We start from the raw sequence: 57,671 nt of genomic DNA on the forward strand, positions 1-57,671 counted from the left end.
CGAACCCAGCATCTTGATACCAAATACGAAGAGCGTAGCCGCCGCAACGTACGCCAAATTAATAAGATCGTTCGCATCCATGACAGCTTACTTCCCCTTCTTCTTGAACATCTGCAGCATGCGATCGGTAACCGCATACCCCCCAACCACGTTCACCGTGGCGAAGACGAGAGCGGCCACTCCCAAGATCATGCCGATCGTTCCTTCCGCTTCCGAACGGATCGCGAGCAATGCGCCCACCACCGTGATTCCCGAGATCGCGTTCGATCCCGACATCAACGGCGTGTGCAACTGCGAAGGCACCTTGCTGATCAGCTCCAAGCCGAGAAAGGCCGCGAGCACGAATATGAAAAATAGTAGTACAAGATCCATAGTGTATCCAGTTTTTGCTTATTGCCGATTTGAGGTTATTTGGCGAATCGCTCGTGGACGATGGAACCGCCCTGCGTAATGACGCAGCCTTTCAGGATTTCGTCGGAGAGATCGCTCTTGATCGTCTTCGACTCAGCATCCCAGAAATGCTCGATGAAGTTGTATAGGTTTGCCGAATACATCTGGCTCGCATGGGCAGCGACCCCGCACTCGAGCTTGCCAATCCCAAGGATGCGAACGCCATTGGAAGTTACCACTTCCTCGTCCAGCTTGGAGCCTTCCACGTTTCCACCCGACTCCACGGCGAGGTCCACTACCACGCTACCGTGCTTCATGCCGCTGAGCATGCGCTCGTCGACAATCATGGGAGCCTTGCGACCGAAAAGCTTCGCCGTAGTGATTACGATATCGGACTGGGCGCAAACCTTGGCCATGCCCGCCTTTTGCATTTCCTTCTGCTCCTCGGTCAGCTCCTTGGCATAACCCTGATCGGTCTGGCCCACTTCGCCGAGATCGATCTTCACGAACTTGGCCCCGAGCGACTTGACCTGCTCTTCGACCACCGGACGCGTGTCGAAGGCGTCTACTCGCGCCCCAAGACGCTTGGCGGTAGCGATCGCCTGCAAACCAGCGACTCCCACACCAATGACAAACACCCGAGCCGGAGATATCGTGCCGGCCGGCGTCATCATCATCGGCAGAATCCGATTGAGCCGCTCCGCAGCCTTCAAGACGGCAAAGTAGCCGGCAAGGTTCGCCTGCGAGCTCAGGCCGTCCATCTTCTGGGCCAGAGTCGTGCGCGGGATCATCTCCATGCTGACCGCCGTCACGCCGCTCTCGGCAAGCTTGCCGATCAACTCGCCTTCATTGAAAGGATCTAGAAATCCGACCGACCAAGACCCGCTTTTCTGGGCCGTCGCTTCTTCCATACTCGGCTTGCTCAAACGCAAAACCATGTCGGCAGCCGCGATTTCACCCGCCCGATCGCTCGAGATCCGAGCGCCCGCAGCAGTGTAGTCATCGTCGAGATAGTAGCTGGCCGCGCCAGCTCCCGATTCCACCACGATCTCGAGACCAAGGCCTACGAGACGCTTTACAGATTCTGGAATGAGAGCGACGCGCTTTTCCGATTCGGAGGTTTCAGAGGGAACGAATACACGCATGGGAGCAACCTTGCCCATAAGATTCATGAAATCAATTCAATCTAGATATGAGCAAATGTGATAGTTGCAGATCTTAGCTGAGGCTATATCTCATATAACCTGTTCTAATTCTCCCAAACGCTAAATTTATAGCCGTTTCTTAGCGCCCTCCGACACAAGCGGGAGAAAATCGAAAAGGAACGGCCAAGCTCGCGCAAATTGCGTTCGCTTGGCCGCGTATCATCACCCCTGTAAAGATAGCGCCCCTGTACGCTGCTGCTCTAAATTGCGAAGCTACTTGAACAAACTACTACTGAAAAAACGCGGGCTGAGACGGGCGAGTACCAGCACGGAAATTCGCAAACAAGAGTGGAAGCGTTCCTGCGGAGCGAACGGGGAAGTTCGCGACCACGCGGGGCAGCCAGCCAAACCCCAGCCTGCCATGGGACCCTTCAAGAATCCTCGCAATTTTATCGTCTCTCAACCGCGCCCCTTCCTGAACGGCCGCGGTTCGAATGAAAGCCCCACTCAGCTTGGGTCTTTTTCCCGGTTCAAGGGATCAAGCCAGCTGCGCTTCAGCACGCAGCTGGTGAACAGGAAGATCCCCACGCAGATCCACATCGACTTGAATTCCCGTATCACCAGGAACAGCGGGGTGATCACCAACATGAAGTGCCAGACGATGCCCACCACGATGTTGAAGATGTGCCGCGGCCAATCCTTGTTGGCTTCGATCTCCGGCTTCCTATTGCGCACCTCCTCGATGACGGGGCCCCAAAGCCCCCAAGGGTGCACTTTACGGTAGAAGGAGCAAAGCGTATCCATATCCTCGTGACGAGAGCACAAGCTTCCGACCACCGCAGCAACGAGGGAGATCAGGAACACTGCCGGAAACAGCTGGATGAAGGAATACTGCGGAAAGAGCTCCGGCAAGCTCACCGAGCTCGCGATCCCGCCTAGCATGCCACAAAAATAGCCCACTCCGTTGAAACGCCACCAATGCCACTTCAAGATGTTGGGCGCCGCATAGCCGCCCCACAGGCCGCCTACGATCCAGCCCATGATATCGTTGATGCTGTCCATGAAGATGCTGATGCCCACTCCCAGAGCCACCACGAGGATGGAGGCGAGGTAGCAGAGCTTCACGTAGCTCTCGGGCGACTGGTTCGGACGCAAGTAGCGCTTATAGACGTCGTTTACGAGGTAGGCCGCTCCCGCGTTGATCGTGGAGTCGAAAGTGGACATGAAGGCCGCCAAGAAGCCGACGATGATCAAGCCCTTGAGGCCGATAGGCACAAACTCGCTCACCACGTGCGGCAATACCAGTTCGTAGTCGAAGGCCGGGTCCTGCAGCCTCAGGTCGCTCGAGTAGTAAACCAGACCGAGCACCACGATTCCCGTCACGAGAATCCAGCGGGGAAACAATGCCAGCGATACCAAGCTGCTCATCAAGGCCGCTTCCCTCGGGTTGCGGGTCGCCAGCAATCGCTGCATGTCGAAGTTCGGGGCCGGCCCCGCTACGCTCACCAGCACACCCTTGAACATCATCATCATGAAAAACGGGAAGAACAGCTCGTAACCTTGCAGCTGGATAATGTCGTTGAGCTGCGGCAGCAGGCCGCTCCAGTCCAAGTCCAACTCCCGCCCGAACCAAACGCTGCCCCACCCTTCCGGCGTGACCGCCGCGATCGATTCCGCCGAGGTGAATACCATCGCGTAGTAGCCGATCACCACCGAGATAGCGATGAGCAGGGCAAACTGGACGATATCGGTGAAGATCACGCTGCGAATCCCTCCCAAGGTCGCGTAAAGCAGGGAAATGCTTATCAACAAAAAGGCATAGGTCGTGGGCTCCAAGGTATCCGGCAAGAAAATCGAGGCGAAGCCCGCCAAGCCCTTGAAGGCGTAAGCCGAGAAGCTCACGACGCTGAGCAGGGCGAAAACCACCAGGACCATACGAGCCATCTCCAGGCCCACCGCGTTCTTGAAACGGGTCGTCATCCAGTCCGCCCCCGTCAAGGCGCCCGAGCGACGCACCCATTGCGAGAGATAGACCATCAGGAAAACCTGGTTGTAGGTCGGCCACAGCCACGGCAACCACGCCCCTTTCGCCCCGTAGATGAAGACCACCGAGACCAACCACATGGTGCCCGCGATATCGAACATGGAGGACGCGTTGGAAATCCCCAGCAGGTACCAGGGCACCTTGCGGCTCCCTAAGAAATAGGACTCCAGGCTCACCCTCGCCTTGCGGCGCATCACCACCCCGAACGCCAGGACCGCCGCCAGGTACAATGCGATCAGAGACAGGTCTAGGGCATGGAGATCCATCGATTAAAACAGGGAGGGCAGAGGGAGGTACGGGAGGGACAAGGACCTCAATAAAACGAGGCCAGCCTCGCAGAACACAAGGCTACAAAGGAGCAAACACCGTTAAATCTCTAAGTCCTACAAGTTTATGCCCACAAACCTGAAAAACCGAGGGCGCCTACTCGGACGCTTCTTCCTCAGATCCGTAGTGGAGCTGGACCTCTTTCACGTTGGCGGGCACGTCACGGATGAACACCCTCACGAACTGGCTGCGCCCCCCTCCGTAGGCCGCTTCGAAATCCTTGCGGCGAATCGTATGGCTCTTTTCCCAGACAACTTCCTCCTCCGCGTCCACCCCCTTGAACTCGATTTTCGAGATATGCGGAATCAGGTTGAGGGATTTTACGCGCATGCGGCAGGTGAACAACCACGCGTCTTCCTTAGGGTGCAGCTGCGGGGCTTCGAACATGGCTAGCTTGCTTTCCATCACGTTCAGCTCCCAGTCCGGCTGCTCCTCCGCCGTCAGCAAGGCCGCTCCACCGATGGCCAACAGCCCTGCCAATAGCCTAAAAGTTCTCCAAACTCCCAAATTTCTCATAGCTGCATTCCTTCCTTTCAATCGGATCCAAAGCTCACATCGACCATTAGGTCCGCCGCTATAAGCTCTAAATCGTTTCGCAAGTCCGCCACGTCACAGTCCTCGGGGATACAAACTCGAGCCTTGGCCTCGAAAAGGGCTTCGCCCGTCATCGGAGCGCTGCGGCACTCGGTGCTCAGCTCCTCCACATTCACGCCACGCTTGGCGAAAGCCGTGGAAATCTGGCTGACGATGCCCGGACGATCGTTGCCCACGATCTCCACGATCGCCACCTCATGGCAAGCGCCCCCCGCAGGAGCATCGGCATCCTTGATCACCAAGCTCAATCCCTTCGCCTCCAAGGCGGACACTGCCGCCAGCAGCTCGTCGCGACGCCCTTCCGCCGCCCGGACCCGCAAGATGCCGGCGAACTGGCCGCCCAGATTGCACATGCGGCTCTCGAGCCAGTTGCCTCCGGCCGCCTTCACGGTCGAAGCGATCAGTTCCACCAAGCCCGGGCGATCCGGACCGATTACAGACATGACGATGGGGCTTTCCATTTGCTCCATCACAGCCTTCCTGCGCTTTTATTCAAATCCTAAAAACGCTGCGACACCTATCCTCCATTCCAGTCCGGAAGAAAAGTTTGCAAGCCGCCGTCCAAGCCGAGCCCGCCCTCAACTCCCTCACGCAGAAGCCTTAAGCAGGCAAAAAGCGCATCATTGATATTGCGACGGGAGAAAACCCCGTCTTTCAATGTCCCTCTTCGTAGCACCACGAACCAGCCCATAGAATTGACCACTCCAAAGCACACCATCGAAGTCGAGCAACTGCACAAGCGCTTCGGCAAGATCGACGCCGTCGACGGCATCAGCTTCAAAGTTGAAAAAGGGCAAATCGTCGGATTTCTCGGCCCCAACGGAGCCGGCAAGTCCACCACCATGCGCATCCTCACCGGCTTTAACCGAGCCACCTCCGGAGTCGCCAAAATCTGCGGCGTATCCGTCGCCGCCGACCCCCATTTCATCAAGCGGCGCATCGGCTACATGCCGGAAAACAACCCGCTTCCACTCGACCTGCGGGTGCGCGAGTACCTCAAGTACCGAGCCAAGGTGAAGGAGATCCCCTTCGGCAAGCGCCGCCGGGCCATCGAGCAAGCACTCGAAAGCTGCGACCTCACTCGGGCCCAAGACCGCATCATCGGCAAGCTCTCCAAAGGCTTCCGCCAGCGCGTAGGCATCGCCGATGCCATCCTGGCCAACCCCGACGTCATCATCATGGACGAGCCCACGATCGGACTCGACCCCCACCAAGTCATCCTCATCCGCGACCTTATCGCCTCCTTGCGCGGACGCATGACCGTCATCATCTCCTCCCACATCCTGCCCGAGATCGAGATGACCTGCGACCAGATCATCATCATCAACCACGGCAAGATCGTAGGCCAAGGCTCCCCCGCCCAGCTCCGCGACACCTTCATCGACCACACCACCTACGAAGTGGAAATCGCCGGCACCACCAAGGAACTGGAAACCGCCCTCGCCACCATCGCATCCGAGCTGCAAGTCGAGCGCATCTCCGAGCGCGGCGAAGACGGCTACGCCACCGCGGAAATCCAAATCAAGGGCAAACGCGACTACGGCGAGCGCCTCTTCAAAACCCTCGCCGCGCACCCCCACCTGCGCACCCGCTCCCTCCGCAGCAAGATGGCCCCGCTGGAGGACGTCTTCCTCGCGGCCACCCGCCGCTCCTGGGAAGAAGTCGACTCCAATCTCCTTGAGGGACCGGTTCCACCCGCTCCGCAACAGCCCGATCAGCCCCAAGCCAATCAAACACCTGCCACTCCAATTCCCAACGAGCCCGCCCAGCCTCCATCCCCCGAAACCCCGAAACCGGAACCCAAATAATGCGCCACTTCCTGACACTTCTGCGCAACGAAGTCTGGCGGCTGCTCATCAGTCCCAGCACCTACATCGCCGGCTTCCTCTTTCTCCTCGTGATGGGATTCCTCTTCCAATGGATGCTGCGCATCTACACCTCCGACCCGCAGGACGAGACGCCCAGCGTGCTCTTCTTCCGCATCTTCTTCATTCCCGTCTTCTTCATGGTGCCCCTGCTCACCATGCGCTCCGTCGCCGAAGAGCGCCGCTCCGGCACCATCGAGACCCTGCTCACCACCCCCGTCACCATTGCGGAGATCGTGCTCTCCAAATTCGCCGCCAGCTACCTCTACTACTGTAGCCTGTGGCTCATAACCGCCTCCTTTCACATCATCTTCTTCGCATACGCACAACGCGATACCATCATCGACCCCTATCCGCTCATCGGCGGCTACGCCTACATCTTCCTCAGCGGGACCCTCTTCCTTTCGCTCGGCATCTTCGCCAGCTCCCTCACCAAAAGCCAACTGGTCGCCGGCATCCTCGGCTTCACCCTGGTCTTCGGTTTCATCGTGATCGGCAGCAATATTGAGGACCTCTCCGTCCTTACCGGGGAACAAAGCCTCTGGGTCCGCCAGTTCTCCGACCATACCGACGCCCTTCAGCACATGAGCGATTTCTCCTCTGGCATCATCGACACCCGCGCCATCGTGCTCTACCTCAGCGCCGCTCTCACTTTTCTCTTTCTCAGCGTACTCGCCATCGAATACCGCGACGGCACCACCTAATATCCATAGCCGCGCTCCCAGCACCCAATCCCGTGTCAGAATCTTTCCAGTCCAACCGCATCTCCGATCGCTTCCAGGCGCTCCTGCAGATCGTACTCGTTTTCCTGATACTCGTAGCGGTCAACTACATCGGCATGCGCACCTACCAGCGCTATGACCTCACGGAGGGAAACATCTATTCCCTCTCCCCCGAAACCAAAGCCTACCTCGCCCAACTCCAGCAGCCCATCGAGGCCATCGTCACGATCTCCGAAAGCAGCGACGAGCCCGGCCTCACCGACATACTCAAAGACGTAAAACTCCTTCTTCGCGAATACGAATACGCCACTCGCGACCAAGGCAAGAACCGCGTCACCGTCGAATACCTCAACGTCTATTCCCAAACCAGCCGCGCCCGCTCCCTCGGCATCGACTCCCCCAACGTCATCGTCTTCAAGTCCGGCACCCGCCAACGCCAAGTCCGCATCGACGAACTCTACAAAATCCAAAACTCCGAACTACGAGAATTCCTCGGAGAAAACGTATTCACGCGATCAATACTCGAAATTGTCGAAACCTCCGAGCCCGTCCTCTACTTCACGACCGGCCATGGCGAATTCTCTGCCAGCAACGTCACCGCTTCTACCGGCGCTTCCGCTCTTTTCAACGAACTCAAGTCCCGCAGCTTCACGACCCGCTCCATCGACCTCAGCACTGCCGAACGCATCCCCGAAGACGCATCGCTCATCGTCATCGCCGCTCCCAAGGCCCGCCTGCTGCCACAAGAGCGCCTGCTCCTTGAAACCTATCTCAACAAAAGAGCTGGACGCGTGCTTGTCCTCCTCGAGCCCGGCCGCGACCACGGACTGGACGACCTTTTCTTCGAATGGGGTATCCTCTCAGAGGATACACTCGTCATCGAGCGCGACCCCAATTACATCATCAACGGAGGCGACCTCATGATCCGCCGCTTCTCCGAGCACGCCCTCACCAGCTCCCTTTTCCAACAAGGCATCCCCGTCATCACCGACCGAGCCGCTTCCGTCCGCGAAGATCCCGGCCGCCCTATCGACGACTCGCTCAAAGTCAGCGAATTGCTCGCCACCTCCGACCAAAGCTGGGCAGAACGCCAGTACCGCCAGAGCACCCGACCTACCTACGATCCGACCATCGACGTCCCCGGTCCCGTCAAGATAGCCGCCATCTCCGAACGCCAAGTCGACTCCTCCCTCGGCATATCGCTCCCCGGCGGAAAGCTCACCGTGATCGGAACATCCAATTTTATATCCAACCAACGGATACAAGCCTCCGGAAACCTGTACCTCATCCTCAACGCGATCAACTATTCAGTCGATCGTTACACGCGGCTCAACATTCCGCCGCGCCCCATCAAGAAGGTAAAGCTCGACCTCAGCCTCGAGCAGCTCCACCTCGCCCGCTACCTGATCTGGTTCGCTCCACCCGCCGTTCTCGGCTTGCTCGGCCTCCTCGTCTACATCTCCCGCAGAAACTAATTTTGAAACCGAGAATGTACGCTGATAGCTACAAATCCAAATTCCTAATCCATTGGCGTCCATTCGCGGTTCCGAACAACTAGCACATAACAAATGCGCTTAAAACTTACGCTCACCCTGCTCGCCATCTTGCTCGGCTTGCTCACCTACATCTTCTACATCGACAACCGCACCGACAGCGGCGAGTACGAAGACCAACGCTCCAGCGTGCTAGGAGACCTCGCGGTCGGCATCGACTACCTCAGTATCCAAAATAACGCTACCGGACAAAACATCACTCTCCAGCAATCCAACAACCGTTGGATGCTTCGCGAACCCTACCTGTGGCCCGCCAACGAATTCGCCGTCCAACGTATCCTCACCGAACTCCGATTCCTCGAACGCATCTCCTCCTTCGAAACCAATATCGTCTCCAACTCTGGCGTCTCCCTGCCCGACTACGGACTCAAGCCCTCCCAGTTCGCCATCATGATTGGGCGCGGCGACAAGCGCTCCACCCTTCACATCGGCAAACCCACCGAGATCGGCAACAACCTCTACATCCTATCCACCGACCAGAGCCACGTCCACGTCGTCAACCGCTCGCTGCTCGACTCCATTTCCGTAAACCTAGACGACCTGCGCTCCTCCAGACTCTTCGACATCGCCGTCTTCGAGGCAACCTCCTGGAACATCCAAGTACGCGAAGACGGACGCAACCTGCGGGCCTGGTTCGCCCGCAATGGAGACAGCTGGGTATTCGAAACTCCCATACGGGCCCGAGCCGACTCCGAGGCGGTCAATGTGCTGCTGAACCGCTGCCTCAGCCTCGAGGCCGACTCCATCGTCGCTTCCAACCCCACTGACCTCTCTCCCTACGGCCTGCAAAATCCGCTCTACCGCATCGCCATCGAGTCCGACCAAGACCGAGAAGTACTTGAAATTGGCGAGAAAATTTCGCCCGACTCCGAGTTCCGCTACGCCAAGCGCGAAAGCCGCCCAACCGTCTTCCAGCTACGCATCGAATTCCTCGAACTGCTCGCCAACTCCCAAACCATGCTCCGCGAACGCCGTATCTTCGAAGTCGACGTCACCGCAGCCACCACCGTCACCATCGAGCGACGCGACGAGCTACCGCTCACCTTGCAAAAGCTCGAGGACGGCACCTGGGAACTCGTCGTGCGCGACGAAAACCAAGGCATCCAAACGATGGATGGCGACGCCAACGCCATCACCGAAATCCTTCAGTGGCTCGACGAACTAAAAGCCGTCCCTGACGACGGTTTCGTCAACGATGCCCCCTCCGCCCCTGACCTCGAATCCTACGGACTGGAGGTTCCAGAGTACACGATCACCGTCACTTCGAATCGATTGTACGGCAAAGCCGAGCCCCTGCCCGAGCTACGCACCGAAACCCTGCTCATTGGCGACCGCACTCCCGACGATCGCCACGAAAGCTTCATCAAGATCGCGAGCAAAGACTTCGTGTATTCCAGCTACAACGACATCTTCTCGCAGATCGACAACGACCCGCTGCGCTACAAGAACCGGAACATCATCTCTCTCCCGGACAGCACACGTATCCAAAAGATCACTATCGAACGACTATCAGACAGGACCATCATCGCCGAGCAAACCATCGATCCCGCCGCCGAAACACCCAGCCCTGAAGCGAAGCTCGCAGCCGTCGTCTCACAACTCACCGTACACAGCTTCCACCCAGAGGGATTCACTCGCACCGTTGAAATCGCCGGTCGCAGGCGCCCTTGGGCATACAAGCTCGTCGCCACCGTAGGGACTGAGGACACCGAAAACGCAATTACCCAACTGATCGAAATCTACGTCTCGGAAACCACCGGAGGACCGCTGCTCTGGGGAGGAATATCCCAGACGAACCAAGGATTCCGCTTCGGAACCGAATTCATCGACAGCTTCTCCGACATCGTCTTCGACCGCGTCGCTCGAGAAGCGCCCGAACAGCCCTTCAGCACCAAGCCCCTGCCTGACGGGCAATCCACCGGCCGCCCCTCTAGCGAAAACCAGTTCGAAGCCGCTACCCCCGTCCAGCCCAGCGAAACGACCGAGTAGGGCCGCATGAGCAAACCGCGCAAAAGCCCGATCCGCTTCGCTTGGAGAAGCGCCTGCAAATCCTGCAGCGCCCTGTTCCAATGGTGCTACTCGGTTATCGTGCTGCTGCTGGTGAGCGCTACCATCTTCGCAGCCTACGTCGCGACCCTCGACGACATCCCAGTACCCAACTTTATAATACGGGAGCTTCAGTCCCAACTCCGAAACAAAGGCATCGACCTACGCATGAGCGGCGTGCGGTTCCAGCCAAACGGACGCATCATATTCCAACAGCCGGAACTCTACTCCCCCGAACTCGGCTCCACCATCGTCGCCGCTAGGTCCGCCGTAGCGAAACTCAAGCTCAGCCACCTCGCCTTCGGCAGCGTCGCCGTCGACGAAGTCCGCCTCTCCTCCGGCCGCTTCGTCATCCCCGCCATGCTCACCCCTAGTGGCGAACCGGCCACCGCCATCCGCTCCATCAACTTCGAAGCCACCCACCGCGGACAACGCTGGAACATCGACTACGCCAACTGCGCCATCGGCAACCTGAAAGTCTCCTTCGCCGGACAAGTCGACGACTCCCTGCTCGCTTTGCCGCCCCCCAACCCAGACGCCCCCAAGCCCTCCATCAGTCAAGCCGTACTCAAGTTTGCCCCCAAAATCACGGAGCTGCAGCAGGAGCTGAAACGCTTGGAAGCACCCTTCTGCACAGTCGACCTCAGCGTGCTCAACAAGCAGCAGTCCGCCGACATCCATGTCGGAGCCAAGCGAGTCAGAATCAATCCGGAAACCCTCGTCCACGACCTAGTGGTCCGCGCCCAGTACACCCTTGGTGCCCGACTCCACGCCAAAGTTTACGCCCACAAAGCGGAACTGCCGCAGGGCACCATAGTCGAAAAAATTCACCTAGACGCCAATTGGCCAGAGAACACCCCACCCCAACAGATCCTCCCTGAAAGTATCCACTTCTCCGCGACAAACGCCACACTCCGAGGGATCACCCTCCCCTCCCTCTATGCAGTTGCCCACCCCGGCAGCGAGACTCACTCCGCTATCGTACAGTTCTCCTTTCCCCAGAGCCCGATCGTCGCCCGCATCGAACATCAGGTCGCCAGCAAGACCAGCTCCGTCGACCTCACGGCCCAGCTCGATTCCGCGACCCTAGAAGCCCTCAACCCCATCGCCCTCGAACTCGCCAAGCAAGACATCACCCAGCTGGCCAGCCTCGAGAAGGCAATTGACCTGCACGCCATCGCCCAGCTCGACGAAGCCTTCAAGCCCAGTCGCCTCGAAGCCTTCGCCCAAGCCGGACCGACCTCCATCCAAGGAGCAAACATCGACTACGCCTCGACCCACGCCACTTTGCGCGGCCCCCAAATCGACTTGCACGCCATCCGGCTCCAATCCGGCAAACAAAAAGGCGTCATAAAAATTGGATACAACCTCGACACCCTACTACGCCGCATCCTCGTGGAGGGTAGCTTCGACCCCACCATGATCAACGGCTGGTTCAAGCCCTGGTGGTCCGCCATGTGGGACGGCATGACCTTCCCCGAGGAAGGCATGCTCACCTACCTCGACTCCCAAGCCACCTTCAAACGTCCCGACACCGTCTTCGTCACCGGCACCGGCTACGTGCGCGACCTCGACCTGCGTGGCATGCCCGTGGACGAGCTGCGCACTCGCCTCTTCTCGCTCTTCCACTACGTCGACCTCTACGACATGGAACTCGCAACCGCGGACGGACAACAAGCCATCGGCGAAATCCAGTTCCACATGGATCGCGACGTGCGCGACGAGAAAGACAAGCTTACTGGAATTTGGATACAGGCCCAATCCACCCTCGACGTCAAAAACGCCCCCAACATCCTCTGGGAAATTGCCGACGAATCCGCGGCCATCCTCGAGCCCTACTGCTACGACCTCCCGCCCTACATCTCCGCCCGCTCCGCCTCCGTGAGGCACCTCGACGAATACCTCAACGATATCGACCTCGAGCTGCAGACCGAAACCGCTTTTACCTTCTACGGCTTCCCCTTCGAGTCGCTCGACGCCTTCGTGCACATCGACGACGACGTGATCGACATCCCGCGAGCCGAAGCCCGACTCGGCGACGGGCTCGTCAAGGCGACCGCTTTCATCATCGGCGACGGGCTGGAGGTCGACGCCCAACTCGACCAAGTCGGCTTCGGCCAAGCCCTCAACGCCAGCAACACCTACTTCGCCAACGACGGCAGCGAAACCGCCCAAGCCATGGACCCCGAGCGCCTCCTCGGATTCGGCGGCAAAATGGACGCCCAATTCCGCGGCAACGGCATCGTTGGCAATCCCGTCTCCTTCCGCGGCGACGGCAGCTTCTCCATCGCCGACGCCGACCTCGGCTCCTTCCGTCTCTTCGGCCTGCTCTCCAGCACCATAAACGCCCTCAACCTCCCCATTCTCAAACACCTCACCACCCTCGAGTTCTCTCGTGCCAAATCCCCCTTCCTCGTCGAGGAGGAGATCGTGCGCTTCACTGCTGGAGAGATCGACGGCCCCGGAGCCAGCATCAAAACAAACGGCACCTATAACATAGAGACGGACGCGCTCAACTTCTCCGCCCGCCTATTCCCCCTGCGCAACAACAAGGTGCCCGTTATCACCCCAATCCTGAATCTCCCCCTCGACCTCTTTTCCAACATCTTCGAAATCTCCGTCGGCGGCACCTTCGACCAGCCCAAGCTCAGCCTCTTCAACTCCAACACCCGCGAGAAGATCGAAGTCGAGTCCACCGCCCCCAACCGCGAACACCGCCCCACGAGACGGTAATAAGTGGAGGGACGGGTTCCACCCCGTCCGCGCCAACCCGATTAAAGTCAACCCGATCCCATCACCCAATCCCCCCCCCACCACCACGGACGAGGTGAAACTCGTCCCTCCAGTTCACTCTTTCCATAACAGAACGTTCTCCTCGCCCTGCCATCTCCACCAATCCGGGCTCTCCACCAATCCCGCCCGCACCGGATTCATTTCCACGTAGGCCCACTTTTCTGAATACGAATCCCCGCTACGCAGCTGCGTATCCCAAAAATCCCGCTGCCAGGCGAAGCCCTCAAGCTTCCCCTCCCGCAGCGAACGACTCACCACCGACTTCCAGTAGCGTATCCATTTTCCAACAGGCGGAGCATCCACCACCCCCGGAGCGCAAAACAAATGAACATGGTCCGGCATCACCAGCCATCGACCCACCTGCCAATGATCAGCCTCCCTCCACGCTGAGCGAAGCGCTTCCACAAACAAGTCGTTGGCCATCACCGGAGCACGCCCCTTCGAGCAAACCGTCAGAAAAACGATCCGCGGCCGCTTGCCCTGATCGAAAAGCGGCATATGCGCCCGACGATTCCTATCAGGCAACAGCATGGACCGAAAATCCACCAAGCCACCCACAAACGCAACCCTGGAGGGACGGGTTCCACCCGGTCCGCGCCAACCCAATCAAACACAACCCGATCAATCGCCCACCGATCCCCCTCCAACCCGATCCCAACATCACGGACGAGGTGGCACTCGTCCCTCCAGCCCGTCGCCCCTCGTCCCTCCAATCCATCTTTCCCCCAAAACCACCCCTCACAAATCCCTACATCCGTGGTCTTCGGCTTGTAAAAAACACCGGTAAAAACGGGGTAAACTCAACGTGACAAATCGGCGCCGGAGCTAAGTCACTGATTTAGAATTTCTTATTGATTTCCGGCCGACGACGCGGGGCAAAAGCCTCGTAAATCAAGTCCAAAAAAAAATTATTCACACGTTGACGACGCGGAAAAGCTCCCAATATCTTGTGGTCTTTCCAGAGTGGACCACACCATATTGTGGTTAATACGAAGTGGATAAGTCGGAATAACTCCCGCTCGTCAGGGCGCAGGAGCTATGTTCTCTTTCCCACCCTCCCCATTCGGAATCCTCCCACAACACACCTTAAACAAAGCCAAAACTGTCTCTACAGAGCTCGAATCAAACCATGCACAAAACCTACACCGTCGGCAGCCGCTCCTTCGTCCTCGACCAGACCAAGGCGGAAGAAGCCTTCAAGGCCAAGAAGATCATCAACGGCCGCGAAACCATGACCTTCAATCTGCTCCCGCTCAAATACAACTGGGCCTACGAGCTGTACAAGACCATGAAGGCAAACCACTGGGAGCCGGAAGATATCATCATGAACAAGGATATCGAGCAGTGGAAGGACGACGGACAGGTATCTGAGGTCGAGCGCTGGATCATCATGATGGGTGTGGGCTACTTCTCCGCCGCCGAAGGCATCGTGGGTGACAATATCCTGCACGTCATCCGCCACCTCGTCACCGCTCCTGAGCTCAAGCTCGTGCTCGGCCGCCACGCCCACGAGGAAAACGTGCACGCCGACTCCCTACTCTACATGATCTCCTCCCTCGGCATCAACCCGCACGAGTGCGAGGCCATGTTCGAAGACATCGAGACCATCGTGGCCAAGAACGAGTTCGTCACCCGCCACTCCCACGCCTTGCGCCGCGACATCGACCTCACCGTCACCGAAAACAAGCAGAAGTTCGCCAAGAACGTCTTCCTCTTCGGCCAGTGTATGGAAGGCACCCAGTTCTACGGCATGTTCGGCATGATCCTCTCCCTCTACCGCCAGAACAAGTTCCGCGGCATCGGCGAGATGTTCCGCTACACCCTGCGCGACGAGTCCAACCACATCGAGCTCCTGCGCAACCTCTTCATGGACCTCGTCGAGGAGAACTCCGACATCTGGACCGAAGAGTTCCGCGAGAACCTCCGCGAAACCATGGCAGAGGGCATCGCCCTCGAGAAGGCCTTCATCGAAGACTGCCTGCCCGTCGACTCCATCGGCTTGGTCAAAAAGGATTTCCTCCAGTACATCGACTACATCGCCGACCGCCGCCTCGAAGGCTGCGGCCTAAAGCCCCTCAATCCCGGCATCACCAACCCCCTCCCCTGGCTCGCCGAGATGATGGACATCAAGAAGGAGCAAAACTTCTTCGAAGGCCGCGTCACCGAGTACCAAAAGGCCTCGTCCCTCGAAAACGACGACGACGACGACCTGTAGTCGCCCCGTGGGAAGCGGCCTCGCGCCGCGATTCTCCCTCACACCAAGGCCCGCTTCAGGGCCTTTTTCCCGTTTCCCCACCCCATCATTTTCCAAAACCACTTCGTGACTCTTCGTGCCCTTCGTGGGCAAAAACCTTCCACCACTCGCCAACCAACCTTCTCCACAACATGATCAATCCAAATCTCCAAGAAGACCTCGCCCTCAAACGAATCGTAGCCGCCTCCCGCGAGAAGTCCCACGGCTTCGACTGGCGCTCCGGCTTGGGCGACACCGACACCCAACGCGCCGCCATCAACGTCGTCACCCACGAGGGCGAAGCCACCTTCAACCTTTCCGAAATCGTCGACACCATCGGCAACGCCCTTGCCAACGTCCTCCTCTCCAAGAACGAGACCAACGTCTTCAACGAAGAAAACCGCGAGTGGGTCTGCTCCGTCGCCCGCCAAGTCTGCGACAAGCTCGAATCCAAGTCCCCTGAAACACTCGAGTCCCGCGTCGGTCTCAGCGAACTCTACGACCTCATCGAAAACACGCTCGTAGACAACAACGCCTACGACGTCGCCAAGTCGATGCTCATCAACCGTCAGCGCAAGCTCGTCGCCGACAAAACCGCAGGACTCAAACACGTGCGCCTCATCCGCCGCGACCGCAAGGTCGTCCCCTGGAAGCAAGAGAAGATCGAAATCGCCGTCCGCCGCGCCTTCCTCTCCCTCGAGCTCAACTCCGACCCCGCCGTCCAAGTCGCCGAGGCCGTCACCGAGCGCGTGCAAGCCTCCGCCCACGCCTTCGTCGAGATCGAAGAAGTCCAGGACATCGTCCAGGAAGAGCTCATGCGCCAAGGCCACTTCAAGGTAGCCGCCCACTACGTGCTCTACCGCGAAGAGCGCCGCCAGATGCGCGAGCAAGAAGCCCTCCAGCTCGCCAACGCCACCGAGCAAGACTCCATGGTCGTGGTCAAGAAGGCCGACGGCACCACCTACTTCTGGGACGGCATCGACCTCAAGAAGCGCATCGAGTTCGCCTCCATCGGCCTCGACCTCTGCCTCGACGCCGAACAAATCGAGACCGAGCTCCGCCGCGCCATCTTCGACGAGATCTCCGAAGCCGACCTCGAGAAGACCATCACCCTCAACGCTCGCACCCTCATCGAGCAAGACGCCGACTTCGCCAAGTTCGCCGCCCGCATCAAGCTTTCCTACATGTACGAGGAGACCCTCGGCTGGGACATCGTCCGCGACGGCATCGCCGCCATCAAGAGCTTCCACCAAAAGAAGTTCAAGGAGTACGTCCGTCACGGCATCATGATCGGCCGCCTTAATCCCAAGCTCAAGGAGTACGACATCGCCAAGCTAGCCCGTACCCTCGACCCCTCCGCCGACCTCGAGTTCGACTACCTCGGCATCCAGACCCTCTACGACCGCTACCTCATCGTCGACAAGACCCAGAAGAAGCAGCGTCGCATCGAGACGCCCCAGTTCTTCTGGATGCGCGTCGCCATGGGCCTATTCCACGCCGAAGAAGACTCCAACGAAAAGGCCAAGACCCTCTACCGTCTCTACAAGTCCCGCCGCTTCTGCAGCTCCACTCCCACCCTCTTCAACTCCGGCACCTGCCACAGCCAGCTCTCCAGCTGCTACCTCTACTACGTTGAAGACTCCATCGAAGGCATCATGCAGCGCGGCATCGCCGACAACGCCTACCTCTCCAAGTGGGCAGGCGGCCTCGGCGGATCCTGGACCGCAGTCCGCGGTACCGGCTCCTACATCGGCGGCACCAACGGCGAGTCCCAAGGCATCGTCCCCTTCCTCAAGCTGCACAACGACCAGCTCATCGCCGTCAACCAAGGCGGCAAGCGCCGCGGCTCCGGCTGCGCCTACCTGGAAACCTGGCACAACGACCTCTACGACTTCCTCGAGCTGCGCAAGAACACCGGCGACGACCGTCGTCGCTGCCACGACATGAACACCGCCAACTGGATTCCAGACCTCTTCATGAAGCGCATGGAAGCCCGCCAGTCCTGGTCCTTCTTCCGCTCCTCCGAAGTCCCCGAGCTGCACGACCTCTACGGCGAAGCCTTCGAAAAGAAGTACATCGAGTACGAAGCCAAGGCCGCCAAGGGCGAGATCTGGTCCAAGGAAGTTCCCGCCATCGAAGTTTGGAAAAACATGCTCCGGATGATCTTCGAAACCGGCCACCCATGGATCACCTTCAAGGACCCCTGCAACGTGCGCTCCCCCCAGGACCACGTCGGCGTCGTGCACAGCTCCAACCTCTGCACCGAGATCACCCTCAACACTTCCCAGGAAGAAACCGCCGTCTGTAACCTCGGTTCCGTCGTGCTCGACCAGCACCTCGACAAGGACGGCAAGATCGACCACAAGAAGCTCCGCGAGACCGTCCAGACCGCCATCCGCGCCCTCGACAACGTCATCGACATCAACTTCTACCCAACCGAAGCGGCCCGCCTCTCCAACTCCCGCCACCGCCCCATCGGCCTCGGCATCATGGGACTGCAGAACTGCCTCTACCAGCGCAACACGCCCTTCGCCTCCCAAGAAGCCGTCGAGTTCAACGACGAGATCATGGAAGCCGTGGCCTACTACGCCATCGAAGCCTCCTCCGATCTCGCCGCCGAACGCGGCACCTACCAGAGCTACAAAGGCTCCAAGTGGGATCGCGGCCTCCTCCCGCAGGACACCATTGACCTGCTCGAGAAAGAACGCGGCACCGAAGTCGACGTCCCCCGCGGCGGCAAGATGGACTGGACTCCCGTCCGCGAGAAGATCGCCAAGCACGGCATGCGCAACTCCAACGTCATGGCCATCGCTCCCACCGCGACCATCTCGAACATCACCGGCACCTCCCCCTGTATCGAGCCCGGCTACAAGAACCTCTTCGTCAAGAGCAACCTCTCCGGCGAGTTCATCATCCTCAACCAGCACCTCGTCCGCGACCTCAAGGAACGCGGCCTCTGGGACGCTGAGATGCGCGACAACCTCAAGTACTTCGACGGCGAGCTCGACGAGATCGAAAACATCCCCGACGACCTCAAGGCCAAGTACAAGACCGCCTTCTCCATCGACTACAGCTGGCTCGTACTGGCAGCCGCCCGCCGCCAAAAGTGGATCGACCAATCGCAGAGCGTGAACCTCTTCATCGCCAGCCCGGACATGAAGACCCTGTCTCACATGTACCGTGCCGCTTGGCGCCACGGCCTCAAGACTACCTACTACCTCCGCAGCCTCGGCGCCTCCACCATCGAGAAAGCCACGGTAGGAGCGAAGAAGGAAGTCCGCGGCATCGTCGGCGGCAAAGCCACCGCGGCTGAGCCTGAAATCTGCGAATCGTGTCAATGATTCACAGAGTTCAGGGAACCTGTACCGAGGAGCTCCGCGACGACACCCGACTTCGAGTGAACACGAGAACAAAGGCAATTTGCGAGAGCTGCCAGTAGGCGGGCCTAAATCAACTCTTCCAAAGCCTCGCACCCTAATCCAGTGCGGGGCTTTTTTCCAAACTCCTGTATCGAGCAAACAACTCACAACCATGCCCGAAACCCAGTACGTTATAGTGCCCTTAGATCCCAGAAGGCACGACCGAGAATCATTCATTTGCGAAGAGCTCGAACTCAACGAATACCTCAAAAAGCGGGCCCGCAAAGAAGCAGAGGCAAAAACCTCAACTTGCTTTGTCATCACAACCGAATCCGCTCCATCTAGCATTCTTGGTTACTACACCCTCTCAAACGCCAGTATCGCCTCAACGGACCTTCCCCAGAAATTCCTAAAACGCCTGCCAAGATACGAACGAATTCCCGTCACCTTACTGGGGCGAATCGCTAGAGACGTGGGCACCAAAGGAACTGACGTCGGTAAAATGCTGATGATGAGTGCCCTTGAGCAGTCCCTAAAAGCCTCTAAGTCAGCAGGATCTGCCGCACTCGTTCTCGATCCCAAAAACGACAAAGTAGCGAGTATCTACAAAAGCTGGGGCTTCGAACGACTTGAAAACAAACAGATGTTCCTACCAATGAAAGACATCGAAAAATTCATCGAAGTCGCGACCTAAGCTTCTTTCACGTTTTCTTTGTAAGCCTTCCAAGCAGCAACAAACTCGGGCGTAGGCTCCCTCGGCGGAGCCAACAATGCCTCTGCAAACCTCAAAGAATCCTCGGCGTTAAGCTGGATAACACGCTCTTGCTCAATCACCTCCAACGCCGCCTCTCGGAGGCGCATCTTAACGAAAGCCGAAACCGAAATACCCGACAGCGCCGCAGCCTTCTCAATCAACTGCTTATCCTCCGGACGAATCCGAGTCGCCAACCTTTCAGTTTCAGCTTTCACGACTGATTTGTACGTCATTTAGACACACAAACTCAAGCCTAAATTCCGACCTCGAGAAATGAATCCGCCTCTCCCTCCCGAAAAACTCATCCACTATACCAACGCCAAAGTAGCTGCTTCGATTCTGCTGAACAAAGAGCTATGGCTTTCAAATGCCCGCGACATGAACGACATCTCAGAAATCGAGCATGGATGGAGAATCCTCGAGACTAACAGTGGTATCGCGAGAGCGATCGACAAATTCGGTCTACGCGAGAATCTCGAAAGCTGGGAGAATGATTTCATGCAAAACACCTTTTTCTCCTGTTTCTCCCAATTCAAAGGCGACCATGAGGAGCGTGACGGACGCCTCTCAATGTGGAGGGGCTACGGAGGTGAGCATCCAGTAGGAATCATTTTCAATACACAAGTACTGCAAGGCTTACTGGGGCATTCGGTTCACAGCTTCCGGCTAGACAAGGTCTCCTACGATCAAAACGAACAACGAGATAAGGTGCTAGCAGCCGTCGATGTACATGCCCCAACAACAGAGAAAGACCCGATCAAGATAATGGACGCGCTTCAGCCCATTTTCTACCAGCTCCCCTTCTTCACCAAACACCCCGGATTCGAAGAAGAACAAGAGTGGCGACTTCTATACAATACGTATCACGATACAGATAAGGTAGCCCCCTTCGAACCCACAATAACAAATGAGTGGATGCTCGATGATGAAGCTAATCCGATCCGGAGAGTCGCAAAGCTAAAACTAACCAAAATACGAGATCCGGAAGCGGCGAATCCTATCAACGATGGGGACTCCCGCGACCTAATACCTGAAATCATAATTGGCCCCATGCCCGAATATAATCAGTGTAAAATCGCAAAAACCCTTCAGAATATCGCCGACGACTCAGTTTTTAATAATATAATAATCAATCGCTCCCAGATACCTTATAGAAACAGATCCAATAGAGCACGATGAACCTAAACACGAGGAAAGCAAAATGAGGTCAGCTCTTAAATCTTGATATACGCCCCGACCTACTCTCCTAAGCACCAACGCGAGCTGTTACCTCGCCCCACCAAAAAAACTAACTCTTGCCCCTTATGTCCACACCCCGAATTCGAGGCTTTCTGCCGCCGCCTCCAAGGCCGCCCCAAAGGATCTAGCGAACAGTTCCAAGGAACGCTCTTTAGATTCGTTCATCCTCGCTACTCCTCGGGAATGGACGCAACGAGCGGAATGGGAGCACTCAAGGTCTCTGGTCGCTGGCATCCCCAAGGCAGGTTCCCCTGCCTCTACACCTCAACAACACCGGAAACCGCCCTGCAAGAGATGTTGGCAGCCAATCGCTACAACCGCCTTCAGGACCATCGCTCGCTTCCGTCGACCCTTGTCGACATACGAGCCGAACTCTTTCACCTCCTGGACCTCACCAACGGAAAGCTTCGCCAACGCCTGAGATTATCCAACATCGCGATCCAAAACTGCGACTGGCGCAATACGAACCGCTTTGACAGGGCGGAAGCCATCACCCAAGCCTTAGGCAGGGCCGCATTCGATCTCGGATACGAAGGCATCATTGCTCCATCAACTACGAGTAATCCAAACGGGCGAAACGTAGTGATCTTTCCAGGCAAGCTCCTGCGTTCCGAAAGTATCAAATTGCTCACTCCCATTCCCAACACCTAAAAGTGGAATTTTCCACTTTTCTTTCAAACAAGCTGATGCTAGGGTCGTTGATCAAAGAAGAAGGACCGAAACAAGATGATCAGCGAACTCGACACTAAGCCCCTCAACGCGGCGACACTTAAGGAGCTGAGAAAGACCGTCCAGCTCAACCAGCAAAAGTTCGCCAAGCTGAGCAACAACTCCCGTGAGACGCTCATCACCTTCGAAAAGACCGGTCGCGTATCGAAAGGTGCGAAGCGCGGGATAACAGAGGCGGTCAGACTCATCGAGGCCCTCAGCGAGATCATCGAACCCAAGAACATCGCAAGTTGGCTAACCACGACCAATCCCAATCTCCGAAACAAGTCCCCTTTAGACCTGATCGAAGAAGGCCGCGTCGACATCATCTGGTCCATAATCGAAGAAACCCGCCAAGGCACCTTCGCCTAAAACAAGCGAGGCCAACTCCCGGACGCTTCAGGAGTATTGGCATTCAGAAAAGACGACATGGGAGGCGTTGCTATCTTAAGGGCCCGTTCCTAGAGGGTGACCTCGGTCTTGAACTCCGAGGGCGGCTCCCCTTTTGTGACTCACAAAATGGACACAAAACGCATCAGCTCGCCGCAAAGCGGATCCTATCCGATGGAGATAAAGAAGGCCCTTGCCGCTCCGGGCGAATTCTTGCGAGCCGGGCAAGCCATCTACGAAATCCAGGATGCGCAAAAAAGACGCTTGCAGGTCAGGTGCCCGCTCGACGGAATCGTGAGCGGTCCCGTTTTAGCCCCTGGTTCAATCCTGCCTTCCGCTCAAATTATCCTCGAAATCGATCCCTCTGCAAAAGAAGAAACCGTGGAAGCATGGACGGAACCCGCCGCTGTGCCCGCTCCAGAATCCCCTCAGCCCCCAAGGCAGAGCAAACGGAAGCAAGCCAACGCCAAAGAAGCCGTCTGGCTACCCTTGCTCGGACTTTTCATCAGCCCTTTCCTGGTCTGGATCGCGCTGCACCTGACGCACTCCCTCGCTCCCGCTAGCTACCGCTACGGCGCTCCCGCTCTCGCGCTTTTCCTTCCATGGCTCCTCTACTTCGCGCTTCCGGGGAAGAGCCTGAAGAAGTCACCCGCTGTCGACTACGGAGCGGGGCTTCTGCTTGGCAGCCTTGTCAGCCTCATCTTCTTCTTCGCCACCTTGTTTTTGCCAGCTCGACTCCTCGCCGCTGGCGATAGCCAGACCATTCACCGTCTCTTCGAGCCGATTACCTCCGCTCCCTTACGCATCGAAAACGAACGTCTCTACTTTCTCGGCCAAGACATGGGGCAAGCGCAGTTCGACGATTCGATCCCCCTGTCCAATGGCGGCGCACTAGGCTGGGATTTTTCTCTCGAATCCGGGTCGGGACAAACGGGGCAAATATGGTTTCCCGACGGAACGCTCGGCCCCAAACTCGAGGACTTCATTATCCAAGTCTTCGCCAACACAAATGGAGAGACAAGCATCGCAACCTACGCCACTCCGGTTAGCCAGAGTTCGAGCAACCAGCCAGAGTGGAAATGGACACGTGCGATCTACAGCAACGAAGGACGCTTGCTGGAGCGCAAAGAGAACCTTCCCAATCGACCCGCAAGCGACGCTTCTTCCCCAATCGATCGCGGCTACTTTCGCTATCCGGTACCCGAAGGGGCCGTCCGCATCGTCGGGAGCTATAAAGCCGCCGAACCGATTACACTGGACGTATTTCCCTATGGTTGGTCTGAGGAAAACTAGCTCTACTCGGAACATTGAAAACAAGGGGGAGCCAGAAAGATGACATAGGAGCAGTTGTCATCTATCTGGATGTCCCCAACTGAAGTAAACACCCTGTGCAGCGACAACATTCCTCGCTCTACCTTTGATCAAATTGCGGAGAGCAACCTCCACGAGTCCAGCATAGCTAGAGGAGCGACTGGTGAAGCCCCGCAACCAAGCAGGATTAATCGTGCCGCAAGGGCACTTCCTACTATTGAATTTCGCCTTCTCGTCAAACGGGCGAAAACCGCTCTCTACCAAACACCTTAGACGGACAAGGTCGTAGGCCACAACCTTGTACCAAAGATGTGAATACTTATCCACGAACCCCTTGAGCAAGGGATGGTCTTGGTAGGCGTCTTGCCCTTCCACGCTCTCGCAAAAGAGGATTTCCAAAACGCTAATGATAATGTCGACGACCTCGAGCTTCTCCGCACTCGCCGGCAAGAGGAGATAGGGTCAGGGCTTAAATCTTGATGTTCGCCCCCCCTTTACTCGTATCCAACAATCCTACACAAAAGCACGACCGAGCCCGAACACAAATCAGTGCTCCTTTAAACCGAGAGACAAGCGAATCACGAGACTCGTCGAGATGAAAGCCCGATGAGCCTTGGACTACCTCGTACCTTCTTCCACCTTCCAAGAGTATTCGACATTTCCCAACCGTTGGCCTTCGTCGTCGAACTCGGTATAAGTGACCTTAACTTCCTCAAAACTACAAGCGACGACCACGACCTGCGGTCCCTCGTCATATCCAGAAGCGCTCATCGAGTAGCTGGTGATCCTGACATTCTTGAATTCGTGCTTGAGGTAGGTCTGGCGACTGCCGCCATAATTTGCGGTCTGCTCAATCTCAAGCTTGGGTATCACCTTGCCTTGCAGGCAAGCTTCCTGGAGCTTGGGCGAGGACTTTTCGTATTCGATCGTTAGCACAACGTCTTCCACGACGGCGGCGCCACGACGGCGACTTTGCCCCGTCGCTCCCCCTCCCGGCTTGTTCATTCCCCAATCAACGCTGAGAACGTCGATCCAATTTTCGTGCGACGCGTCCTTCGACTCTCCATCAATGCCATCATACTTAGCAAAAATGGCCGCTTGGGAGGTGTTTACAGATGCTAGAAAAAGTACGCTTGCGAGGGCCGCAAAAACCGTGTGAGTCAGGTGATAGTTGATGGCAGTTTTCATTGTTGTATTGATTGGCGTCGACGTTGGGCCAAGAGCTTTTTTCCAGAGCAGCAGTCCTTGAGTTTACTCCAAAGCGGTATCGATGTCAAATTCCCCCAATGATAGAAGCGCAGCATCCCACCCTTGCGTTTCCCCTTAATGGTATAGATCCAAAAAACACAGGACAGGCAATCTAGTGGTATCAAAACTGACCTTATATACACTTACCCTAGAGAAACAGAGACAAAGCTCTTGCGCGTCGAACAAGCGACCCGCCTTTCTTCCGATTCCACCCTTCGATGCACCGAAAAAAACTACAACGGCGTCAGCGAGCAACCTTAACTCCACACGCTAGAGCCGATCCAAAAAACCGAGGCCAACCGCAATGCCCAACGAGTGAAACCCCGATTTTCTCTGTATCCATCTTTTCTATACTCCTAATCAGCCCCCTCCGCCGAACACCGCTCGCTGCAGACCGCAGTGCAAACCCGCCCCGGCGCTACGCAGTCCGGACCAAGGTCCCAACCGCCAAAAAAAAAAACTCGCACTATTGGAGGCTTCTTAAACCGAGATTGCGTCATACACCACGACCTTGTCCCAAAGATGGGAATACTTCTCCACGAACTCTTTGTGCAAAGGATGGACTTGGTAGGCGTCCTGTCCTTCCACGCTATCGAAAAAGAGGATTTCCGAGGCGCTGAAGCTGTTGTCCACTACCTCGCGCTTCTCCGTGCTCGCCGGCACTCCAACATGAAGGCCCTTGACCGAAGGAACACGAGCCAGGCCGCGAATCCCCTCCAGCAGCAGCTGCAAGTCCTCCTGAGAGTCAGGACGCTTCAACCAGAAAAAGACGTGATGCACGAGCTTGTGGCTAGAGTCTAGCTCCTTGCCAGAGAGAGCAGGAAGCGCGGAAGCAGCACCCAACGCAGCTGCCCCCACAAGAAATTTTCTTCGGTTCGGTTGATTCATAGAACTGTGATGATTCAAGCACGAAAACAGAGCAACTCGAATCATCTTCCGAACAACTGAGGTCGACCGACGTATCCTCTCAAAAGAACAAGTCCAAGAAACGATCGGAATTCCAACTCAAGCTCGAAAGCGACCCCAACGGAATCGGGCTCAAATCTCCGTACCAAACATTCCGTTACACTGTCCAATCGAGACAAGCGAGAAGCTCATCGCTGCAGCGTCCCTTTAACTGGACAGCCAGTTTCGCTATTTTGATGCAAAGTTTTGATATCCCTGTTGAGAGGCGAGGTAGTGCAGCGACTAGAGGGGTATCCAGGCACTGCATTTGCGTATCCAATCGCCGATCACGGTCTTCGCGAAAGAGCCCGCTTCCAGCTCAACCGTACCCTGAATTTACAGCTTGCCCTTGACACTTGGAAACAAGAGCAGGTCCCCCCCAAAAAACTACCAAACCCTCAGTCGCCTCAACGTCGTTACTCCGAACAATCCACTCTCATACGAGCTTGAAAAGAAGTACCGCGAGAAAAGAGAGCAAATAGGCAAACCTCATTTTCTCTTGCGATGGCTCGCACTGAGCAACTCCCAACACTGCTAGTATCCACCCGAACCCTACAACATTCGCAATAGGATAGGTCGTAAAAATAAAGATCAATAGAGCTATATTCCCTATCTTCGTCACAACCCGGCAGGCCGGAATCAAGAAGCACGCTCCCACTAAAACGTCGATTACGAGACCCCACCAGGTCATGAAGGAAGCGAGAGCTCGAACCTCTTCGACACCATTCAACGGAAGTTCCCTTGACAGACTCGAAGACTCCCTGAAAGCCATCCACCTTTCAAAATTGCGGCTCAGATCAGATAGTTCGAGACCGGTCACAAATGTAGCTAGATCATGAAATCTCGGATCCAATAGCAAATGATAGCTAAACATATCTCCGCTCATGTATTGCGGAGAGAGCAATTTGTTCAAAGCCGCAAGCGACATTGCCAAGCCTATCAACGCACGAGCGTTCCACTCGAAATTGAATTCCCCAATCCAAGCAAGGCACGCTATCGAGAAGACCCAATACATTATCAGGTAATCGTGATTATCAATTATGTCCCAATTTAGATAGTTCGCATAGAATACGAAAATAGAGGTGAAAACCCAATACAACCAATCCCGCAAACACGCTTTCCACAGAAAGCCGACAATCACCAACAGCTTAATCGGAATATTAACCGGGCTCCCGTCCCCAGCGTGCAGAAACAGCACGAAAAGGGTCAGTGTGAGAACCAGCTGAACTTGATTTTCGGGCCTAGCCACCTGCTGGGGGACTCGAAACAGCTCCGAGATGGCCTCTGCAATTCTCGATCCCCTACTCACTGCCCCTGCCATTTTATGGTCTCTTCAATAACGGGCACCAACTTCAGAGTGCCTCTGGATCGGTCGAACCTAACTCTATTCAACTCAACTTCGATCATCTCGACTCCTAGCTCCTTCGCCATCTTCGCGCTAAGACCCGATGAAACATTTTTATAAATCGCAGAGAACGAACGCTGCACGAGCTCTTCGTCCCGGCTCAGATCGTGGTCGATCGGCAACCACTCCGCCGTAGAGAACTGTTCCATGACTCTCCGCAATCGCTGCCTCGACGGCATTGTTCTGAGCTTTGCATCCTGTCCTCTAGGAAGCGACACCGCAGCAGGAAACCGCTCTCCCGACTCCGTCACCAGCGTTACTCTCAACAGACGATTTCCAGGGTCATCGTAGCTAGAGAACATTCCGAAGCCCCCTCCCTTCCAAACCGAGAGCTCACCCGTCCTGGAGAAGTAGAACTGGGTAAGAGCGACACCCAACAACAAAAGTATTGGTGCCCACTTCAACCGTCTCTGATCCATGAGCTAGATCATTAGAAAGGTTTCTCCAAATTCCAACAACTTGATTTCGAATGCCACACTTTCTTAGCACAGCGTCCCCGGCCCCGAACAGGGCTTCGACACCGCAGAACCTAGTTCCGAGGGGTGCGAAGGCTCTTCATGGAGAAATTGGAAAAGAAGGCTAGAGCTTGCCCGCCCTCTAGCCACAACGTAGGGACAGGAGCGACGGTAACCGTTCCAGAGCCCAAGAAGCGAGAGGGCTTTCGAAAAACAGCTCGGTCCTTGGAAGATGCTTCCTGATGCTACTACTTCCCGCCTAACAATCGCCGCTAAGTAAGTCCAATCCGGATTCTAGTCTCTTGCAGAGCGACGAGCCCAACGGCCTGCTCCCGCGACAGCAGCGATACCCATAAGGACAAGTACTGCAGTGCTACCCGAATCAGGCACCGGCTCAAGCGGATTGGTTTCGCCCGTTTCATCGGTCGGATAATAATCTTCGTCCGCGTTCAATGATTGAGCACTTAGAACAATGCCGAGGAACAGCAGGCTGAATTTGAGAGAACTGAGAAGCTTTGGGGTATTAAGAACAGTTTTCATGAGTATCAGACAACTTAAACCGGGCCAAATCGATTCTCAACGAGAACAAAAACCGCCAATAACAGCTAATCCCCTCATCTTTATACACTTAAAGCCAAATCAAGAACCAGCAAGCGAGCCATACAAATCAGAAAGCGTAAAGTTTACCGACAAAACCATCTCGACTTTACAGATCCTAACTTAGCTCGCGAGCGCGGCGTCCGGAAGGTGACGCCCAAAGCACCGAGCCCCCTGCAGCCCCGCTCCCCTCAACACTGACTATCCAACCGACAACCCGCTAGACACTATCAGCCTGGTCCCGCCCCATGCAGGACAACCTAGGTCAAGAAAACAATCCCTAACTATGGACATTGAAGGTGCAGCAATCAGGACTCACCATCTGCAGTATACCAGCCAACCTGACAAATGTTCTCTGCAACCAATCACTAACGTCTGAGTTTTGATTCAGAAAAATCTGCCTCTGGCATTGCTTAAAAACGAAGCCTGACTCTTTGTCACCAAGCTTCATCTTAGCCTACCAAAGAGAAACCAAACTTTCACTGTCTAAAGCTGTGGAGATTATAGCTGACGGAAACCGACACAAGACATCGGTATCGAATACACGTCACCGCTAAAATTTCCGTCGATCACTTCCACTAAAACATTCGTCATACCGTCATAATTTTCGACGAGTTCAACAAGATGCATTTCGATGGACATCGGGGCGTTTGAACAATCGAATGGTCCGTCAAACTCCTCCCCCATGGCTTCAGCCTTACCTCTAGCAAAAACAACATGCCCTACGCACCGGACAATATAAACTGTTACATAGCACATACTAAAAGGTCTCCATTCTCTTCTTCCATTTCCCGAGTATATCCCTACCCAGTCCCTGCAGCCAAATCTCCAACTCTGCTTTGTTATTCTTTCCTGCACCAAGGCCCAACTGTGCATCAGACGGCTTGGCGTCGGGGCCTCGAAGAGTTTTCAAAGCACTAAGTTTTTCACCAATATCAATGCTCCCATCAGAATCACTATCTTGATCATAAATCCAACCAGACAGTTCACTACTTAAAGTAACAATTTGTTCCCCCTCTTTAAACCCCTCTGCAAAAACCTTTTCCTCATTTAATTCAGAAGGGGTTTCAGCAGCCGGATTAACAGATGCTGCGCCCCCTTTCCATGCAAGGATCTGCGCTGCCGCCCCTGTCACAAAATACTGGCTAATAGATGAACTACCTTCGTCACCTCCCTTTGACTTCCCCTTCCCACTTCCGGCAAAAGTACCCATAACAGAAAGCGAATCAGAAATAACATACCCGGACTCACTCATCTCAAAAGTTCCTGCAAACTTCCCATCCTCGTAAAACTCCTTGAATGAGGCTGCCTTACTCATTTCGGCGCTAATGAGGCTTTTGGCAGTAGACCTATTTTGAGCGGTCAAAACTCCACCCGCAGACGGAGTCAGTACTTTTTTTATCTGTTCCAGCAAAACCAACGACTTTCCATCATCTCGTTTACCAACCTCGAGAACCTGCTCCATTAAGTCCAGAGATTGAGCATCATCTCCATTTTCGATAGACAACAACACCTGCCTTAAAATCGCATTAGTTGTCGGCTGAGAAGCCGAAAAATTATCCTCTGTCTCTTTCTGTTCCCAGTATACGGGAACTTTAGCTCCCTCTTGACGAGCGTATCCGATATTTATTTCAGGAACTGACTGAGCATTTGTACCAACTTTCACCCCTAGCTGGGTACTTGTAGCAAACGTAACTGCATTACCGTGCTTACATCCATAAAAAACACAGCCCCCAAGGCCAACCAATATGAGAATAATTATTTTTTTCATTACTTAACTAGATATACAACCGAAACCCCCGCTTCTTTCGCAGCAGCCACAAAAATTTCTGCCGTTAAATCGTTTTCAATTTCCGCTACCAACACAGATCCACCGTCAATCGAGTATTCTCTCAATTTGCTGATACCAACGACAAGATTAGAGTCTTCAACAGCAACTCCAAAATTGGTACTCCCAACATAGCTCACACCCGGGTCCTGACCTTGAAGCTCATCTACTAGAATCCTTGTAATCCCTATAAATAACTTTGGCTCACCGGACTTAATCCGGAGAGTGCAACCAGAAAGGAACAAGCAAACAAACGTTATAAAAACCCAGTAAATTGGCAGTCTATAGTTTAGCATATCTTGTGTCAAAAAGGTACATCATCGACAGGACGCTCCCCACCCCACGAACTACGTATTTCCTGAATTAATTCATTGAATTAGGGGGCGTGATCGGCCATATTCGCTGGCGAATCCTCCTCTAGTTTAATCCAATGTCCTACGAAATACGGGAATCCGATTTCAGGGTGCTGCGGGACTTCGGGCGCCACCTCTCGTTGCTGTTACATCGAGACGAGCTCTCCGAGTGCACCTTGCTCTACCTGAATCGACTCATCCCCAGCGACTGCGTTTGCTGGAACGAGTGGACCCCAGCGTTCACTTTTCTTAAGGAAAGCCACGTCACGGAAAGCCATCGCTCCCGCATCGGCAGGCTAATTCCCTCCCTGGTGGAGAACCTGAAGCACCATCCCGTGATCACCCATGTGGGCTGGCATCGACTGCTGCCACATCCCTATCGGCTCTCCGACTACCAATGCGACGCCTTCTTTCGCGACAACCCGCTCTACCAAGAGGTCTATCGCCACCTAGAGGCCCGCTACCAGCTGGCTTTCCCCTTCTGCACTACCTCTACCACCGAATTCCTCCTCATCCTCAATCGACGCTACCGCGACTTCACGGAGCACGAGCGACAACTTCTACAGACTGCCGGACAGATCGTCGCCCCCTTCCTGCACCGCATGCACGCCAAAGAGATTGCCCAACGCAAGGCCGAGATCGTGGCCGTCATCATGGAACAGACCTACGGCTTGCTCCACCTCGACACCCTCAGCCCCGGCGAGCTGCTGCTGCTCAAAGCCCTTGCCGCCGGCCAAAGCGTCAGCGAAGTAGCCACCGCACGCCACATCCGCCGTGACACCCTCAGCCGCCAGCTTTCCGCTGCCCGCGAGAAACTGAAGCTCACCTCCAACAAGGAACTCCTCGCCACCCTCCGCTCCGACAGCCCACTCAATACAACTGATCCGAAGTAGTCAGAGGAGCTTCAACGAGCCAAGACCGCCGAGTCAACGCCCCGGCCTACAAAATGACGGGGCCCCATACTCACCAAACAAATCCAATCCGTGTTTCTCCGTGTATATCCGTGGTTCCAAATAATAACAACATCCTCCGCCCTCCATGTCCGAGAACGAGATAGCCGAGCAAATCCTTCAGGAGTTCCGCAGCAGCGAAACCCTCGCCCTCGACATTCGCCGACTCACCTCCCTCTTCGCTCTGCTAGGCCAGCTCGGCTGGTCTATCGCGTCCCAAGACTCCCGCTACCGCAATCGCTATCACCTGCACGGCCAAGCCCGCCTGCAATTCGACACAGCGCACATCACCCGCAAGCAACTCTTGGCCCACCTCAAAATCCAGCCCGAAAAGCGCTACTTGCACGAAAGCAGCCAACTCGTCATCTGGCGTAACCAAGAAAGCGATACACTTCAAAAAGCTGAAATTCCCCTCACCAAACGCGAAAGCGAAATCCACGCCCTCCTGCTCGACGGCCTCACCCTCCCGCAAATCGCCCAAGAGCTCGGCATCAGCAAGCGCACCGCCGAAAAGCACGCTCAAAACCTCTACAAGAAGAAAGGCGTGCACACCTACAACGAACTGCTCTTCCAAAGCTAAGTTCCTAGACAAAAGACACGAAGCCAGAAGCGCCCGCCTCACTTAAGCATCGAGCAAAAACCATGACGCCTACACTTTCTCGAAACGCAGGACACTACGCTCGTGGACAGCGCCACCGATAAGCTCAGCTTCCAGTGCGCATCACTTGAACTACACGAGGAAGCGACAGGCACATACTGGATGGCCTGAAGGTATTAAATTTACGAAGTAAGATCCAAATCTTGCAGTTCTTCCTAGGGGAAAGGATTAGAGTCTCGAATCCAAGGTCCGTATAATTGACATATCTAAACCTAGGGTTCTACCTCGTTTTCGTGAATCCTCTCAAATCCCTAGCGATTTCTCCCATTCGAGCGAGAAAGGCGCTCCCCACGGAAAAACAGTCACGACTGCAACTAGCGACTACGGCAGTACTGGTCATGCATTAAAGAAATGCAAACAAGGTCCCTTCTCGATTTTTGACCCGAACCCGTGTCTCAAGATTCCCAATACGCGATGTGAAGCGTATCAAGCCTAGGGAGAGATCGCCCTCATCCCTAGTTAACGAACAGTCCGCACCCATCCCTAGACCTCAACCACCCGAACACATCCCATCACGACTCCGAAAAACTCTGTTCCCTCAGCCGCAGTCGTTTGCGCTCTCGCCAGCACGACAGTCGCTAAGACACAAATTCAAAAGCTTCTCCTCAAATAAGATGATCACAAGATTCCGACTCCTCTTTTTAACATTAACAATCCTCTCAAGCTGCGGGCTACGGGCTGGGGTAGTGAGCTTTGAGCTTCTCAGGGACCAATCTGGTCGTGTCCAAAGATTCAACCCACTAGACTCAAACTCCGTTGGGAGCGTTGCCGTCGGAAATGGCATATTCGGTGAGGGTTTGTATATTTGGAGTGAAGAATACGGACACGTGACCCTAGTCCGTACGGCGAGAGAATACGAATCTAGCCAAGGTTGGGCGGTCTCAGAAGATGGCAAGACAGTTGCAGGCCGCTTACGGTCGGAAAACGGGGCTCAAGCCTTTCGCTGGACCAAGGAGGAAGGGTTCCGAGTGCTTGGAAGAATAGACACAACTAGACCTTATGACTTGGCGCTCGATATATCTGCCGATGGCTCAGTGGTTGTGGGCTACGCTGAAAGCTCAAAAGGCACTCAAGCATTCCGCTGGTCGGAATCCGAAGGCTTGATAGGCCTAGGCTTTCTAGGTGGATTTCCGCACAGCGAAGCACGAATCGTTTCCGAGGATGGAGAGACTATTTGGGGATTTTCGGATACCGCGAGGGGCGAGGAGATCTTTAAATGGACATACGATTCCGGCATGGAAGGCCTAGGCATTTTTGGTGAACCAGAAGATGCCAATTCAGAGGGAACTGTCTTAGTTGGGAGATTTAATAGAGATTCTAATGATCGATATAATGGACACGACGCATTTAGGTGGGAAAAGGGGAAAGGCAGCATACGCCTAGCTGGACCGAATGAGAACGAACGGAGTAACTCTCTCGCCAAAGCCGTTTCGGAAAACGGGCAAATGGTTGTGGGGTATGCTCAAGAATACCGGCACGGTCCCAAATTGGGTGTTTTTTGGCATGAGGCAGTAAACTGGAGGGCGACGACTCTTAATGAATATTTTGACTCAAACGGGTTCAATCGTAATGGACTCTCATTTACTACTATTACAGACGCTTCAGCAGACGGGTTAACGTTATTCGGATATTGCCAATATAATGGAAGAGGTTCAAACTATCCATTCCGGGTTCAGCTAGACCTGGGGACACCTCCTCCTCCTACAGATTTGTTCAGCGAAGTTCTCGAAGCTCCAATTTTCGGATACACTATTTATTCCTATCCAGAATTCAATCTAGCTACCAGGCTTTCATGGGGGGCATCGGAAGGCGCAGACGTTTCAGAGTATTTGATATATCGCGACGGAGTTTTAATCGGTTCTACCAGCAAAAGTGAATTTGTCGATTCATTTGTTCTTCCCGGGGAGGGCTATTCCTATCATCTGGTCGCTGTAAACACCAAAGGATTTGCCTCGGAGAGATCAGAGAAAATTAACCTCAGGATTCCCAAGGTAGTGAATAGCATTAGAGACGGGGAGTTTCAAAACGACCCCACTCGCAGTGGACCCTGGTCTGTAGTGAAGACTGGCGATGTAGATATCGTGCACTCATCAAAACTCCCCGAGGAAGTAACGGAGGACCCGCTTTCCGATACAAACTACCTGACAATAAAATCCGAAACGTCGGATGACGAGTGGACCCTGGGTCAGCTCATCAGAGATGTTAACGAATTTGGCGAGTATCAATTGTCGTTCTCCGCCAGATCGAAGGAGGGGTCAGATCTTGTCGTAGCCCTAAAAGGAGAGGGCTATGGCGACGTTGAGGATCCATTCTTCCTAACTCCTACCACCTTTAATCTCACTCCGAAATGGCAAGTGTTCACGGTTAATTTCAACATAGACGATAGGTTCAAAAGACTTGACCATCTCTTGATCGCGATCGGGAACAACGAGGACCTGAAGGAAAATGAGTCCATCGATATCGACCATATAGTACTTTGGAATCGACTGGGGGCTGAAACACCCATGCCGCAGAAGCCGACCGAGCTAAACGCTCGATTCGTTTCCCGTTCAGCAGTATTGCTCGAGTGGGATCTTCCCATTGGGACCGCAGGGGTTGTTGAATACGAAATCATACGCGACGGTAAGATCGTCGGCTCTAGCAACAACCGCAGTTACATCGACCAAAAGTTAGCCACACCCGGGCCCTACCTGTACGAGATTGTCGCCATTGACAGCCAAGGCAATCGATCCGCTCCCTCGCCAGCAAGAAAGGTCTTCAACGGCCCGAATGTTCAAGCATCTGATATCGTACCTTACCTTACTTTAGGAAATATGTCCCCAGACGGGAAGGCATTCCTTTGGGCTGTCAGATCTGAACTGACAGGGAATATGCAGATCAAGAAATGGACAGAGGCAGGTGAAGTCGTTGTAAGTGAGCAAGAAGAGCCTTATTCTTTAGCGATCTGGTCCGTAGCAAATGAAGGTCGTGCCGCTGCTGGCATGGCCAGTCATCCCGAGTTGGACTATTCCGTTCCATTTCATTGGTCAGAGTGTGATGGTCTGAAATACATTGATTTAGGTCCATTGGAAGGCATTCGTGGAAGTTTTGCTGTTGAATCAATATCAGCCACCGGAAATGCGATCGTGGGTTCCTTTTGGGAACGTTTCGCTCCCGAGGCATTCAGATGGACCGAGGCAGAGGGGTTGCAGTTGTTAGGAAAGCTTCCGGGTGATTACACCTCATCGTATGGAATCGCAGTTTCTGGGGATGGAAGTGTCGTCGTCGGCCATCACGAGGGCTACCCCTTTAATTATGCCGGTTTCGTTTGGACAGAACGCGGCGGGAGAGAAGAATTCGGACCGTTCCATGTGGAAGGCTCTGAAGGACTCATTGCGGATGTTTCGAGCGACGGTAAGACCTTGATCGGAGAAGCTCGGGTTAGACCGAATAAACCCTTTCAATACCGTTGGTCAGAAGCAGATGGTGTTATCGAATTATCAGGGTTGGACCGCCAGAAACCGTATTATTCGTATGCCGTTTCTGGCGACGGTTCTATGGTTGTTGGAACTGCGAAGGATGCAGAAGACACTTCAAATGCTATCTTTTGGTATCGGAGATACAACTGGTCTCCTATAAATATAAACGAGTTCATGCTATCAGTAGGGCATGACACCAAGGGTGAATTTTATAGTACTATCTCAAATGTGTCAGATGATGGCCGGACGTTACTCTTGGGCGCTGGTGGTTCTAACACAAGAATTCGCCTCAATCTCTCGACCAGAGATTCAGAAAACAATCTAGTCCACAACAGTGGTTTCGAAGAGTCATGGCGATTTTGGGGACTTTCACGTTGGGACCGGAGTCTGAGCAAAGAGAAGAAACTCATTGAAACTCCAGGCTTCATGGAAGAACGCGCAGCTCGCATTCGCATGGGCAACTTGGCTGGCGACCCCAAGACGCTTCACCTGCGCCAAAACGGAATCGAACTGGAACCTAACACTGACTACTACCTCTCCTTCTCTGTTAAGGCTTCCATGCCAGGGAAAGCGATGGTACGTCTCTTCAAGGACGACAACCCAAGCAACAACTATGGCGTTGATGAGGAATTCGAGCTCACTACCGAGTGGCAAACCCATGTCATCGAATTCCGCACCGACGCTCTAGGCGAGTACGTATCCAATGGAAGACTACAGTTCACATTCCTCCGCGGCGGCTTCAAACGCGTGCTCGAGTTCTTTGTAGACGAAGTAGCCATCCACGAAAAGTAGAGCCAGCGGCGACTGGCTTCGGCCTTGATCTCAGAGCGGTCCTCCGCTTGACATCAAGGCCACTCCTCCTCGCCGATCGGCACCCTCACTCCGTTCGCTCGATCACAACCCTCATCTTCTCTGGGCTTCCGCTTTTCACAGCTGCGCAGAGACTGCGGAACCGTTCGCCGTTGGCCGCTTGCAAGTCCGCCTTCATGGAGAAGCTGCGGCGAAACTGGACCGTTTTTCGAGATCCATCCTTAGCGCAGAGCTGGCCGAGAAAGATGAGGAATTTTTCGAGGGCAGTTCGGTCGAGCCCACCCGCTTCGTCTGCGAGCAGCGCCAGCAGCGGAGCAAACACATAGGCCCCATGATCGAATTGCGTGAGAGCGAATGACTGCAAGTCCAACAAGGATCGCTCTATCACCGCTTCGAGAGCGCGAGAGACTTCACTGGACCGCGTATGCAAGCGATTCTCAGCCGTCACCATTCTCCTGATACGCACCACTGTGCGCTCGAAGCACGCAGCGTTCTCCAAGAGGGCCAGAGAGGCTGATTTCGCATCGCTGCCAGCAAAGGTTTCTGCGATATCGAAAAGCTCATCGGCGATCTCCGTGTAAAAGACGATGCGACTCTCATCGAGATAGAAGGTGCCTGTATCGAAATTCCCGCTCGCTCCCGCATCGCAGCAGGTCATCACCACCAGAAAGTCGAGAAACAAGCGCTTGCGACGCGTATCCATCCTTAAGAGTTCCAAGAGGACAGGCTCAAGAAAGACGTTGGAAACCTCCCCTAAGCGAGCAATGCCGAGATGACTGTGAAAACGGCTCAAGTGCACCAGCAAGGCTGCATTTTCCTCGCTCCATCCTAGCTCATCCGCCAATCGACCAGCCTTAGCCAAGACATAGTCACCCGAACGCTCCTCATGCCCGCTGCCATCGTAGCGGAGGGTTTTCAGATCGCACTTTCCAATGTCGTGTACGCGCATGATCCACGCCAAGAACTGGGAGGGGCCCCGCAATTCCTCCGCCTCTTCCGAAGCGAGCGCTGCCGCGAGGCGATTCGCGACCCGATCAAAGAGGGCAACCCCTCTGTCCCCCAAAAGCCTACCGATCTCATTACCCGCATTCGAGCCGCTCCAAACCACTTCGCCAGCGAGTTCCATGCATCGCTCAAGGTGGGCCTGCTCCGTCGGGATTGAGGAAGTGGCAATGCGCAAACCGCTAATCTCCTCTGCAAAAACGTCTTCAAAAGATCTCATAGGATAGCGAAAGCTAGAGGCAAAAGGGACCATTGTTCAAAGCTCAAGTAGCACCTCTAACATTCGCTTCCAGAGCTGGCCCCATGAATCCGAATCCAAGAGACTGTCCCATAAGTCGCGTATTCGTAGGGTTGGACCTTGGTCCAGACCGCTTCGCGCTATGAAATGCGTTTGCACTGCAGTCTGCAGCAAGCTGCACCCCTGCTACGCGGATGAGCCTACAGTCTTATGGGACCGTCTCTAAGATTGCCGGCAAGCTGGCGTTTCCAGCTCGATCGATCGCGAAGAGAGCGATCGCTTCGGGCTTCCTCGCGAAAGTGAAAGAGGCTTCGGAGCTTAGGAGGATTTGGGTCTGCCATTCGCCCGACTCGAGCGACTGGATCGCCCATTTCCACGGCGGCTCGTTTTTGACTGTGGAAAACGACAAGACGAGGCTCCCGCTTTCGTCGAGGCTGGCGGCGAGCGATGGGGCGATGGCTTCGCCCTCGGCGAGCCAAGGAAAGGCGGGCGCCAGGGCTGGTTCAGAAAAAGAGCGATCCGCAAGCTCCTGAACAAGCTCGGGGACTGCAGCGAGCACCGCAGCGCTCCAGAAGATCTGCCCCTCCGCCTTCGATTGCGCTCGAGTCAATTCTACTTGTCTCACGATTTCGGATACTTCCCAATCGCTCGCCGTCTTGATCGCGTTCATGCCCGGAAAAATATGACGCCCCTTCGGATTCTCGGAACACCACCAGTCCAGCAAAACAGGAAAGCTAGTGGGCGGATGGTCTACGGGCCAATACAACTGCGGAGCAAGGTAGTCGCACCAACCTTCCCGCAGCCACTTTCGGGCGTCAGCATAGAGCATGGCGTAGGCATCGAGGCCTTGAATCGTTGAAGGATTATTCGGCCGCCAAATCCCGAAAGGGCTTATACCAAATTTCAGCTGCGGCTTCTTGTCACGTATTTCCTGACACACGAGCTGAATAAACTGATCCACGTTGCGCCTTCGCCAATCATATCGGCTAAGTCCGGAATCCTTTCCGAAACGTTCCCAACTCTCATTGTCAGGAAATTCCAAATACTTACCCGAGGCATCCGTTTCCGGGTAAGGATAAAAATAGTCATCGAAGTGAACGGCATCAATGTCGTAGCGCTCGACCACGTCAAGCAACACGCTGAGCGTATGAGCCTGGACTTCCGGCTCACCTGGATCGAGCCACAGGTAACGACCGTAGCGGCGAACCAGATCCGGGCGACGCTCGGTGATATGGTCCGGGGCGCTCTTGATCTTGGCATTGAGGCTTCGGGCTCGGTAAGGATTAAACCACGCGTGCAGCTCCAGGCCCCGCCTATGGGCTTCTTCAACTGCGAATGCCAATGGATCGTACTCCGGCGAGGGCGCCTGGCCTTCCACGCCTGTGAGATAAGCGGACCACGGCTCAATCTCCGAAGGGTAAAACGCGTCGCACATGGACCTCACCTGCAGGACAACTGCGTTAAGGTTGAGTGACGCCGACTGGTCCAAGAGAGCGATCAGCTCGGCCTTCTGCTGAGCGACGCTGAGCCCGGATGCGCTCGGCCAACAGATGTTGCTCACGGTCGGGATCCAAATCCCACGGAACTCCCGCGGCAAGGGCGGCAGGTCAAGCTCGGGAGGCTCTGTCTCGATCGATTTCTGCCCACAACCCACCAGCCCGAAAGCCACGACGAGGATAGCCATCAAGCGAACAGCCCACTGCTTCAACGTTGACGGGTTCAATGCGACCATAGCCCATCAACTAGAAAACGCCCGACGAAGTCAAAGGCGATCAGCTTGTCGATGCAGGCCTCAGCCGAAGAAAGGCAGGAGGGCCCTGAGCGCCGCCAAGCACAAACCCGACAACAAACCTCGCCACGGCGATTAGCCACTGCAGCTCCCGCCCATGCCCTCCTGCCTGCCTGCAAAGATATTCCACGAAATGAGTCGGCGAGAAGAGCCCCTGTATCCAAAATCCACAACAATCAGCGCATGAGGTGCAACGATCCTAACCTGCGTCGGCCTCCCCAGATGCAACGTTGTAGACAACCGGGGTCCTGCCTTGCCAAGTTTCCCAAAGGCTTTGCTCGCATAGCAAGCTGGCCATAAAGTGAGCGACATTGATCCGGCTCGTCTTGCCCGAGTCGAAGATCGCGCTTCGGATTGGCGACGGATGTATCTCGTATTTAGATACCCGCTCGGCGTCCACCAAACCGTCGGGACGGACCACCACCCACTCTAGTCCTTCATCCCCTTGTCCTACTTCCCTGCGCAGGTAAGCGGACGCCAGCTCGTTGTCCCGATGCGGCGGCACCAGCAAACGGATCAACCCGACCACGCAGCGTTCCGGCAGCGACACGCTCTCACCGATATCGTGGTTCCGACAGCCGGTGGAATTCATCAACACAAACTTCGCCGGCCTCTCGGCCCGAATCGCCTTCAAGGCCTCGCACAAACGCCGGGTCGTCTCCGCGACCAAGCGGCGCGGGCTTCCGTATACGCCCTTAAAACTGAGCGTATGCCCGAGGCAAGAGGCCACTGCCTGGCAGCCACCGACACACTGCTCGAGCTGCTCCTGGCTAAGGTCCAGGACAGCTGCCTCCAAAACGCTCAAGCGATCGTGATTCCCCACCGCCTGCAAAAAGCGCTGCGCCGAGCGCACGATCGCCAAGACCGACAGGCCTCGCGCCAGCAATTCCTTCACAAGCAAACGGCCCGTTGCACCGCTCGCGCCCACTACCAAAACCTTCATAAGCTGAATTCCTTTTTCATCCGCCTCATCGGTAAGCGAACAGCCGGAACCCTTTCACGAGCGAGCAGGCAGGTCAACTCGCGACAAGCGCAATTCGCTGGGTGTAGGAGCGTGCTTGTCACGCGAAAACACTGCCTTGATCCGGTAACGCAATCGCGTGACAAGCACGCTCCCACCTTCGTTGGACAGTCACCATGATGCCGTAGTTGAATCTGCTCTCAGAGATGAACGAGCAAGGTTCAATCAATGCGCTTTAGCGCCTTACGGAAGGCGCTCCGCTTGAGCGTATCCGCAACACAAAACTCGCCCCTTTTGCCGCCATACGCACCCCATCCCTTACCCTACTCATCCTATTGGCCACGAGCTGGCTTCCCTTCGCGAAAGCTAAGCAGAACCTAGCCAACTTGATGAACCTCATGCGGGCCGCCTTCCACGACAATTCCCTGCCCATTGTCATCGGACGCATCACCGACTCACGCAGCGGCCAAGAAGAACCGGTCATGAAATACGCCGACACGGTGCGGCGGACTCAACAAGCCTTCACCGAGCAAGACCCCTTCGCCACGCTCTCAACCGTTACCGAAGAACTCGCATACGGCGAGCACGACGCCTGGCACTACCTGTCGGAAGGCTAGGTGCTCATGGGCAGGGACTTCGCCCAGAAAGTCCATTTGCTCAGCAACAAGACACGATGAAACTGCCCAACTCGGACTTTGGGAAAGTTCGACAGCGGTGGGCAGTTTCGAATCGTTTTTTGGGGCAAGGCCCAAATCGAAGATCAAGAGGTCGCCTCTACTTCTTGACCCATCCGCGAACAATCACGCCGGCCGTTTGGCAGGTCCAGTAGACCAAGCCGTTCGGCGCCACAGTGATATCGGCTGGGTAAGGAAAGCCGGCGGCAACGAGGCTCAGCTCTCCGGTTTGGAGATCGTACTCCATGACCGTATTGGTGCCGCCATTCGCTCCCGAGACCCCTGGGGTCGGCACTTCCGTGAAGAACAAGCGGGAGCCGTCTCCGTTGAGAGCGATCCCAGTGGGACTGTTTAGGCCGGTCAACATAACCTCAACGACGCCTGCTGGAGAGCGGCTAACAATGACTCCCGCCGTCTTGCAGGTCCAGTAGGAGTAACCGTTTTTCGCGATAACGATGTCGGTGGGATCCGGCTCGAAATCGGAGACCGTAGTGGTAGTCATACCGTTGGAGACTGAGACGAGGTTACCATCAAAAACGCCAGGATTCGGAACCTCTGTGAATAGCACGTCTCCATTGCTGGCAACGTCGATGCCGGTCGGGCTCATCAGTTCCTCATCCCCGAGGAAGACCATCTTTCCGTATTCAGGATTGTACTTCAGAATCACGTTAGCCGTTCTGCAAGTCCAGTAGATGTCTCCGCCATTGCCGACTGCGATGTTGAGCGGTTCTGGTTCTCCGACGCTTAAGTCAGTGACATTGCCAGAGGCAAGATTCAGCAGGCTTACGGTATTTTCACCGCCTCCCACGCCAGGCGTAGGGAGTTGAGTGAAGGCGACGACACCGTTCCAAACGGCATCAATTCCAGTTGGCTTGTTTAGACCGTCCTTCACGACTTGCCATTGGTATTCGCGGGCTGAGGAGGAAAACGGAACAATTGCAAAAACAGCAGCAGAGAGCGCTAGCAGGGTAGACGTTTTTAGTTTCATCATATCTTGGTTGGTTGGTGGTTCTATACCTGCAGCCCTTACGAGTGCTTTCTAGGGGCTGAGGCTACTACCGTGTGAGCGCAGAGCTCCAAAATTTATTCCCAAGGGAAAAGATATTTCGGAACTTCTATTTCCCCACCCCGGAGCTGAGCGACAACGTGGCAGAGGTCAGCTCCCTGTATTCTCTTCCTGTATACAATTCCCGCCAGCACCCAGCGACTCTCGGAAACGCAACAAACGCTCGCGCGTCTTACAGGCAACACATCCAGCCCCTCGAACCTACAGCGAGGTCTTCGAAACCAATGGTCTAGCTCCCACAGCTTGGGAACAAGCTCCCAAACCCGCTTCGATCAGCCTCGTCACGCAATCCCGTCCACCCCTAGGGGATTGGAAAAAACCACCCTTCGACGCGCTGCCAGAGGGCGTTGAGGGAAATTTAATGAATTTTTATATCCTCTGGATTGGGAGATCCGCGAGGTCCGCTCCAAAACTGCCTCTGCCTAAGTATCGACCAATAGCAGCCCACCGTCACAGGAGCGTGACTGATAACGTTTACCCAGCGCGCCGCAGCTATCCACAAGCTGCAAATCGAAGCAATGCTCTGGCCATCATCGCTCCTAAGTCCCTCCCGCTCTGAAAGAAGCGCAAGGGACAAAAATTCCCCTTATCCATTTTTTGGATATACCAACACAGAAGCAGCAAGGTTTCTAACATCCGTCATTACTGCAAGCTGCATTCGTATGCTCACCCTAGCAAAAGCGGTTCTTTCCTAGTTGAATTTTCTCCCCCTCGAAAACCCGGCAATTTTCAGCAACGAAGGAAATCAACAACTTAGCAAATAGCCGCTAAGGTGAGCTAGGGTAATCTCCTAAACTGCCACCAAGGTATAACGATAGCAGCTACCTCCGATACTTCCCACAGAAGCCCCCCTTCTTCAGACGCTACCCTCGGATCCGAATAAAAGGCTCAACCCGCCCCCTCATGGGGATCGAAATTCCGATGGAAATGAGTCATTCAAAAAAAGCAGCGTCCACGTATCACTATTTTAGATACGCTATTTTCACCATACTTGCCACCTTTCAGATCCAAGCATGGGGCAACAGCGTAGGCCTCGACTGGACGGACAACTCCGACAACGAGACGGGCTTCTTGGTAGAGCGATCCGCCAACGGAAACGACTTCGAAGTCATTGGCGAAACTCCCGCAAACCACACGAGCTTCCGGGATGAGACGATCGTACCAGATGCCCTATACGCCTATCGCGTTTGCGCCTTCAACGAGTTCGGAATGTCGCAATATACCAACATCGTCAGCCACGAGCTGCCCAACTTTCCTCCAAGCCTCTCACACATAGGAAATTACAGCTTCGCCAGCTCGGACGCGATTCTGATCCCCTTTTCCGTTTCCGATGACCATACGGCTGCCAACGCGCTGGAGGTTTCTGCGGTTTCCTCAAACCCAAGCGCCATCCCCCAACAGAGCTTGAGCGTCGAAGGCAGCGATGGAAACTTCACTATTAAAGTCCCTTCCTCCGCCACCGCCCCTGGAACATCCGTTATCAAGCTATCGGTCTTCGATGGAAAACACCGCGTCTACTCGGATATCAACGTAACCATCGTCGAGTTCTCGCCACCGAACATCGGCATCGAATTTATCTCATCCGCCGATTCCGAGACGATCCACACGGGCGAGCCCTTCCTCGTTTCCTTAGAAATAAGCGACCTCAGCAAAGTCCGATTCGTAGACTACTTCATCAACGGCGAGCTCATGGCCAACGCCACCGAGGCACCGTTCGATGGCCTATTGCTCGTTGATCAAGCAGGGTCCGCTGACTTAAAGATCGTTGCCCACCTCTTCGACTCCAACGAGCCCTTGACCATCGAACACACGATCGAAGTCAAGGAAGCTGCCACAGGATCCGCTTCAAGCGCCAATGCGATTGCCAATGGGGGATTCGAGGATGGCCTGCAGCATTGGAGGTTCTACACAAACGGATCCGGAAACGCAAAAACCGTGCAACCCGGGCATTCCGATTCGAAAAGCGCCACGCAAATCTCCATCAACTCCATTGGCTCAAATACCCAGCTCTTCCAATCTGACATCTCCCTGAAACCAAATACTGAATACAAGCTTTCGTTCGCAGCCTATTCCAATACAGGAAACGACCTGCAGGTTTCCCTCAGAAAGCACAGCTCACCCTATACGGTCTACGGACTGAATCGGGAGAGTGTAAGCATCACGAAGGGGTGGACCTTGCATACCTTGGCCTTCACGACCCAAGGCTTCAGCTCAGACGTATCGGACGGACGCCTTTCATTCTGGTTTGCCGATGATGCCAAGGGCGGAGATCGCTACTGGCTCGATAACGTTCAGATCGTGGAGGCCAACTCCGACCTCAGCACCGAACCGGAAACCGAGCCGGAGCCCGATACTCAACCCGAAACCGAACCGGAAACTGGAACCGAGTCAGGAAATGGAACCGAGACGGAACCGGAAACCGGTTCCGGAACGGAGACCGAAACAGGCCCGCTTTCGAGCGCCAATCTCCTCGAGAACGGAGGATTCGAGAACGAGCTCAGCAATTGGAGATTCTACACCAACGGAGCCGGCGGAGCAAAAACGGTGGAAGCGGCAGCTTCCGACAGCGCAGCCCTCATATGGTTGGACTCCGTTGGATCCAATACCCAGCTCTTCCAAGCCGGCATCAACCTCAAACCCGATACCGAGTACAAGATCACATTCGTCGCCCACTCGAACTCTGGCAACGACCTTCGCGTGTCGCTCAACAAACACGGCACCCCTTACACGAACTACGGTTTGCACCAGGAAAGCGTTGATATCACTAACGAACCGACCCTGCACTCCCTGTCGTTCACCACTAGGGGCTTCTATTCCGATGTTTCAGATGCCCGACTCTCCTTCTGGTTCGCGGACGATGCCAAAAACGGCGACCGCTACGTCCTGGACAGGATCCAATTGTTCGAAGCCAACGCAGAAACCAGCCCAGAAACGGAGACGGAACCTGACTCTAGCTTGGACAATAACCTGGACAATCCCTTGGAAACGGAGCCCGAGCCCGATTCCGGTTTGGAAGAAAGTTCGGATACCGAATCTTCGCTCGCCGACAATCCCAACGTCTTACGAAACGGTAGCTTCGAAACGAACCTGTCCTCGTGGAATTTCTACACCAACGGTTCGGGATACGCTAAAACCGCATTCACCAACTACAACGGATCCGGCAACGCGGCTTTGATTGCCCTCAACAAAATCGGTTCCAATATACAGCTGCTGCAATCCGGCGTTTCGCTTGAACCAAATACCGAATACGTGCTCACCTTCGCGGCCTACTCGAACTCGGGACGTAACCTAAGAGTCGCCCTGAACCAGCATGGAACGCCTTACACGAACTACGGCCTCACCACCACAGCCGTCGACCTCACCACCGGATGGAAGGAATTTTCCATAAGGTTCACGAGCACCGGGTTTGATACACCAGTCAACGATGGAAGACTCTACTTCTGGTTCGCTAGCGATGCCAAGGCAGGCGATTGGTACTACATCGACCAAGTCAGTCTTTCCAAGGCAAACTAAAGGCTAAGAGGCTGTCCAATGAGTCGAGTCTTGTAGGGTTGGACCTTGGTCCAGACCGCGGCGTGCTGATAAAAGGGTTTGCGCTGCGGTCTGCAGCAAGCTGCAACCCTACGCAGAGGAGGCGAGTATGTTTTTATTGGACAGTCTCAAGGGGATCGACCCAACCCGTCCAACAGGCCGCCTCTCGCGCAGCTGGTAACCGCAGCGCGATTTAGAGAAGAAACGGGGTCCTCAGAGCGAGGGCCTCGTTTCGTTTTTCGCTCTCTCGAGAACTCGTATCCTTTATTCCGATACACGATCAGACCAACGCGATCCGAAGGGCCGACACCAGCAGCCCGTGATTTCAATCCGTTCGCGTTTCTAGCCCCACCAGCGGGAATTGGTGCTGCCCGAAGTGCAAGAGCAAGCTGCCGCGGGACCCGATCTGAGTTTCGCCCTCCAAGCGGATCGGATAGAGCCGACGCCCGTTGGCCAGCACGCCCACCACGTCCCTTTCGTCAATGCTTCGCAAGCCTGACTTCGAATTAGTAAAGGTGACGAGGGCGAAACGTTGCCCGAGCTCGTTGCTCATGAACCTGTAGAATTCGACCTCGAACTCGCTCAAGTCCGGCCGCTCCACATTCCAGTCCTTCTTGAAAGCAAGCTTCTCCTGAGGGATAACCACCGTGTCAAAAGAGACTACCAAATCCTCAGGGGACGGCGGAGCGGCGTTCAGCCAAAGCGGGAGAATTCCCATACAAAGCAATATCGATTTCTTCATAACGCGTCGGGGTGAAACCGTGCAGCAATTCGCTCCACTTCGTTTAATGCGGTCGTAGGCTCAGCGGTCGACGCCGCACCACCCCGGTTTGGACGCTGCGACTGCGGAATTATTCAATAAAAAAGGGACAGCGTCGCAAAGCGACTCTAACCCGGCAGACGCCACCCGCGACAGCCCTGACAAAAGGACCACTCGCAAAGTTTCAAAGCAGCTAGCCGGCGGATCCCTCGAATTCCGAGCAATACGCTTGAGAAGCCCTCCATAAAGCTCATGGTCGGACTTGCTTGAATCATTCCAACTCGCTTCTCCGCCCATCGAAAATCGCGTACGCCTTTCGCCTCACACAGCGAACAGGCCCAGACTGCCACACCGGATTCTCCGGGCAACGCTAGCTACCATGGATTCACTCAACGACGTTCGCAAGTCATGGGACTGCTTCGCCGAGGAGCGTCCCTACTGGGCGGTACTCACGACAAGCGATTGGACCGAAAAGGACCCTTTCTACAAGAGTGGCCAAAACGACGTCGACGAGATCCTCCGTGAAGCGAAGTCCTGCGGAATCGAGATCTCCCAAGGCAAGGCCATCGACTTCGGCTGCGGATTAGGCCGCTTGACGTATCCACTCTGCGGCTACTTCGACGAAGTTCTCGCCCTCGACATTTCTGCAAGGATGATCGAACGGGCCAAACACCATGAAAAGTGCCCAAAGAACGCCGTTTTCCAAGTTCTTCAAACGTCCGACCTCAAGCTCGTCTCCTCGAACTCTTACGACTTCATCCTCAGCCTGATCGTCCTTCAACACATGCCGAAACGATTCATGAAAGCGTATATCCAAGAGTTCGCACGCGTTTGCAAACCGGGCGGGACCATCGTATTCCAAGTTCCCGTCCACCGGGACAAGATCGAGACGCCTAAGGACACGCTGTGGAAGGACAAGCCCCTGCTCTCAGGCAATCCGCGCCTCCCAAGACTCTGCTACCGATGCATCTTCCGATCCGCTCGATGGACGATACGAACCATCCGACGGAAACTCTGGAGCAACGAAATCAAATACCGCCTGGAATGCGCCTGGATGCGAATGACGGGAAAGACGATCATGCAAATGAACACTCTCTCCCACAAAGAGATCAACAGGCTTCTAAAAAGCTGCTCCTGCGAGGCCGTGCACAAGAGGCAGGATGAAAGAGGCGGCGACGGATACACGAGCTACCTTTATTTCATAACAAAAAAATCCTAAGACAGGCAGCCACTAATTCCATTTGCCGACGCCAAATGGATGACTGGCATAAAACCTGTTGAGTCCCCGAGACTACTTAGCTGCTCACAACCGCAAATCGCCATGCAACCGATCGAAATCTCCACCTTTCCCGGCAGGACTCTGGAAACTGACAACAAACAGTGGCTGTATTGCGGCGGCACCGCTTACCTTGGACTGCAATCGGATCCCTCCTTTCAGCAAATACTCATCGAAAACATCCAACGTTACGGAACTTCCTACGGGGCTTCCAGAAATTCCAACGTTCGCTTCTCCGTCTACGAAGAGGCCGAAGCTGAACTCGCGCGCTGGGCCGGCTCAGCCGACGCTCTCACCATGTCGTCCGGCTACTTGGCCGCCCAACTCGTATGCCAGAACCTGCAAGGGCTTGGATGCAACCTCCATCATTTACCCGGGTCCCACCCAGCTCTCAGCACAGCCCCCAACGAACGGAATCCTGTAAGTATCCAGGAATTAGTTACAGCTATTACAGAATCTCCCAACCCAGCACTCCTACTGGATAGTATCGACTTTCACGGGCAGCACTATCCCCACTTCGAAAAACTTCGCTCCCTTCCCCTCGAAGATTTAACACTAGTCGTGGACGACTCCCATGGCATAGGTGCCGTTGGGCCGGAAGGAAGCGGTTCCTACGCGAAACTTAGTGAGCTTGGAGTCAAGGAGCTTATCGTCTGCGCTTCGCTCAATAAAGCGCTTGCCTTGCAAGCTGGCGGTATTTTCGGCTCAAAGGAACGTATCGCTCAACTCCGTAGCACCGCCTTCTTCACTGGTGCCTCTCCGACTTCGCCAGCAGTAGTGGCAACCTTCCTTTCAAGCCGCTCGCTCTATCTTGATCGATACGCTAAACTGAAAGAAAACCTGTCTCTATTCCTAAGCCTCAACAAAGATGTTCCTTATTTTGAATACAACTCAGGACATCCAGCCTTTTCGCTTAACAATCCGGATCTCGCCAACCACTTGGAAGCGAACAACATCCTCATCACTCGCTTCCAGTATCCGACTGAAAAAGCGAAGAACCTAGCTCGAATCGTTCTCACCGCTTCTCACACAACTCAAGACATAGAGAAGCTCTCACAAGCGATTCAGTCCTTTGTTTGAAGGCGAGCCGAAATTGCGGATGAAGATCCGCCCTCATCTTCATCGGCAAAAAGCAAGCCCCTGCCCGAAAACGGACAGGGACTCGAAGAACGAGCGTGTCCTCGATGTTAACAATACGGGCGTGCGAGGCACAAACGTATTCAGTCTACCACTTCAAGCTGACCTCTTACTTCGCCACTCGGAATCACGTTCGAGTGGAAATTCACGTAGGCACCTCCCGTGATCAGGAGCGCTGGATCACCTCCGTAAGCCAGATCCTCGAATTCGCCTTCCAAGTCGTCGCCGACGCGAGTGTAGGCGGACTCGTTACCGATGCCAACGACCACCGGACCGTTAACTCCGAATGGAGCCTGGTGGATGTGGGAACCCACCAGATCATTGGAAAATCCTAATAAGGTGATGGAAAGATCGATGGTATTCGATCGCGGGTAGTAAGTAGCCAAAACGACACCCGTCGCGGGGGATCCATTGGGTGGCACTTCCTGCAGGCCATCGGCAACAGCCATCAACTCGATAGGCCCCGGGTAAAGCTGCCCCCGCACTTCCCCGCCCGGAAATGCTGCTGTATGGAAGTTTAAATACGCGCCTCCCGAGAGCAGCATCGCCACGTCGCCCGTGTAAGTCCCTCGTTTCACCTTGAGCTTCAAATTGTTTTTGCCTCGGGTATAGCTGGACTCCCCTCCTAGATTGAATCTTACGGGACCATTCGTGCCCGCATAGGCCTGGTGGATATGGGAAGCGAGCAAAGGTTCATCAAACTTGTGCAGTGTGACAATGAGGTCGAAGGTGTTGTCCTCCGTGTTGAACTGCATGGTCGCTCTGCCAATGGAGTCCGACGCGTTGGAGGGCACTTCCTGACTGCCATTAATGTCCGCATGCAACTGGACAATGCGGCCAAACGATAAGGTTGAGAGTATTGCTAAGAAGCCAAGGACTAAGAGACGGATTAAATATGACGTTTTCATAAGGATATAACTTCAGGGGTTTGTACCGACTGGGCTCGATTCAAGCCCGGACCCAATCAGGGGCTAAGGCCCGCAGTGCCAGCCAAAAATCAAACTGCTGCGCGGCCACTTCTTTATTGCCACAACCTACCACACAATGCGTCACTCCGCCGCGTGCCGGATCATATATTTCGTTAGGATTTTGAGATGACGAAGCTTTATCGTACAAGTCCCTCCCCTTGCTTCGCCGTATACCTAGCAATAAGCAACTAGGTTCAATACTTCAGCTAATCGAGGAGGATAATATAAACATCCCTCAGCGTCCTTCTATTCAATCGCCGTACCGAATCCCTAATTTTAAAAAGCGAGGCTCCAATCCTGATTTGACGATAAATTCGAGGCGCCACAGATCGGCGGAGAACTCCTGTGCCGATACCATCTCCAGCCAGTCCGATTCGCTGGTCCAATAGTTTTGTTCAGGATGATAGACCAAGGCCCCACCCGCCTGTAGCGATAGGTCATCGGAGGCATAGACGCGAAAGGACAGCTGGGGGTCGCTTGACCGGCAGACCATCGACAAACCGAAACTTCCATATTCTAATTTCGGATACACTCCCAGTTCAGATCGGCTCTCTGCGGAAAACGCCTGCGAGCCCGTGGCATACTCGAACAAATTCGCAACTCGGTCGCGATCGGGATCCGCGGTTTGTTCGAGAAGGGCCGCCTCCCCATCCGTGACCTGTTGACGGATCCATACCGCATAGCCATCGAGGTACTGCTGGGAAACGCGAATGGCTTTGCCCTCTCCCACTACGATGGCCCGACCTCCAGCCAAAACGAGATCATTTACTTGGTCTGAAGAACTGGCCAAGTGACGTTGCCAGGCCAATCCATCATCCGAGTAAAAATCCCACGAAATCGTCTCGAGAGGGCTCAACCTCTCAGTGCCAGAGGCGAAATAACGCTCTCCATCGAAAGACGCCCCTCGCACAGCCGTATCTTTGAAAGCGAACCCACTCTCCCATGTCTGGCCCGCGTCTTTTGAAATGAAGACCGAGCTCCCTGACAGGATAAAAACGCCCCTTTCGTAAGCCACAGAATGAACAATCCCTGCCTCGGGCAAGGAACGCTCGCTCCATGTCTTCCCACCATCCTGAGAAAGCAAAACGGCATTGGCGTAATTGATCGCCACAAAAACGCCGTTTCCGAAAGCGATTCTTTTGAAGTACCCGAGAGCCCCCAGTTGAGAGGACTCCCAATCGCCCCCGACTTCGCGTCGTGCCACTGCTCCTTCATCTCCGACCGCAACCCAAACGCCGTCTCCAAAAGCGACATCGTTATAGCTACGGGTCTCAGCAGTCAAATTGACGAGTTCCCACTCCTCCAGATTCGTGGAGAATGCCAAGGCTCCCACCGCTCGCCCCAGTTCGTCGCTCCATTTGGAAGCTGTCACGCAGTAGCCATCGTATCCTTTCTCGATAGTGCGATAAGCCGCCTGTATATCGATAAGCTTCGATTCCCAATCGAGTCCGTCAGCTGAGAGCATAAGCTCACCCCGCCCGGAAATCGCTAGGAAGCGACCATCAACGTAGTCAATATCCCATACACCTAAGCTTGGATCGAGATCCACAGACTCCCACGGCGTCAGCTCGTCAACGAAGGCTCCTTGGCCTCGGCTAGTATTGTGGCAGCAAAGAATTGAAAAAACGAATACGATCGAGGGCAGCAAGTGAGGCTTCATGCTAGGATGGAACGGGGAATCGGCATCCACGCAGAGAGCTGCGCTCGGGTCAAAATCGAATTGCCTTCGGCCACGCATAAAAAAACGCAAACAGGCAGCGGTATATTTGAAGCGAGCCATGGAACCAAAACCACAAGGAAGGAACGCCAAGCCCGTTCGATCCGCTGAGGGCTAGCTGGTCCGTTCCGCAGGAAACGCTTTCCCTTAAGTTTGGCGTCGAACTTTCACCCTAATGCCTCAAGGCTTTACGCTCCTTTTCACCCATCGAGACCTCCCCGTGCAGCCCACACCTACAGTCACAGTCGCTTGGAAACGGTTCAGCGCAGCCCTTTCGCTGGATTCCGCGATGGCTGCCCCACTGCTCGCGCGGCTTTCCCGCGCCTACCAGACCGGTGACAGACACTACCATACCCTGGAGCACGTCATCGACTGCTTGAGTACGCTATCAAGCTACCCAAGCCCGCCCAGCCCCCTAAGCATCGAGCTTGCTCTCTGGTACCACGATGCCATCTACGATCCCAATCGCAGCGACAACGAAGCTCAAAGCGCCTTGTTCATGGAAAGCGAATTCGCAGCCGCTGAACTCGATCCGCAGATTCTGGGACAGGCAAAAGCCCTTGTGCTCGCCACTTCCCATAAAGAAACGGCCTCAAATGAAGCGGAAGCGATCATCGCCGACGTCGATATGGCAATCCTAGCGACCCCACCCGCTCGCTACCTGCAGTACACTCAACAGATCCGGAAGGAGTATTCATGTTTCGACGACGCATCCTATCGGGTCGGTCGAAGCACGTTCCTGAAAACGTTTCTTTCCCAATCCCAAATATTCCAAACCGCCCACTACCGGGATATGTTCGAAAACCGAGCTCGCATCAACATGGGCGAGGAACTTAAACGCCTAAAAGCCAAGGACTCAGACTGAGCCCTCCTCCCTTCTCAGGCCACAGAAGGCTCCGTTTCGTTTTCGTGACGAAGCCCCTTACTTCTTGCTTCCTTTGAGCATCCAGCGCTCTTGGTCTGGATATTGCTCCGACGCGAAACCCGTTTCCTCACAAACGAACCATGACCCGTATCCTAATCGACCAACTAGAAATCAATCACGGCTATCCTTTCGATCCAACATATGGATACAGCCTAGAGGCGCTTCTGTCGGTCGAGACTCCTCCCGAACCCGAGGATTTCGAGGCTTTCTGGAGAAACCGATACGCCTTCGCCCTCCAACAGGACCCCGAACCCAAACTCACACTCTCCCACTCCGACCACCCACGGTGGAAAGTATACGACCTGCGATTCACCTCGACCCACTCCTTTACCCTTGGCGGCTGGGTTATCGTTCCGCAAAACGGAGAAGTAAAGCAGGGCATCGTCGCGGGACATGGCTACGGAGGACGCGAAGGGCCGGACCTGACGCTCCCCTTTGAAAACACTGCCATCCTATTTCCCTGCTGCCGCGGGATAAGCCGCTCCCAAAGCGACCGCATACCAGCGGAACCGAACCGTCACGTCATCCACGGTATCGATAATCGGGATACATACGTGATCGGCGGTTGCGTGGACGACCACTGGCTCGCCGTTTCCGCCCTGCTGCAACTGTTCCCCGAAGTAGCTGGCAAGATTGGCTGGCTGGGAGTCAGCTTTTCCGGAGGGATCAACATGCTAGCGGCCCCCTGGGACGAGCGCGTCTCCCGTTCCCACAACAACGTTCCCACTTTCGGCAACCAAGCCTTGCGTCTCACCTTGCCCAGCGTGGGGAGCGCCTCTGGCGTGGCCGACTACGAAAGGCGGCATCCCGGGCAAACCCAACCCGTCTTGAGGTACTTCGACGCTGCCAGCGCCGCCAAGCGCCTGCGTCATCCCTGCCATTTGGCTTGCGCCCGCTTCGACCCCGCCGTGGCTCCCCCTGGACAATTCGCAATCTACAACGCCTTGCCGACCGACACGCGCCAGCTTTTCGTTCTGTCTGCCGGACACCACGACTACGCCAGCCAAAGCGAAGAAAACACCCAACTGTTGCGCGAACTTCGCGCCTTCTTTTCACAAGGCGAAACCCATCTATGATAACATCTACCCCGTGAATAGAGAGTACCATAAATGGTGGAGTCCGCGCCTTCAGCGGCAAATGGAGTTGATCGTGCACGGACACGCCGGAGATCGCGTACTCGTCTTTCCCACTCGAGGCGGACGCTTCTACGAATACGAAAACCTCGGCATCGCCAATTCTGTCCGACCCCGCATCGAAGCCGGGGAGCTCCAACTCTACTGCGTGGACAGCATCGACCAAGAAAGCTTCTATTGCTGGTGGGCTCACCCTGCCGGCCGTATCCAGCGACACTTGCAATACGAGCAGTACATCATGGAGGAGGTCTTTCCTCTGATGGACCTCAAGAATCCCGCAGGACGAACCATCTCCCATGGCTGCAGCCTCGGAGCTTTCCACGCAACGAACATCGCTTTTCGCCACCCCCAGCGCTTCCAAAAGCTCGTCGCCTTTTCCGGACGCTACGACTTGACCGCTTCCGTAGAATGCTTCCACGACCTCTTCGACGGCTTCTACAACGACGACATCTACTTTAATACCCCCTCCCACTTCCTGCCGGGTCTCAACTGCGCTAGACGTATCCATTTTCTGAGACAGATGGAAATGGTGTTCACCATTGGCGAAGAAGATCCCTTTCGCGAAAACAACGAATCCTTCAGCCAAATCCTCTGGGACAAAGGCCTCTGGCACGACTTCCGGTACTGGCACGGTCGCGCTCACCGCGGACGCTATTGGCGTCAAATGGCCCCCGAACTCCTCGCCCCCTTACCCCGCAACAAGCGAGCGAGCGCTTGATAAAAGCGATCAACAAAGCGCCCCCTGCGCCTTGCTCACCGGGCCGTACGCGTTGAGCGGGTCTGCGACCATTCCAGCGACGCTCCTTTTCGACTTTCTAAAAATCTAGCGTTGCAGCGCGACTGATTTGCAAGATGGATCGTTTTCTGGCGTGGGCTCTATGCCCCGCATTTCTATGGGAAGGATCACAACTTTTGTCCGGATACTTTGCGTCGGAGCGGCAACGATGTCGGCGGTGCCGAGCCATGCTCTCCCTTCGGCCCCGGAAGCGTCAAGCCCGAGCACACCACCCTTCGACGAATCGCTTATCTGGCAAACGGTGGAAGCTGCACCCGTCGGCTTCTTCAGCGCCATGACTTTGCCCACCCGCCCCGTTCCCTTGGATCGCGCGGTCACCGACAGTCAGGAAGCCGCAGCGATTCTGCTCAACTTATCGATTCAGGAGTGCTTGTCCGACCCCGAGCTGCTGCTCTGCTACAAAAACCTGATTTCCACCCTCGCTCCATATGTGCCAGTTCTGCTCGGCTACGACGACTCGGAGACTCGCGATCTGGAGCGAGCCCGTATCGCACTCGGTATCGATGAAACGAGCTCGATTGGCGACTCGGTAGCGTTCGTAGAATCGCGCAGCAAATCGTATTGGATTCGCGACTACGGTCCAATCTTCGCCATCGGAAAAGACGGCAAGCTCATCGTCGTGGATCCCATCTTTGGAAACTGGGAGCAAGAGTTTCGCAGCTTTGCCGAAGACGACGAGTACGCTCAAGCCACCACGGACTACGTGGTATTCAAAAAGCGCGATCGAAAGAGCGACCTAACGCCACTCGTTCTGACCTCATACTTTCGCAGGGAAATGGGCATTCGCAGCGAAACGTCGCGCCCGCCCCTGCTTCTCCTCGGAGGCAACTACCTACCAAACGGCAGCGACCTCGCTCTTGTATCCGAAGATACAATACTTGCGAATGGCGGACTTCGAAACCGTACAGAACAGGTTATAAGGGCCTACCTCGGATCCCAACAAATCGTATTCCTAGAGAGTGTTCCTCATCCACTGGAAAGCCGCTTGGACTCACAGGTTTCCTTTCTGGACGCGAGGACCGTACTCGTCGCTTCCCCTCCTGCAAGCAGCCCCCAGTCCAGCTCAGCTGCAAAGTTTCTCACCCGACAACTGGGCGAAGTGTACCGCGCAAACTTAAATGCCCTCGGCAACGGCTCCTTGGGAATCGAAATCAGGTCCATTCCATCACTGCCCCTGCGAGAGGCCACCCTGGAAGAGGCCCTACAGGCCATCCGCGAATCGGTGAAGCAAAGCCTCAATGCTTCCGCAGACACGAACGAACAAACAGTCCAGCAACTCGAAAAATTGGCTGGCAAGCCGATCGACCTCGACTCTCTCGAGGGATTGGCAACGGCAACCGCCCTCGTGCTGCAGCGAAACTTGGAGCCCTTGGTGGAGGAGTTCCGTATCGATTCGATGTACCAACGAACCTTTACCAACGGACTCTGCCTCAATCTCGGCGCGGGAAGGCTCCTGCAGCTTTTGCCACGCTACACCGCCGCACCTGGAGAACGAGGCGCAGCCATCCAAGAGATTGAAAAGCGCGTTGAGGCTGAGTACCTCAACACGGCTCCACACTGCGAAATCGTCTGGATAGAGGCAGACGCCCTGGCGTCTCGCGGCGGAAGCTTGCGACGGGCCGCCATGATCGTTCCCAAAGTCCAAATTTCGAATACAGAATGAGGAGCAACAAAGCTAAGATTATACTGCAAGCCATCGGGGTCGCCATGTCCACCACACTCCTAGCCGCGGGAGTAGACTCGGAAGCAGATAAGCTGATCATTCGGACGTTGGGAACCGGACAAAGCGACTTCTTCAACCGTCAAACCATTCCCACAGCTCCCCTTCCAGTAAGCCGACCTGTGGCGGAATGGGAGCCCGCAGCATTCGTTTGGATCAATCTCTCCCTCGGCCGAAGCCTGCAGGAGCCGGAGGTCCTTGCCTTCTATCAAGCGATCGCAGGTGCCGTCTCCGAATTTGTCCCGGTTGTCATTGGCTGCGACTTCGACGAGCTCAAATACTGGTCCCGCTTCGAAAGGGAGTTCTTCAAGGAGGGTAAATTTTTCGGAAGACGTGATCATATCCATTTCGTAGATACGAAGTGCGATTCCAACTGGAATCGAGACTATGGCCCCAGCTTCGCCCGAGGCATGAACGGCGAGCTCGTTTTCATCGACTCCATGTATCGAGAGGGGCAGGCCGAAAGAGAAGCGTTCGGCGACAAGCGAAGCGAACTCCTTTCCCAAGCCCCTTCCCAAACAAAGGAGCTGTTCCAAGCTTTTCGCAGAAACGCTCGCCGTGCGGAGCTCGCCCCCTTGGCCCTCGCCCGTCACTGTCGTAGCCGCTTAGGCATGGCAGTGGACCTGACACGGCCCGCCCTCGTGTTACACGGTGGCGACTACTTGTCGGACGGTCGCCGCGCCTTCCTTTCCGAAGATACTTTGATGAACAACGGCGGTCGCGAATCCGCCTTGCAGTCGCTTTTCCAACACTACTTCGCCGTGGATGAACTGCATGTGCTCGAAGCCCTGCCCGGGAGAGCGGTCAAGCACATGGACTTGTCTTGGAAATTGCTGTCAGCTGACACGGCAGTCATCGCCGAAGCGCCGCGAAAAGCTAACAATAGCGGCCGCTACGCCTCCAACCTACGGACCAAGGCCGAAAGAGCGCTCAGCAGAAACAAACACTACCTGCAAACTCACTGTCCAGACATCGAACTTTTAGATGTCCCCATGCCTCCCCTTCTCCACGACCAACGAGAGGAGGTTATCCTGAACATTTGGATACACGTTATTCGAGGCGCTTGCCGAGAGGTGAAGGTTCCCTTTGACAACTACTGGTATGTCGAAAAGCCAGGCCCCGACTACCCTGAGACCAAGGCTCGCGTCGAAGGACGCTTGACTGAGATACTGGGGAGAGAACCCAACTTCGGCGACGAAGGGGACCTCAACCTCTTGTCGATCCACTACCTTGGCGAGAGCGTGGAAACATCGATCCAGACTCACGTTGAAAGTTCGACGGTCTACCGCAGCTACACGAACTCCGTGATCGTCAACGCAGGCGAGAAGGGGATTCTCCTGCTGCTTCCTCGCTACCGAGCCAGTAAGGGCGAGCATCAAGAGGACTACCAAAAGATGGAAATCGCGGTCGAAACCGCCTACCGAAAGGCCTACCCTGAAGCCAGCATCCGCTGGATCGATTCGGACTTCATGGCCAGACTAGGCGGAGCTTTGCATTGCGCCAGCATCACCGTCCCTCTTCCATAGACCGAGAGAACGCACTCCTACGCCGATTCTCGTCGAGGAAGGAGGCGAATCGCTCCGCGGAAATCGCTTCAGCCCGAGCTGCGGGGCAAAGCGGTCGGCCGCAAACGAGCCTTAGTGAAACGGACAACGAGAAGCACTCCTTCCGACGGGAGACAGTTCACGCTTCCAAGCCGGCTTCTGGTACTTGAACGCGGGCTCGGGGTGCGTCTTGTCGTAACCACGGAAATACAAGTCCATGGTTGAACCCGCCATAGGAGGGACCAGCCATGACC

Annotated in this window: 47 protein-coding genes (2 of these 47 cut by a window edge); 24 read left to right on the forward strand and 23 right to left on the reverse strand. The window is 55.2% G+C overall.

What is annotated here, in order from left to right; all coding sequences use genetic code 11:
• The 6 genes from IEN85_RS04640 to IEN85_RS04665 form a co-directional block, all read right to left on the reverse strand.
• Nucleotides 1-81, reverse strand: partial view of an NAD(P)(+) transhydrogenase (Re/Si-specific) subunit beta gene (locus IEN85_RS04640; protein WP_191615896.1) — the beginning only. 1,335 nt of this gene lie to the left of the window's left edge; only the first 81 of its 1,416 coding nucleotides appear in the window; it begins with the start codon at nucleotides 79-81; its stop codon lies off the left edge, out of view.
• A gap of 6 nt (nucleotides 82-87) precedes the next feature.
• Nucleotides 88-372: an NAD(P) transhydrogenase subunit alpha part 2 gene (locus IEN85_RS04645; RefSeq protein WP_191615897.1), complete on the reverse strand. Its 285-nt coding sequence runs from the start codon at nucleotides 370-372 to the stop codon at nucleotides 88-90.
• Between the two features lie 35 nt (nucleotides 373-407).
• Complete coding sequence (locus IEN85_RS04650; RefSeq protein WP_191616181.1) at nucleotides 408-1,535, reverse strand: Rossmann-fold NAD(P)-binding domain-containing protein; 1,128 nt, start codon at nucleotides 1,533-1,535, stop codon at nucleotides 408-410.
• Between the two features lie 507 nt (nucleotides 1,536-2,042).
• Entirely contained in the window at nucleotides 2,043-3,845 is a 1,803-nt protein-coding gene (locus IEN85_RS04655) for a sodium:solute symporter family protein (RefSeq protein WP_224772444.1), read from the reverse strand.
• A gap of 157 nt (nucleotides 3,846-4,002) precedes the next feature.
• Nucleotides 4,003-4,422: a hypothetical protein gene (locus IEN85_RS04660; RefSeq protein ID WP_191615898.1), complete on the reverse strand. Its 420-nt coding sequence runs from the start codon at nucleotides 4,420-4,422 to the stop codon at nucleotides 4,003-4,005.
• A gap of 17 nt (nucleotides 4,423-4,439) precedes the next feature.
• Nucleotides 4,440-4,961, reverse strand: a complete 522-nt coding sequence (locus IEN85_RS04665) for a glycine cleavage system transcriptional repressor (RefSeq protein ID WP_191615899.1) — start codon at nucleotides 4,959-4,961, stop codon at nucleotides 4,440-4,442.
• Nucleotides 4,962-5,195: 234 nt separating this feature from the next.
• Between IEN85_RS04665 and IEN85_RS04670 the strand changes: the two genes are divergently transcribed.
• From IEN85_RS04670 to IEN85_RS04690, 5 genes are all read left to right on the forward strand, one after another.
• A complete protein-coding gene (locus IEN85_RS04670; RefSeq protein WP_191615900.1) occupies nucleotides 5,196-6,308 on the forward strand; it encodes an ABC transporter ATP-binding protein in 1,113 nt (370 codons plus the stop codon).
• Nucleotides 6,308-7,069: an ABC transporter permease gene (locus IEN85_RS04675; RefSeq protein ID WP_191615901.1), complete on the forward strand. Its 762-nt coding sequence runs from the start codon at nucleotides 6,308-6,310 to the stop codon at nucleotides 7,067-7,069. Before IEN85_RS04670 ends, IEN85_RS04675 begins: the two co-directional genes overlap by 1 nt.
• 32 nt (nucleotides 7,070-7,101) lie before the next feature.
• Nucleotides 7,102-8,562, forward strand: coding sequence for a GldG family protein (locus IEN85_RS04680; RefSeq protein ID WP_191615902.1), 1,461 nt, complete (start codon nucleotides 7,102-7,104; stop codon nucleotides 8,560-8,562).
• Between the two features lie 93 nt (nucleotides 8,563-8,655).
• Complete coding sequence (locus IEN85_RS04685) at nucleotides 8,656-10,629, forward strand: DUF4340 domain-containing protein (RefSeq protein WP_191615903.1); 1,974 nt, start codon at nucleotides 8,656-8,658, stop codon at nucleotides 10,627-10,629.
• 6 nt (nucleotides 10,630-10,635) lie between these two features.
• Nucleotides 10,636-13,419 (forward strand): AsmA-like C-terminal region-containing protein, encoded by a 2,784-nt coding sequence (locus IEN85_RS04690; protein WP_191615904.1) that lies wholly within the window; start codon nucleotides 10,636-10,638, stop codon nucleotides 13,417-13,419.
• Nucleotides 13,420-13,533: 114 nt separating this feature from the next.
• On the opposite strand, the gene IEN85_RS04695 is transcribed toward IEN85_RS04690, so the two are convergent.
• A complete protein-coding gene (locus tag IEN85_RS04695; protein ID WP_191615905.1) occupies nucleotides 13,534-13,977 on the reverse strand; it encodes an REP-associated tyrosine transposase in 444 nt (147 codons plus the stop codon).
• Nucleotides 13,978-14,608: 631 nt separating this feature from the next.
• Here IEN85_RS04695 and IEN85_RS04700 point away from each other — a divergent pair.
• From IEN85_RS04700 to IEN85_RS04710, 3 genes are all read left to right on the forward strand, one after another.
• Nucleotides 14,609-15,694: a ribonucleotide-diphosphate reductase subunit beta gene (locus tag IEN85_RS04700; RefSeq protein WP_191615906.1), complete on the forward strand. Its 1,086-nt coding sequence runs from the start codon at nucleotides 14,609-14,611 to the stop codon at nucleotides 15,692-15,694.
• A 170-nt stretch (nucleotides 15,695-15,864) separates the two neighbouring features.
• Nucleotides 15,865-19,053: a ribonucleoside-diphosphate reductase subunit alpha gene (locus tag IEN85_RS04705; RefSeq protein ID WP_191615907.1), complete on the forward strand. Its 3,189-nt coding sequence runs from the start codon at nucleotides 15,865-15,867 to the stop codon at nucleotides 19,051-19,053.
• A gap of 190 nt (nucleotides 19,054-19,243) precedes the next feature.
• The gene (locus IEN85_RS04710; protein ID WP_191615908.1) at nucleotides 19,244-19,765 is read left to right on the forward strand and encodes a GNAT family N-acetyltransferase; all 522 of its coding nucleotides are present in this window, start codon (nucleotides 19,244-19,246) and stop codon (nucleotides 19,763-19,765) included.
• Here the strand turns inward: IEN85_RS04710 and IEN85_RS04715 are convergent.
• Entirely contained in the window at nucleotides 19,762-20,058 is a 297-nt protein-coding gene (locus IEN85_RS04715) for a type II toxin-antitoxin system TacA family antitoxin (protein ID WP_191615909.1), read from the reverse strand. The genes IEN85_RS04710 and IEN85_RS04715 overlap by 4 nt on opposite strands.
• Nucleotides 20,059-20,098: 40 nt before the next feature.
• Between IEN85_RS04715 and IEN85_RS04720 the strand changes: the two genes are divergently transcribed.
• The 4 genes from IEN85_RS04720 to IEN85_RS04735 all read left to right on the forward strand — a co-directional run bounded on the left by IEN85_RS04720 (nucleotide 20,099) and on the right by IEN85_RS04735 (nucleotide 23,455).
• Nucleotides 20,099-21,004 carry a DUF2971 domain-containing protein gene (locus IEN85_RS04720; protein ID WP_191615910.1) on the forward strand — a complete coding sequence of 302 codons (906 nt, stop codon included), beginning with the start codon at nucleotides 20,099-20,101 and terminating at the stop codon, nucleotides 21,002-21,004.
• A 42-nt stretch (nucleotides 21,005-21,046) separates the two neighbouring features.
• Entirely contained in the window at nucleotides 21,047-21,715 is a 669-nt protein-coding gene (locus IEN85_RS04725; protein WP_224772445.1) for an RES family NAD+ phosphorylase, read from the forward strand.
• A 75-nt stretch (nucleotides 21,716-21,790) separates the two neighbouring features.
• Complete coding sequence (locus IEN85_RS04730) at nucleotides 21,791-22,144, forward strand: antitoxin Xre/MbcA/ParS toxin-binding domain-containing protein (protein ID WP_191615912.1); 354 nt, start codon at nucleotides 21,791-21,793, stop codon at nucleotides 22,142-22,144.
• A 147-nt stretch (nucleotides 22,145-22,291) separates the two neighbouring features.
• Nucleotides 22,292-23,455 (forward strand): hypothetical protein, encoded by a 1,164-nt coding sequence (locus IEN85_RS04735; protein WP_191615913.1) that lies wholly within the window; start codon nucleotides 22,292-22,294, stop codon nucleotides 23,453-23,455.
• Between the two features lie 636 nt (nucleotides 23,456-24,091).
• Here IEN85_RS04735 and IEN85_RS04740 read toward each other — a convergent pair.
• The 7 genes from IEN85_RS04740 to IEN85_RS04770 form a co-directional block, all read right to left on the reverse strand.
• Nucleotides 24,092-24,661, reverse strand: a complete 570-nt coding sequence (locus tag IEN85_RS04740) for an Hcp family type VI secretion system effector (RefSeq protein ID WP_191615914.1) — start codon at nucleotides 24,659-24,661, stop codon at nucleotides 24,092-24,094.
• A gap of 540 nt (nucleotides 24,662-25,201) precedes the next feature.
• A complete protein-coding gene (locus tag IEN85_RS04745; protein ID WP_191615915.1) occupies nucleotides 25,202-25,609 on the reverse strand; it encodes a Dabb family protein in 408 nt (135 codons plus the stop codon).
• Nucleotides 25,610-26,102: 493 nt separating this feature from the next.
• Complete coding sequence (locus tag IEN85_RS04750) at nucleotides 26,103-26,987, reverse strand: hypothetical protein (protein ID WP_191615916.1); 885 nt, start codon at nucleotides 26,985-26,987, stop codon at nucleotides 26,103-26,105.
• Nucleotides 26,972-27,490, reverse strand: coding sequence for a hypothetical protein (locus IEN85_RS04755; RefSeq protein WP_191615917.1), 519 nt, complete (start codon nucleotides 27,488-27,490; stop codon nucleotides 26,972-26,974). Before IEN85_RS04755 ends, IEN85_RS04750 begins: the two co-directional genes overlap by 16 nt.
• Nucleotides 27,491-27,820: 330 nt before the next feature.
• Nucleotides 27,821-28,066: a VPDSG-CTERM sorting domain-containing protein gene (locus tag IEN85_RS04760; RefSeq protein WP_191615918.1), complete on the reverse strand. Its 246-nt coding sequence runs from the start codon at nucleotides 28,064-28,066 to the stop codon at nucleotides 27,821-27,823.
• Between the two features lie 817 nt (nucleotides 28,067-28,883).
• Nucleotides 28,884-29,894, reverse strand: coding sequence for a hypothetical protein (locus IEN85_RS04765; RefSeq protein ID WP_191615919.1), 1,011 nt, complete (start codon nucleotides 29,892-29,894; stop codon nucleotides 28,884-28,886).
• The gene (locus IEN85_RS04770) at nucleotides 29,894-30,247 is read right to left on the reverse strand and encodes a hypothetical protein (protein WP_191615920.1); all 354 of its coding nucleotides are present in this window, start codon (nucleotides 30,245-30,247) and stop codon (nucleotides 29,894-29,896) included. Before IEN85_RS04770 ends, IEN85_RS04765 begins: the two co-directional genes overlap by 1 nt.
• Before the next feature lie 134 nt (nucleotides 30,248-30,381).
• Here IEN85_RS04770 and IEN85_RS04775 point away from each other — a divergent pair, with 134 nt between their 5' ends.
• From IEN85_RS04775 to IEN85_RS04785, 3 genes are all read left to right on the forward strand, one after another.
• Complete coding sequence (locus IEN85_RS04775) at nucleotides 30,382-31,197, forward strand: LuxR C-terminal-related transcriptional regulator (protein ID WP_191615921.1); 816 nt, start codon at nucleotides 30,382-30,384, stop codon at nucleotides 31,195-31,197.
• Nucleotides 31,198-31,342: 145 nt separating this feature from the next.
• Complete coding sequence (locus IEN85_RS04780) at nucleotides 31,343-31,834, forward strand: helix-turn-helix transcriptional regulator (protein ID WP_191615922.1); 492 nt, start codon at nucleotides 31,343-31,345, stop codon at nucleotides 31,832-31,834.
• A gap of 905 nt (nucleotides 31,835-32,739) precedes the next feature.
• Nucleotides 32,740-36,162 carry a carbohydrate binding domain-containing protein gene (locus IEN85_RS04785; RefSeq protein WP_191615923.1) on the forward strand — a complete coding sequence of 1,141 codons (3,423 nt, stop codon included), beginning with the start codon at nucleotides 32,740-32,742 and terminating at the stop codon, nucleotides 36,160-36,162.
• An 85-nt stretch (nucleotides 36,163-36,247) separates the two neighbouring features.
• Here IEN85_RS04785 and IEN85_RS04790 read toward each other — a convergent pair whose 3' ends face one another.
• From IEN85_RS04790 to IEN85_RS04800, 3 genes are all read right to left on the reverse strand, one after another.
• Nucleotides 36,248-37,402 carry a hypothetical protein gene (locus tag IEN85_RS04790; protein WP_191615924.1) on the reverse strand — a complete coding sequence of 385 codons (1,155 nt, stop codon included), beginning with the start codon at nucleotides 37,400-37,402 and terminating at the stop codon, nucleotides 36,248-36,250.
• 226 nt (nucleotides 37,403-37,628) lie between these two features.
• Nucleotides 37,629-39,104 (reverse strand): glycoside hydrolase family 10-like protein, encoded by a 1,476-nt coding sequence (locus IEN85_RS04795; RefSeq protein WP_191615925.1) that lies wholly within the window; start codon nucleotides 39,102-39,104, stop codon nucleotides 37,629-37,631.
• Between the two features lie 304 nt (nucleotides 39,105-39,408).
• Complete coding sequence (locus IEN85_RS04800; RefSeq protein ID WP_191615926.1) at nucleotides 39,409-40,152, reverse strand: NAD(P)-dependent oxidoreductase; 744 nt, start codon at nucleotides 40,150-40,152, stop codon at nucleotides 39,409-39,411.
• Between the two features lie 353 nt (nucleotides 40,153-40,505).
• Here IEN85_RS04800 and IEN85_RS04805 point away from each other — a divergent pair, with 353 nt between their 5' ends.
• Nucleotides 40,506-40,787, forward strand: coding sequence for a hypothetical protein (locus IEN85_RS04805; protein WP_191615927.1), 282 nt, complete (start codon nucleotides 40,506-40,508; stop codon nucleotides 40,785-40,787).
• Nucleotides 40,788-40,944: 157 nt separating this feature from the next.
• Here the strand turns inward: IEN85_RS04805 and IEN85_RS04810 are convergent, their stop codons facing one another.
• Nucleotides 40,945-41,835 carry a Vgb family protein gene (locus IEN85_RS04810; protein WP_191615928.1) on the reverse strand — a complete coding sequence of 297 codons (891 nt, stop codon included), beginning with the start codon at nucleotides 41,833-41,835 and terminating at the stop codon, nucleotides 40,945-40,947.
• Nucleotides 41,836-42,837: 1,002 nt separating this feature from the next.
• Here IEN85_RS04810 and IEN85_RS04815 point away from each other — a divergent pair.
• Complete coding sequence (locus tag IEN85_RS04815) at nucleotides 42,838-45,423, forward strand: carbohydrate binding domain-containing protein (RefSeq protein WP_191615929.1); 2,586 nt, start codon at nucleotides 42,838-42,840, stop codon at nucleotides 45,421-45,423.
• Between the two features lie 343 nt (nucleotides 45,424-45,766).
• On the opposite strand, the gene IEN85_RS04820 is transcribed toward IEN85_RS04815, so the two are convergent.
• Nucleotides 45,767-46,183 carry a hypothetical protein gene (locus tag IEN85_RS04820; protein ID WP_191615930.1) on the reverse strand — a complete coding sequence of 139 codons (417 nt, stop codon included), beginning with the start codon at nucleotides 46,181-46,183 and terminating at the stop codon, nucleotides 45,767-45,769.
• Nucleotides 46,184-46,580: 397 nt separating this feature from the next.
• Here IEN85_RS04820 and IEN85_RS04825 point away from each other — a divergent pair, with 397 nt between their 5' ends.
• Together IEN85_RS04825 and IEN85_RS04830 are read left to right on the forward strand one after the other, a co-directional pair.
• Nucleotides 46,581-47,420 (forward strand): class I SAM-dependent methyltransferase, encoded by an 840-nt coding sequence (locus IEN85_RS04825; protein WP_191615931.1) that lies wholly within the window; start codon nucleotides 46,581-46,583, stop codon nucleotides 47,418-47,420.
• 102 nt (nucleotides 47,421-47,522) lie between these two features.
• The gene (locus tag IEN85_RS04830; protein ID WP_191615932.1) at nucleotides 47,523-48,557 is read left to right on the forward strand and encodes a PLP-dependent aminotransferase family protein; all 1,035 of its coding nucleotides are present in this window, start codon (nucleotides 47,523-47,525) and stop codon (nucleotides 48,555-48,557) included.
• A gap of 140 nt (nucleotides 48,558-48,697) precedes the next feature.
• Here the strand turns inward: IEN85_RS04830 and IEN85_RS04835 are convergent, their stop codons facing one another.
• A complete protein-coding gene (locus IEN85_RS04835) occupies nucleotides 48,698-49,522 on the reverse strand; it encodes a CHRD domain-containing protein (RefSeq protein WP_224772447.1) in 825 nt (274 codons plus the stop codon).
• A gap of 310 nt (nucleotides 49,523-49,832) precedes the next feature.
• A complete protein-coding gene (locus tag IEN85_RS04840; protein ID WP_191615934.1) occupies nucleotides 49,833-51,242 on the reverse strand; it encodes a WD40/YVTN/BNR-like repeat-containing protein in 1,410 nt (469 codons plus the stop codon).
• A gap of 232 nt (nucleotides 51,243-51,474) precedes the next feature.
• Here IEN85_RS04840 and IEN85_RS04845 point away from each other — a divergent pair, with 232 nt between their 5' ends.
• The 5 genes from IEN85_RS04845 to IEN85_RS04865 all read left to right on the forward strand — a co-directional run bounded on the left by IEN85_RS04845 (nucleotide 51,475) and on the right by IEN85_RS04865 (nucleotide 57,399).
• Nucleotides 51,475-52,164, forward strand: coding sequence for an HD domain-containing protein (locus IEN85_RS04845; protein WP_191615935.1), 690 nt, complete (start codon nucleotides 51,475-51,477; stop codon nucleotides 52,162-52,164).
• 140 nt (nucleotides 52,165-52,304) lie between these two features.
• On the forward strand, nucleotides 52,305-53,300 hold the full coding sequence (locus IEN85_RS04850; protein ID WP_191615936.1) for an acetylxylan esterase: 996 nt from the start codon (nucleotides 52,305-52,307) through the stop codon (nucleotides 53,298-53,300).
• Between the two features lie 13 nt (nucleotides 53,301-53,313).
• Nucleotides 53,314-54,075 (forward strand): esterase family protein, encoded by a 762-nt coding sequence (locus tag IEN85_RS04855; RefSeq protein ID WP_191615937.1) that lies wholly within the window; start codon nucleotides 53,314-53,316, stop codon nucleotides 54,073-54,075.
• Nucleotides 54,076-54,250: 175 nt separating this feature from the next.
• Nucleotides 54,251-55,816 carry an agmatine deiminase family protein gene (locus IEN85_RS04860; RefSeq protein WP_191615938.1) on the forward strand — a complete coding sequence of 522 codons (1,566 nt, stop codon included), beginning with the start codon at nucleotides 54,251-54,253 and terminating at the stop codon, nucleotides 55,814-55,816.
• On the forward strand, nucleotides 55,813-57,399 hold the full coding sequence (locus IEN85_RS04865; RefSeq protein WP_191615939.1) for an agmatine deiminase family protein: 1,587 nt from the start codon (nucleotides 55,813-55,815) through the stop codon (nucleotides 57,397-57,399). Before IEN85_RS04860 ends, IEN85_RS04865 begins: the two co-directional genes overlap by 4 nt.
• A 111-nt stretch (nucleotides 57,400-57,510) precedes the next feature.
• Here IEN85_RS04865 and IEN85_RS04870 read toward each other — a convergent pair whose 3' ends face one another.
• Nucleotides 57,511-57,671, reverse strand: partial view of a nitric oxide synthase oxygenase gene (locus tag IEN85_RS04870; RefSeq protein WP_191615940.1) — the 3' end only. Its footprint extends 865 nt past the window's final position; 161 of the gene's 1,026 nt are visible here — the last part of the coding sequence; its start codon lies off the right edge, out of view — the gene reads right to left on this strand; the stop codon is at nucleotides 57,511-57,513.

This window comes from Pelagicoccus enzymogenes (assembly GCF_014803405.1).
In the GTDB taxonomy this organism is placed as follows: Bacteria; Verrucomicrobiota; Verrucomicrobiia; order Opitutales; family Opitutaceae; genus Pelagicoccus; species Pelagicoccus enzymogenes.

Excerpts from the sequence above, each read along its gene's own strand:
- IEN85_RS04690 (WP_191615904.1), top strand. The coding sequence starts at position 10,636 with ATGAGCAAACCGCGCAAAAGCCCGATCCGCTTCGCTTGGAGAAGCGCC.
- IEN85_RS04800 (WP_191615926.1), bottom strand. The coding sequence starts at position 40,152 with ATGAAGGTTTTGGTAGTGGGCGCGAGCGGTGCAACGGGCCGTTTGCTT.
- IEN85_RS04685 (WP_191615903.1), top strand. The coding sequence starts at position 8,656 with ATGCGCTTAAAACTTACGCTCACCCTGCTCGCCATCTTGCTCGGCTTG.
- IEN85_RS04695 (WP_191615905.1), bottom strand. The coding sequence starts at position 13,977 with ATGCCGCTTTTCGATCAGGGCAAGCGGCCGCGGATCGTTTTTCTGACG.
- IEN85_RS04845 (WP_191615935.1), top strand. The coding sequence starts at position 51,475 with ATGCCTCAAGGCTTTACGCTCCTTTTCACCCATCGAGACCTCCCCGTG.
- IEN85_RS04815 (WP_191615929.1), top strand. The coding sequence starts at position 42,838 with ATGAGTCATTCAAAAAAAGCAGCGTCCACGTATCACTATTTTAGATAC.
- IEN85_RS04705 (WP_191615907.1), top strand. The coding sequence starts at position 15,865 with ATGATCAATCCAAATCTCCAAGAAGACCTCGCCCTCAAACGAATCGTA.
- IEN85_RS04820 (WP_191615930.1), bottom strand. The coding sequence starts at position 46,183 with ATGAAGAAATCGATATTGCTTTGTATGGGAATTCTCCCGCTTTGGCTG.
- IEN85_RS04710 (WP_191615908.1), top strand. The coding sequence starts at position 19,244 with ATGCCCGAAACCCAGTACGTTATAGTGCCCTTAGATCCCAGAAGGCAC.
- IEN85_RS04645 (WP_191615897.1), bottom strand. The coding sequence starts at position 372 with ATGGATCTTGTACTACTATTTTTCATATTCGTGCTCGCGGCCTTTCTC.
- IEN85_RS04745 (WP_191615915.1), bottom strand. The coding sequence starts at position 25,609 with ATGAATCAACCGAACCGAAGAAAATTTCTTGTGGGGGCAGCTGCGTTG.
- IEN85_RS04825 (WP_191615931.1), top strand. The coding sequence starts at position 46,581 with ATGGATTCACTCAACGACGTTCGCAAGTCATGGGACTGCTTCGCCGAG.
- IEN85_RS04675 (WP_191615901.1), top strand. The coding sequence starts at position 6,308 with ATGCGCCACTTCCTGACACTTCTGCGCAACGAAGTCTGGCGGCTGCTC.
- IEN85_RS04720 (WP_191615910.1), top strand. The coding sequence starts at position 20,099 with ATGAATCCGCCTCTCCCTCCCGAAAAACTCATCCACTATACCAACGCC.
- IEN85_RS04790 (WP_191615924.1), bottom strand. The coding sequence starts at position 37,402 with ATGAGATCTTTTGAAGACGTTTTTGCAGAGGAGATTAGCGGTTTGCGC.
- IEN85_RS04865 (WP_191615939.1), top strand. The coding sequence starts at position 55,813 with ATGAGGAGCAACAAAGCTAAGATTATACTGCAAGCCATCGGGGTCGCC.
- IEN85_RS04840 (WP_191615934.1), bottom strand. The coding sequence starts at position 51,242 with ATGAAGCCTCACTTGCTGCCCTCGATCGTATTCGTTTTTTCAATTCTT.
- IEN85_RS04770 (WP_191615920.1), bottom strand. The coding sequence starts at position 30,247 with ATGCTAAACTATAGACTGCCAATTTACTGGGTTTTTATAACGTTTGTT.
- IEN85_RS04755 (WP_191615917.1), bottom strand. The coding sequence starts at position 27,490 with ATGGATCAGAGACGGTTGAAGTGGGCACCAATACTTTTGTTGTTGGGT.
- IEN85_RS04660 (WP_191615898.1), bottom strand. The coding sequence starts at position 4,422 with ATGAGAAATTTGGGAGTTTGGAGAACTTTTAGGCTATTGGCAGGGCTG.
- IEN85_RS04760 (WP_191615918.1), bottom strand. The coding sequence starts at position 28,066 with ATGAAAACTGTTCTTAATACCCCAAAGCTTCTCAGTTCTCTCAAATTC.
- IEN85_RS04795 (WP_191615925.1), bottom strand. The coding sequence starts at position 39,104 with ATGGCTATCCTCGTCGTGGCTTTCGGGCTGGTGGGTTGTGGGCAGAAA.
- IEN85_RS04665 (WP_191615899.1), bottom strand. The coding sequence starts at position 4,961 with ATGGAAAGCCCCATCGTCATGTCTGTAATCGGTCCGGATCGCCCGGGC.
- IEN85_RS04715 (WP_191615909.1), bottom strand. The coding sequence starts at position 20,058 with ATGACGTACAAATCAGTCGTGAAAGCTGAAACTGAAAGGTTGGCGACT.
- IEN85_RS04700 (WP_191615906.1), top strand. The coding sequence starts at position 14,609 with ATGCACAAAACCTACACCGTCGGCAGCCGCTCCTTCGTCCTCGACCAG.
- IEN85_RS04750 (WP_191615916.1), bottom strand. The coding sequence starts at position 26,987 with ATGGCAGGGGCAGTGAGTAGGGGATCGAGAATTGCAGAGGCCATCTCG.
- IEN85_RS04830 (WP_191615932.1), top strand. The coding sequence starts at position 47,523 with ATGCAACCGATCGAAATCTCCACCTTTCCCGGCAGGACTCTGGAAACT.
- IEN85_RS04650 (WP_191616181.1), bottom strand. The coding sequence starts at position 1,535 with ATGCGTGTATTCGTTCCCTCTGAAACCTCCGAATCGGAAAAGCGCGTC.
- IEN85_RS04780 (WP_191615922.1), top strand. The coding sequence starts at position 31,343 with ATGTCCGAGAACGAGATAGCCGAGCAAATCCTTCAGGAGTTCCGCAGC.
- IEN85_RS04730 (WP_191615912.1), top strand. The coding sequence starts at position 21,791 with ATGATCAGCGAACTCGACACTAAGCCCCTCAACGCGGCGACACTTAAG.
- IEN85_RS04655 (WP_224772444.1), bottom strand. The coding sequence starts at position 3,845 with ATGGATCTCCATGCCCTAGACCTGTCTCTGATCGCATTGTACCTGGCG.
- IEN85_RS04775 (WP_191615921.1), top strand. The coding sequence starts at position 30,382 with ATGTCCTACGAAATACGGGAATCCGATTTCAGGGTGCTGCGGGACTTC.
- IEN85_RS04860 (WP_191615938.1), top strand. The coding sequence starts at position 54,251 with ATGGGAAGGATCACAACTTTTGTCCGGATACTTTGCGTCGGAGCGGCA.
- IEN85_RS04835 (WP_224772447.1), bottom strand. The coding sequence starts at position 49,522 with ATGAAAACGTCATATTTAATCCGTCTCTTAGTCCTTGGCTTCTTAGCA.
- IEN85_RS04765 (WP_191615919.1), bottom strand. The coding sequence starts at position 29,894 with ATGAAAAAAATAATTATTCTCATATTGGTTGGCCTTGGGGGCTGTGTT.
- IEN85_RS04740 (WP_191615914.1), bottom strand. The coding sequence starts at position 24,661 with ATGAAAACTGCCATCAACTATCACCTGACTCACACGGTTTTTGCGGCC.
- IEN85_RS04810 (WP_191615928.1), bottom strand. The coding sequence starts at position 41,835 with ATGATGAAACTAAAAACGTCTACCCTGCTAGCGCTCTCTGCTGCTGTT.
- IEN85_RS04850 (WP_191615936.1), top strand. The coding sequence starts at position 52,305 with ATGACCCGTATCCTAATCGACCAACTAGAAATCAATCACGGCTATCCT.
- IEN85_RS04735 (WP_191615913.1), top strand. The coding sequence starts at position 22,292 with ATGGACACAAAACGCATCAGCTCGCCGCAAAGCGGATCCTATCCGATG.